The organism is Ottowia sp. VDI28 (assembly GCF_049532675.1).
In the GTDB taxonomy this organism is placed as follows: Bacteria; Pseudomonadota; Gammaproteobacteria; order Burkholderiales; family Burkholderiaceae_C; genus Ottowia.
Map to the genome: position 1 here is coordinate 1,024,826 of NZ_CP149820.1, position 57,671 is coordinate 1,082,496.

The window sequence follows — 57,671 nt, forward strand, 5'->3', positions numbered from 1 at the left end:
ACCTCATCGAGTAGCACCACGCTGTAGGGGCGGCGGCGCACCGCTTCGGTCAGGATGCCGCCTTCTCCGTAACCTACATATCCGGGCGGCGCGCCCTTGAGCGTGGAGACCGTGTGCGCCTCCTGGAACTCGCTCATGTTGATGGTGATGACGTTCTGCTCGCCGCCATATAGCGCTTCGGCCAGGGCAAGGGCGGTTTCGGTCTTGCCCACGCCGGAGGTGCCGCACAGCATGAACACGCCGATGGGTTTCTGCGGGTTGTCCAGGCGGGCACGGCTGGTCTGGATGCGCCGGGCGATCATTTCCAGGCCATGCTTCTGGCCGATGACGCGCTGGTTCAGCGTGTCGGCGAGCTTGAGTACGGCTTCGACCTCGTTCTTGACCATACGACCCACGGGAATACCGGTCCAGTCGGCAACCACCGAGGCGACGGCTTGTTCGTCGACCGAGGGCAGGATGAGGGGGATTCGCCTTGCACGGCATGGATCTGGGCTTGAAGCTCGTGGAGTTCGGCGAGGAGGGCGGCACGGTCTTGCTCCTTCCCCTCCTGGGGTAAGTCCGGCGCTCCTGCATCGCTATCGACCGGTTGGCTACCCTGGCGCAACTGCGCACGCAGGGCCAGCAAACGATCAACCAAGCCTTTTTCTTCCTGCCAGCGCGCATTGAGCTTTTCCAACTCCGCCCGCGATTCACCCAGCAAGCGCACGACCTGTTCCGCACGCTTGCTGACATCGATGCCGATGGCTTCCTCGCGCCCGATGATTTCCTGCTCCACGGTCAGTGCCTCGATACGGCGTTGGCAGTCCTCCACTTCTGGGGGGTGGCATGCTGCGACACCGCGACGCGGGCGCAGGCGGTGTCGAGCAGGCTCACGGCCTTGTCGGGCAACTGGCGCGCCGGAATGTAGCGGTGCGAGAGCTTCACGGCGGCTTCGATGGCTTCGTCGAGCAACTGCACGCGGTGGTGCTTTTCGAGCACGCTGGCGACGCCGCGCAGCATGAGGATGGCTTTGGTTTCGTCCGGCTCGGGTACTTGAACGACCTGGAAGCGGCGAGTGAGGGCCGGGTCTTTCTCGATGTATTTCTTGTACTCCGCCCAGGTCGTGGCGCCTACCGTGCGGAGATTGCCGCGCGCCAGCGCAGGCTTGAGCAAGTTGGCCGCATCGCCCGTGCCGGCCGCGCCGCCTGCGCCCACGAGCGTATGGATCTCGTCGATGAAAAGAATGATGGGCGTAGGCGAAGCCTGTACCTCATCGATCACCTGGCGCAACCGTTGCTCGAATTCACCCTTCATGCTGGCGCCGGCCTGCAGCAGGCCGATGTCGAGCGTGAGCAGCTTCACGTCTTTGAGTTGCGGCGGGACGTCGCCGCGTGCCAGCCGAATGGCAAAACCTTCGACCACCGCAGTCTTGCCTACGCCCGCTTCGCCAGTGAGCAGGGGGTTGTTCTGCCGCCGACGCATGAGGATGTCGACGATCTGGCGGATTTCCTCGTCGCGGCCGGTGATCGGGTCGATCTCGCCTTTTCGGGCTTTCTCGGTGAGATCGACCGCGAATTTTTTCAGGGCGTCGCCTTTGCCCATGGCCGCCGGGGCCATGGCGCCGCTGTCTTCGCCAGGGGCGCCGGTGCCCATGCCCGTGCCATCCTGAGCGCGCATCTTGGCTTCGGGCGAGGCATCGCAGATGCGGATGAAGTGATCGACCAAGTCTTCCAGCTTGATTTTCTCGAACTGCCGCGAGACGCCGACCAGCGGGTTGCGCAGGCTCTGTGTCTTGAGCATGCCGACGATCAGGTAGCCGGTGCGGACCTGGGCTTCTCCGAACTGCAGCGTGGCGTAGGTCCACGCGCGTTCGATGGCGTTCTCGATGTGGGGCGAGAAATCGCTGATAGCGGTGGCGCCGCGCGGCAGGCGGTCGAGTGCCGCCGTCACATCCTTGGCCAGCAGCGAGACATCCAGTCCGTAGTGCTGCACGATGCGCTGCAAGTCGGAGTCGGGCGCCTGCAGCAACTGCGCGAACCAATGCTCCAGTTCCACGTAGGGGTTGCCGCGCATTTTGCAGAAGACCGTGGCACCCTCGATGGCTTTGTAGGCCAATTGGTTGAGCTTGCCGAAGAGCGCGGTGCGACTGATTTCACTCATGATTTCTCCGCTTCATTGGTGAAGACGATTGGAGTGGGGGCGTTTCAAATGAGGCGGATGATGTGCTTTTCACGCCGGAACCCTCACATCACGTGCATCCTGGGTACGGGGCCGGTCGCCCAACCAGGAAAGCCAACCCAGGCGCGGGGCTTGCTCGCCGGGGGCGCCCAGGCGGGTGGGCGGGACTTCTTCCTTCTTCAATACCAGTTCGGCATCCCATTGCAATTCGTCGCCCAGCAGTTGCTGCATCCAGCGCTGCAGCGCGGCGCGGGCATTACCCGTAGGCAGGAAGGCACGGTACTGCGCCAGGCTCAAAGGGCCCAGGTGGATGCGGATGCGGTGCTGGCGATCCCACACGCGGGAGCCCAGTACCGCGCCGCCACCCAGCATGCGGGAGGCGGCTTGCGCGGCATGGCGCGGCGAACCGAGACGGGTCTGCTCGGCAGGTTCGATGCTCATCCAATGGCCCACCCAGCGTTCCACCCGTACGGGCACGCCAAAGTAGCGTTGCAACACGGCCTCGATGCTTTCCGCGTTATGGACCCGGCGTGCCAGCCAACCGGAGAAATGCAAGCGCGCGTCATCGAAGATTTCGTCGCGCTGCTGTCTGGTGGCGCTGCCTATGCCGATGAGCGAACCTGCCCAGCGCCGGTAGGTGTCATCACCCGGCCGGTCGAGCGTGACGGCGGGCCGGGCCTGCAGCCAGGCGCGGTAGAAATGCAGGCTGAAGCGGTGCGCGAAGGTGTCGAGAAAGGCCAGCCATGTACGGTCGCCCCAATTGAGCGCGCGTTCCCGAATGAAATCGCTCATGTGAATCGGCAGAGGGCCGTTGGGGCCGAGGTAGCCGAAGAAAAGTTGCCGCAAGCGCGCCCGCCCGCCCGCGCCCTGCAGCTCGAACCGGCTGAAGCTCGCCGGCGGAAAGGCGAGCGAGGGCTCTTGCCCAACGCGCACGGACTCGTCGCGGGGTAATGCGGCTTGGCCCCAGCGCGGAGCGGGGCTGGAGAGCGTTTCCAGCCGGCGCATGACGGCAAAGTAGTCCCACCGCCATGGCTCGGCCGCCCAGGCGTTCAACTGCTCCGCCACGGCGTTCGCGGTGCCTGCGGCCTCCATGCCGCCTACAGGATCGGCCGGCTTCCGCATAGCGGTCTCCAACGCATCAACTCGTCGCCGCGCGTGTTCCTGAGCACGGTTTCGACGAAGTGGTTGATCTCCACGTGACGCTGCAGGAAGTGCGACATCACCGCACCGAACAGCAGCGCACTCTGGCCTGCGAAGGCGGCAGGGTCGACTTGCAGGGCTACCTCCAACCCTCGCCCGAAGGCGATGGGGCCCGCCATGGGGAGCCGGCGGGATACCGCCTTGCAGGCGACGGACTGCAGGGCTTGCACCAGGACCTGGCGGGATTGCTCACCGCGGCCGGCATAGAGCGCGAGCATTTCGCGCAGCGCGGCCGCTCCCTGCCTGGCGTCCGAGTCGGACACTGAGAGATAGTTGAGCGCCAGGTGATCGAGCGCCTTCCAGCCCAGGCCTTGCGAAACCACGGGTGAATGCGGGGGAGATGGGCCGCGCACCACGCTCACGCGCTGCACCGGGAAAGCATCCACGCAGTACAGATCGTTGCCTGTTCCCAGCGGCATCATGAGCGGCAGATCGCGGTTGGTGCACAGGGCCGCCACCGCCAGTTGTCGGAGGCGCGAGGAATAGGGGGCCTGCTGCGGATCGACGATCTGCATGAAGACTTCCGAGCCGATATGGCTGCTGCGGTGGCCTTCCTGGCGCTGGCGCGTGGAGAGCACGCGTGGCTCCCGCGTGGTGGTGTAGTAGGCTGGGTGGGCGTGGCGGCTGCCGTGGAATGCGGCATAGAAGGGGAGGAACAACTGCTCGCGCGCATCGTCGCCGTCGGAGGCGACGCCGTGGCCGACCACCTCGGTGATGGAGTGCACTTCGAAATCCAGCGGACGGGTGCGGTCGACCAGCAAGTGGAACTGGTTGACACCCTCGGACATGCTGACCCTGTCCAGGCGTTTGGGGAAAAGATTGATGGCCGCCACGCAATGCAACTGGGCATGCGAAGAATCGACCAGGGGCTCCAGCGCCGCATCGCCCCGGGAGAACAGCCAGACCAGCTCGATCTCCTGGCAGTGCATGCCCGCCAGCGCGGACGCCAGACCGGTGAGGCGCACGAACTGAAAGCGTTGGGGGAACGCGAAATACTCCTGCATCAACCGGTAGCCGGAGAAACCGGTGGCGGTCTGCGGCAACAGGGCCTCGTCTTCGCGGAAGCCGGCGGTCTCGATCGCATCCTCTGGAAGATGATGGATGACATCAGATGCAGGTGAGTCAGAGATGGCGCGCACCATGACGCCGACGGGGTCCGCCTGGGCGCATTCGTACAGGCGCCAGGCCACGTCTTCACCGCCACCGAGGTGAAAGCTGAGCTCCTCAATGGGTAGTTGCGAGAACAGCAGTTCGCCGGCAGTGCGCAGGCGTATGCGCAGGCCGCCACGGATGTCCTGGCCCTGCGGGTGCTTGGTGAGCGGCAGATCGGGTGCGTAGCTGAAGTAGCGCGCGGAGACGACTTCGATCGGCCAGACTTTGAGGGCATGTGCGGTGCGGAAGTCGCAATGCGTGCCTTGGCTCGACGCATGCTGAGACCGTAGTCCGCTGCCGCGCGGCAGTGTGGCGCCGCGTGCAAGATTGGTGTCGCCCAGATCGACCTCCAGCCGGGCGACGATCATGGAGGGGGTGGGCGCGAGGAAATGAGGGTAGACGATGTCCAGCAGGTGTCCCGTGAAGCGGGGGTATTCGGCGTCGAGCTTGAGCGCCACGCGCGACGAAAGGAAGGCAGTAGCCTCGATGAGCCTCTCGACATACGGATCGGCTATTTCGGTTTCCTCGATGGCGAGGCGGCGCGCGATCTTGGGATAGGCCCGCGCGAACTCGCCCGCGCTCTCACGGAAATAGCGAAGCTCTTTTTCGTACAGATCGAGCAGGCGGGGATCCATGACGCCGGGACCTCAGTTGCTTCGGGAACGCGATATGTCCTCCATTTCGACGCGACCTTCCTCGAGGTCGATGCGCGAGCGCATCAGGAACTCGAGCGGAACCGGCTGGGCCCACAACATGCCTCGAATCTGCAGGCCGACCCGGTTGTGCGAATCGAGGATGTAGCTTTCCATGACCAGTTCAACCTCCAGCGTGTCAGGAAGAATGCGGGGCTCAAACTGGAGAATGGCCTGTTTGAGCTGTTGCTCCATGCTGACACGCTGGATCGATGACGTGAACTGGCCAGAGAGCATAGGCAATCCGTAGTTGAGGACCGAGCGCGCCGCCTGGGGATAAGGCCCATCGTCATAGGCCAGCCCCAGGCTGGTGGCGTTGAACAGCCAACTCAGATCGCGCAACACGGCCTGCCGCAGTGCCTGCTTGGTCAGGGTGCGCTTGTCGTCGCCTTCTTTCCTGTCGTCGGGGGCGTCGTCGATCAGCCGGTCCAGCAAGGACGGCTGCAGGCGTTCCTGTGCGAGCGGCGTGTCATGCATCGGGCACCTCCCCCGGCGGGTCACCGGCTGGCGCTCCGGAAACGTCGAGCGCGATTTCACGCACATCCATCAGGGCGTGTTCTCCGGCGTCGGTGCTCAGCATGCGCTGGCCGAGGCCGGTCCATTGGCCTGGTGCCGGCTCGATCCACTCGGTGCGGCGCGCCAGCTGCAGGGCGCCTTCCGCCGAGCGTTCGCTGCCTGGGTAGCGCGTGGGAATGAGCGCCAATGCTTCGCCGCCGTTGGCAAACACCAGGTTGGCGGGTGTCCAGACACAGTCGCGCAGGTCTTCGGGCGGTTCGATCGTGACTTTGGACAGGCGGGCGAACGGTATCCAGTAGTAGCGGCTGTTGACATAGGCCTCCAGCACTGGACCGAGCCGCATGTCGGCATCGGCGATCCACTCGAAGGCCTGGCCGTCCAACTGGCCGCTGGTCGCCGGAGCGCTGTCGAAAGCGCGCTGGCGCAGCGCCTGGGCCGCACCGGGATCGTTGCCCTGGCCGCTTTGAAGCAGCGACTCGATGAGCAAGGCCAGCCATTCATCCGGCTGGCCAAACACCATGGGGGTACGCCGGCCGGCGAAGACGTCGATGCGCAGGCCCTCGCAGCGGATGGCGTCGCCATACACCTGCTTCATGGGAACCGCCAGCGCATCCAGCTCGGCCGCCACGTTGAGCTGGTTGAGCGCGCGCTCCCATTGGCCCTGCACGCACAGCAATTGCGCGAGAAACACGCGCGCCTTGCTGTCGCCTGGCTTGGCCCTGACCTGTTCGGTCAGCGCGGCCAGCGAGCCTGCGGTGTCGCCAGCTTTCAGAAGTTCTTCGGCGCTCATGGTGGCTTCCTCTTAGATCGTCAACACGTTCTTAAACGGACTGGATCATGTCCGTGAAAGACCGCACCCCGCCGCGTATACCGGAGCTGGTTTGCGGCGCGGTTTCCAGCTCGAACTCCATGGCAGCCAGGGCCAACAGTTCCTGTGCGCCGCCAATGGGCCCGCCAGTGTGGGTGATGTGCTGTATTAAGCGGGCCTTCTTCAGCTTGAGTTTCCAGACGGCCTGCTTGTCGGTGTTGGATTCGAATACGCTCAGCTCGACCGTCATGCCCTCGTTCTTGCTCAAACCGCTCATGATGGAGGCGGTGGCTGCGTCGCATCTTCGCGTGATGAACAACGGCCGGTAAGTGCGGCGCGCCGCCGACTTGTCTGGAGCGGTCCAGGAAGTAGTGGTCACGCCCCATTCGAAACCGAGGATCGGCAACTGCGGCGTGCCGTCCTCGGCCTTGATGGGGCCCTGGGAGTCGCCCGTGAGCGCCAGGACCATGTGGAAGCCTGAGGAGTCCTCCTGGCTGATGGAGCGCAGGCGGTCCAGCACGGCATCGATATTCAGATAGTTGAATGAATCACTCATGGCTGCTCCTTTGTAGCGATCAGGGGTGAATGGCCTTACCAACGCGCCGAGACGGCAAGCATCTGGCGTTCGCGAGGGGGCGTGATCTGGCCGCGAACCCGCACGTCGGCAAGATCGGCGACGGGCGCCACGCCGAACAGGCGGGGCGAGCTGAAGGGGCGGGCGGGTGCGGCGATCACCACGACCCGGCCTCCCGGTTGGGTAAGGGCCGCAGGTAGTTCAAAGCGCTTTCTGGCGGGCCGCTCCCGGTTGCCGGCCTCGAAGCGGTTGGCTTCGGCACCGGATGCCGGGTAGATGTCGTATCGCCGGCCACGGGCATCGATGCCGACGATGCGCAAGTCCACCGAAGCGCCGGACTGGTTGAGTGCCTCGATGGCCACCCGCTGGCCGGCGGATGGCCTCAGCGCGAGGGGTTCGCCGCCGAGTGGCCCGGTACGAAGCACGCGATCGCCCTCCAACAGTTGAAGCTCGGCAGAAAAGCCCTCCACGCGGCTGTCGCCGGCAAGCCCGATCAGCCGGTCGAGCCAGTGGAAGGTGGCCGCGGATTGGAGGTAGGCGCTGAGTTGCTCCTTGGAAGCCAGCGAGACGTTCACATTGGACGGCGAGCTGACTTGGAAGCCTTTGCCCGCGCGCTCGATGCGAAGATCGCCAGGGGCGGCATTCGAGAGCTCGACCGACGCAGGGTATTCGAGACTCAAGGCGCCGACGGCGTCGATGGCGCCCGAGGCGCGCAGCGTGGCGCCGCGCGGCATCTCGCGGGGGCTCACGACCCAGGAGGTGGCGGCCGGCAGGGCGGCCAGTGCCGCAGGCACCTCGACTTGCGCGAGGCCGGGGTCCAGGCTGTTCACTTGCCCTTGGGCGTAGCTGATACGGCCGTCGGGTGATTGCGCTCCGACGCGCACGATGAGGCCTTGCTCCAGGCCGTCCAACTCGCCTGCGGGGATGGTCAGTTTGGCACCGCTGCGCTGCGCAGGCCACTGAGGAGAGGTGGTCAGCGTGGGGGCAGCGTTGGTCAGCAGCGGCGCATCCAACGCGCCCTCGGCGACGGGGGAGGGCAACTCCCGGGTGGGGAAGCGCTTTTCGAGCTCTTCGATGACGGGCGGGTAGAGGTTCAGGACATCGGTGAAGAGATCACGCCAGGTGGTGGGTTTGCGAGCCAGCGATTCAGCCACGGCCCAGGTGAGCAGACCCTGTGGTGCAGCCTGCCGGCTTCCGCGCGGCAGTTTCAGCTCGGGCGTGACCTGGTGGCTTTCAGAGGCGAAGAAGGCCACGTAGCGCGCGCGGGACTGGCGCGGATCGGGGGATGGCGACCGGGGGAGCCTCGGGTGCGGCTACCGCGGCCAACTGGTCCGAGCGCAGGCCGCGAAAGCGGACCTCGTCTCCAGGCACCTGGCCTTCAGTGGCTGGTGCGGCGCGTGCCGAACGTGTCATGGAAGCGGCCGAGCAGGTGTCGAATATCGCCCAGACAAATACATTGCGGACCAGGAAAGCCTGGATCCATCGGTCCATGTCGGCGTCGCGGATGTCGCCTTCCACGGCGAGCGCGCTTCCCACGCGCCCGCGCGCATCGCGCGCGAGGAAGCGTTCGGACAAGCCGTCGGGCTCATTGAAGCTGCGCTCGGGATCGCGCCAGCGCATGCCATGGCCAGAAAAGTAGAGCACGGCCACGTCGCCGCTGCGGGATTTATCCAGAAGATCGCGCAAGGCTTGTTGCACACGGGGGGCGCTGGGGAGATCGGCGCCATCCACGCCATCGGCCAGGGTCGTGATGTTGCTGGCAGCCATGCCTTGCGCGAGCAGGGCGCGGCGCATCAGCAGAACATCGTTGCGCGGCGCGGTGAGCCAGATGGTGGGAGATTGGTTGACCAGTTCGGAAACGCCGACCAGCAGGGCGCGCTGGGTAGCCTGGGAGGGGGACAGCGCTGAAAAGAGAAAGAGTGCCAGAAGCCATCGGCGCCAGCACCATGCTCCGAGGCTCCTCGCCTCCGTGGGGTGTACGCCGATGGGCTTCATCACGGCTCCTCCACCATCTGCACCAACGGAGATGCGGAAAGGCGCGCGCGTGCGGTTGCCGGGTCATTCACTTCGATGAGCCAACGGCCATCGGGCAGGATGCTGGTGTCAGGGCCTGCGGGCAGGCTTTTCAGCAAGGCCTGCGCTTCGTCCACGCGCGCAGTGGGCTGCCAGCGCACGACTACAGAGGGCGGTGCCGGAGGCAGGCTGCGAAAGCGCACATCATCCTCTTCGCTGCCTTGCCAAATCATCCACTGCTGGGCTACCACCACCACGGCCAGAAGGGCGAAAGCGGGCCGAAGAAGACCGTCTAGCCGAAGAGCCGAGCGCAGACGTGACCACCATGAAGGCGTGGATGGTGGAGGGAGCGCCGCGCGCGGGGCTGGCGACGCGGGTTGTGCTGCGGCGATCAGGCGCTGGCCCAGGTCACGGTAGAGCGCCTGATGTTCCAGGCGCGGATCGTTCGCGCCGAGAGGCGTGCCGGTCAGCACGGTATGGCCGTCCTGGGTTTCGCGCAGGGCCACGCGGCCAGGGGCGGGTTCAACGGCTGTTCCGGCGTTGGGACGCGGCGGATCCAGAGATTCGGCCCAGACGGCCCGCATGGCGGCCAGGCGAGCCTGACTCAGCCGGGCGAGCACGGCGGACGTCTGGGCCTGCTCGGGCAGGCGCACGCGGTTCCAGGCTTGCACCACGCTGGCCGAGGGGTCGGCGGGTTCATCGCTCGGCTCCAGCAGCACATCATGCCAACCGGCCCAATCGGGCTCGGCACTGGTCATCCAGCCATGCCACAGGGCACCGGGCGCATCCTGGCGGTCGAGCAGCACGCCCACGTGCGCGTGGCCCTGGCGGACCAGCACCACGCAACCGGGCTCCCAGGGCTGTTCGGCGAAGTACGCGCGGGCGGCTTGGCGCCGATGGGCCAGGTCAACAAGCAACGCTTCTGGGCGGCTCGGGGCTCGCAAGGGGGACGACGCCTCGTCGTGCCGGAGGAGCGGCGCTTCGGCCGGCGGGCCTGCCTCGCCGAGCAGCTCGGCGCGTATCTGCGAGAGCGGTGGCCATAGGGACGTCATGATGAGGCCCCTTGAAGGTCGGGTAACAAAAGGTGTTTCATGACACACAAGACGCTTCAAGTGCCAGGATTTTGAAAACCCGATGAATCGCGCTCATGTTTTCACGCTCTATCGTGATGCCCAGCGTCTTCTGGATCCAGCTGCCCATGAGTGTGTGGCCATAGTCCCGCGGCAGGGCGGCGCGCATGTGCACCAGCCCCAGTTTGCCTGCGCGGTAGTGGTAGGACGCGATGCGGTGCCGGCTAGCCACGCCCGAAAGTCCGCCGGCGAGTTCCTGGCCAAAGCCTTCGCAGAGCAGCAGGCGTTCGGGCGCCGGGAGCGCTGCGATGAAGCAGCGGGCGGCGGCCTTGACTTGGTCGTCGTTCAGACCGTGGTCGCGCAGCGCGTTTTCCTCTTCGTCGTTGGCGCCCAGTTCGGCTTCGAGCTGGGCTTCGCCGATACCGTCTTCACCAATCGGTACGCGCCTTCGCAGGCGGCTGGCGCGCGTGCAGTCAATCAGATAGCGCTTGAAATAGGCGCACAGGGCCACCGCGCTTGAGGGAGCGCTGGACGGCGTGGCAGGCGCACGCTCCGGGTCTTCTGCATCATCGGGTTCGGGCGTGCCCACCGCATGCAGGCGCAGCACCTTGGCGTAGATGAACTGGGCAATCAACTCCTGCTTGGATTCATCGAGCGAGCGCAGTTCCGAGGGCGCACAAGGGTGCAGCGCCCGCGTGACGATGGCGTACATACGGCCCATCTCTTCCGGCGAAAGTTGCTGACGCCGTTGCCAGAGATCGCCGAGGTCGGTGCTCTCGGTTTTGCTCAAAAGGTCTTGCATGCGAAACGCCCTCCGCCACCCTTGGGTGGCGGAGGGTGGAAAGTCAGTCTTCAGTTCTCCACACAACTGCCCTCGTCGGGTACGAGGCATTCAGGCAGTCCGAGCCCGGCTCCGCGTACACGAACCCCCGAGGCCGTGCTGGCCGCAACCTTCAGGCCCCGGGGCAGCAGGAGCCACATCTGGCCGGGCTGCTTCATGCGGCGCGCGCTGTTGGCGGCATCCGGTCCGCTGCCGAAGAAATAGTCGGCCCGTATGGCGCCGCGGATCGCGCCGCCAGTGTCTTGCGCCAAGGTCAGGCGTTGCATGGGTTTGGCTGAGTTGGGCTGCTGCGTGGAGACGAAGACCGGATAGCCGAGCGGTGTGCTGCGCGGGTCCACGGCGATCGAGCGGCCGGCCGTCAAGGGCACGCCCAGCGCCCCCACGCTGCTCTCGGCTTTCTTGTCGACTTCGCGGAAGAACACGTAGCTCGGATCCTGGATGCCTGAGCCCGACAGAGGCGCGGTGGCGCGTTGCCCGGGCACCGCGACGGCACCGGACTTGATGGGACGGGCCAGAGTGAAGCCGCGTGTCAGCACGCCGGCCTGGATATCGCTTTCGTCGTCGTCATCGATCTCCAGCTCGATCGACGAGCCTCTTACCCGAACGCCCTTGGGGCGGCCGGTGGAAGCTTTGGCCACGGTGGGGCGGAAGGGCTGGCCGTTCTGCTCGGCGTAGCCCACATGGATCATCTCGCCGCCCGGCAGACGGATGCGGCCCGAGCCCTGAACTTGCATTTCATACAGGGCTGAAGCGTTGTCCACGAACGCGATCACACGCGCATTGGGGGCGCCCTTGGTTTCGATCTCCGCCCGGGTGTAGTAGGGCAGCAGGCGCCGGCCGTCGGCGCGCAACCGGACGCGGCGGTCCAAGGCATCGCGGTTGAGACCGGTCAGATCCAGGGTATAGAAGCCTGCGGACCCCATCTCGCGGGTTGACAGGCCGCGCCGGATGGTGACGTTGCGCCCTTGGACCTCGCCCACGACCGTTCCTTTGGCTCCTGCGGGGATGGCACGGGCGTCCAGGAACAGCATGTCCTCTGGTTGCGCGTAGACGGGGTAGATGAAAGGCGGGGAATAGCTGCGGCTGCCTTTGATCTCCGGCTCGAAATAGCCGGTGACCACGCCGCGGGGACTGCGGTCATCGTCCCGGATCTGATAGACCGAGAACTCGCGCTCGTAGAAGCCGCGGATGGCGTTGTTGTTCTTCCCGTCCACACGGCCCGCGCGATCGCAGACCTCGCGCCAGGCGGCCGCGCGCTTGGACAGCACGCCGCAACTGGAACGGAAGGCGTCCCAGCTTTCAGCGAAATCGTCCCGGCTCCAGCCCGGGAGGGTGTCGAAATCCACTGCGGTGTAGGTAGCATGCTGGGTGGAGAAGGAGCGGGCCTGGCCGGCGACGTTACCTCCGGTGGAGGGGGCTGGCGCGGGTGTAGGCACAGCTTCGGGGGCAGGTGCCGGCACGGGGGCCGGCGCGGGCGTGGCTTGTGCCACCGGCGCCTGGGCGGGCTGCGGTGTCCATGCGCATCCAGTGGCGAGCAGGGCGCACAGGGCTGCCATGACGGGGGGCAAAGGGGGGCTGTGGCGTAGAACGGGCATGTCAGACTCCTTTGGTTCGTTGACCGATGCGCGTTTGCATGACGCGCTTCACCTCACAAACGATCAATACTGTTCAACTTCAAAAAAGGCCACCCCAAACACATCGGGACAGCTTGTGCCTTTCGGGCACACGGGTTGCCCGAGCAGAGGGGTGGCGTCACCCGCGCGCGTGGCCTCCAGAGCCGCCAGCACGGGCAGTGGAAACTGGGGGAACAAGCCGTCGGATTGCACGCCGACGGAGGTGAAATCGCGCTCCAGCGCGCTGACCACCACCGCGAAACGATTGACGCCTACCGGCCCTCCCGCATCGAGCGGCCACGAGGCACGGGGCAGACTGAGCGGGGTGCCCGCGCGGATGGCGTTGCGCTTGTCGATCGAGTTCGGGAACAGCAGGTACATCTGGCCGTCAGTCGAGAGCAGGTACACATAGACGTGGCCATCGCGGTTGCTGCTCACATCGAAATCGAGCCGGTCCTTTCCCGTTTGCAGTTTCGGCTTGGCGCTTTGGGCGTGCACCTCGAATCCTGGCGCGGCGCCGTAGCGCAAGGCGGCCAGAGATTGCACCGCATCGCGTGGCGTGGGGGGCGCGGGCTCTGGGGCAGCGGATACTGGCGGTGCCGAAGGCACGCTTGCGGCGGTTATAGGTGGCGTGGCTGTGGCAGCCGCCACGGCGGCAGCGGCCGAAGGGTACGTGGCCGCGGTGGTGGGCGGCGCGGCGGGCCGCAGCAGCCACCATGCGCCCCCACCCAACGCCAGAATGGCGGCTCCGCCTGCGCCGAGCCAGAGCGCAGAAGGGCGCTTGGCGCTGGAGGGCGTAGCGCCTGTGGACACGGAAGCTGCTCGCTTTCCTGCAAGTGCCCGGGCACCGCTGGCCGCGAACTCTGCTCCTTCCAGCCCCAGTGCACGCCTGAATTCCAGCATCGTCTGCGGGCGCTGTTCGGGCCGCACGGCGAGGCCCGCGTCGATGGCTTTCAGAAACTGTTCGCTGAATCGCGCGCGCAAGGCTTCCTGGCTGGCCAGTGGCACGTAGGTATCGCTGAGCAGGCGGCCGATCGATGGTGGGGGTACCTTGCCTGCGACCGCGAGGTGGAGCACGGCAGCCAGTGCGTAGACATCGGTCCAGGCACCTTGGGCCATGTCCGGCACGTCGCCATACTGCTCGACAGGCGCATAGCCGGGCTTGAGGATCACGGTCACGGCCTGGTTCTGGTCGGTGATCACCTTTCGGGCCGCGCCGAAATCAAGCACCACGGGCAGATCGGTGCCTTCCAGAAGCAGGATGTTATCGGGGGCGATGTCGCGGTGATAGCAGTTGGCGCCGTGCATTTCCTGCAGGGCTTGGCTGACGCCGTCGGTCATGGCCTTGAGCCACGGCTCGTTGGGGCCTTGCGGCATGCTGTTCAGCTCTTCCCGCAAGGTGCGGCCGCGGTAGAGCGGCATGACCATGTAGGCTGTGCCTTTGTCTTCCCAGAATCGGTAGACCTTGAGCAGCGAAGGATGATCGAACTGCGCGAGCAGGCGGGCTTCGTTGATGAAGCTGCGCATGCCCAGCTGGAAGGTGTCGCTCTTGCTTTCCGATTGGGGCGCGATCGAGCCGTCGGTGTGGCGGAACGCGAGCGAGGAGGGCATGTATTCCTTGAGCGCGACTACGCGTTCCAGCGCATGGTCCCAGGCTTCGTAGACCACACCGAAGCCGCCCTGGCCGATGACGCGGGTGATCTCGAACTCGCCTAGCCTCGTGCCGGGGGCCAACACGTTGGGCTCGCCTGAACTGCTTGCCGATGTGCCGGGCCCGGGGCCCGATCCGGAGCGCGGCAGGACGCGGGTGGCCGAGTCGGCGTCAGTGCCGGTGATGACGCGGGTTGCCGCCGGATCGATCACGCGGGTGGCGCCTGGATCGGGCACAGGCGCGGGCGCACGACGGCCGTCGGCAATGACGGTGAAGTCCTGGTCGGCGCGGTTGGGCGTGCCTGGTACGGGAACGTCTGGGGTGTCCATCAGGTGCCGTCCTCCAATTGCGCGGCGGCAGGTTGTGTGTCGAACAGCAGATCGAACAAGGGGCCGCGCGGCAGGCCGTCTGTTTCTATGAGGGGCGAGGCCTGAGGATGCGAGGCGTGGATCCAGATGGTTTGTCCGGGGCCTGGCTGTCGTACTGTTTCGGTTTGAGAGGTGCTCTCTGCTGAAGGGGTGAATCCGGCGGCCAGGAGCTGCTCGAAATCATCGGCGTCAGCATCGCTTTCCAGGGCCTGCAGCAGCAGGTGGTGGGCGGTGTGCCACCATCCCGCGAGATCTTCGGCGCTTTCGGGCAGGGGTGTGAATACGCTGATCGGGTAGTAACGGCCTACCCGGTCGACCGAGGGGGCGAGGGCGCCGATCCATGCGGTGTCGCCGGCGATGCCTGGGCCCAGCAGGAAACCCCAGACGGGGGAGGTGAGGTAGGCGTCTATCCAGGATGGGTGGCGTACGCGCAGGTCGGCCAGGCCATCGTGGAGCCAGTTGTCCCAGCAAGTGTGCAAGGCGGGGGGCATGCGGCGGTGGGCGAAGTCGCCGGCGCCGGGGAGTTTGCCGAACCAGCTGAGGGAGGTGTGGCTGGTGGGGGTCATGGTTGGGCTCCCCAGGCCAGGGCGTTCCTACTCTCCCTCCCCCTCAGGGGGTGGGTTTGGGGGCCGGCCATCCGGGCGGGGGCTTTCACGGCGGTTAATTTATTGGCTGCTTTTTTTAATGACCTTCTGCTGTTTGATCTAAGGGCGGAGGCCGGGATTGCCCCCGGCAGTGCAGTATCTTTCTTTTGCGTCGCCAAAAGAAAGACACCAAAGAAAAGGCGACCCCACTTGCCGTGTCCCTTCGCTACGCTACGGGCAACCTGCGGTGCTCGATCGGGGGGCGGTGCTGCAGAACTCGCTATGTTCACTACGTTCACGCCGCTCAAACAGCTGCAGCAAGTCAGAGCACGAAGCAAGGGCATCTTGCAGTGCCCTTGCCTGCCCCCGCTCTGCGCTCCTCGGCACGTCCAGAGGGGTGGGGAGCCCGCCTCGGGCCATTGCTTCGCTCGGCCTGCGCATTAACAGGCTTCGCTGCGCTTCGCGGTATTAGCTCCCTCCCCCTCTGGGGGAGGGTGGGGGTGGGGGCTTTCACGGCGGTTAACCTAATCACGGCTCTTACTGGACGAGCGCTCTCCTCTTCCTCCCAAAAGGCCGCGGAGCAGGCCATGCCGAGGCACCCGCGGAGCTGGCTCCGCCAGGCCGCTGGGTGCGTCCCCCTGGGGGGAAGGCGCGTAAGCGACTCAGGGGGGGCTTCACAATCCAGCGGGACATGAAAACTCGCGCATTTCGCGCAACCTCAAGGGATGTTGCACGCTGTTGGTGGTGACTTCGAAGCGCGCTTTACGCCCGTCAACCGAGAAGGTGACGAAGAATTTTTCAGGCGCGTCTCCTGGTTCCAGCTGAGAACGGTCCAGCACGCGGAACAGGGCCCAGGCGCCATCTGTGGTCATGCCCGACGCGCCACCGGTGGGTGAGGGCGGGCTCAGTTGTATGCGCACCTGGTTGCTGCCTTTGGGGCCTGGCCACTGAATGGTCATGGGCACGATGGGGCCATGGCCGTAGCGGACGACCTGGCCATCGACATCCAGAATGAACTGCGTGATGCTCGCATCCATTTCCACGGGCTTGAAGTCGAGGCGGATCGAGGGCGTTCGGCCGCCCGAGCGGAAGAAGATTTCGCGGATGCGGGCGGCGCGCTCGAACTGCGCCAGCGCGGCGGTGGTGATGGCGCCTTGTTCGGCCACGGGCTTGTAGCGCCACGGCCGTGAACTGGTATCGACCAGCGCGGCAAGCCGCTTCTGGAAGAAGTCATCCATCAGGCCGCCGGGGGCGAACATCTGGCCCAGGTCTTCGGGCAACACATCCCGGGTGCTGGTGGGGCTGAAGGGGTAGCGGCCAGCGATCGCCTTGGCGCAGAAATCAGCCACGGGTTTCAGGTCCTGGCTGAGGTTGCTGCGCTCGGCCACGCGGGCCTGCGCGGCGCCCGCCTGGCTCAAGTTCTCGATCATCGAGCGCACGGGCTCGGGCAGGCGCCCAGCGTCGGAGCGCAGCTTGCCAGCGACGTCACCCGGCGGTGGAGAGGAGCGGGCCTTGACAGCTGTATCGACCGCATTGAGATAGACGTAAACCTCATTGAACAGCTTGAGCGCATCGTCAAGGGGCGCCGGTTGCCCTTGTGCGGGCGCAGTGACCAGCCGGCGGAGAGGCTCGAAGTGATCGTCCACAATGCTTTCGATGCTCTTGCCGGCGGGCACCTGGCGCTGGTTTTCCGCGCCGAAGAGTTGCTCCAGCCCCTGCCGTGTGCTGCGTACCGTCTCTGCCGCCTTGCTGACCACGTTGGCTTTGGCGGGGTCATTGCTGGGCGTGAGCGTGGTTTCGCGGACCGCGGCTTTCAGGAATTTGGCCAGGGGAGAGTCGAAGCCGGAAAGGATGCGCGCGATCTCGATGTTCTTCTCGACACCGCTGGCCCGGATCAGGCGGACATCGCTCAGCAGTTGCTGCCACACCTTGACATACTCTTCCAGATACAACCGCCGTACACGGTCGGTCAGGTTGCCGATGCCCGCGGCATCCTTGGCCGCGCTCAGCGCCGAACGTTCCAGGCCCAATACCCATGGATCCTCACTGGCCAGAAGTGGAGTGACCGTGGCTACTTCCTGCTGAAAACGCTTGTGGTAGCCGTCGTAAGTGAACAGGCCGGGAACGCCTTCCGTGAGAGGCTGCCCGCTGATGCGTTCGAAGACCAGCGGCGCCGAAGGACCTGCAGCGATGGCAATGGAGAAGGCTGGGATGTCGCGCCCGAGCCGCTGGCGCTTCAGACGGCTGAAGATCCGCTGCTCCACGGGGTAACTGGCCAGCATCGCGCGCATGCTGCGCACCAGGCCCTCATCCATGGGAGTGTTGGCGCGAGGGGCGCCCTGCGCCAGCAGTGCATCGAGCTGCTGCTCCAGGGCCTGTATCTGCTGGGCCGACAAGCCTCTGTCGAGGTTGCGATTCCAGTCCAGGGTGATCCAGGCTTTGAGCGCATCGCTGTCGAAATGCTCCGGCTGGTGCAGCATCAGGTAACTCTTGAGCGCCTCGTAGGCGAACTCGAGGTTGTCCTTGTTGGCGCTGCGCAACTGATCCTCGATGCGGCGGGATACCTGGGGCAGGAACACCTCTGACAACGCGTGTTCGTGCGCTGCTGCCGCTGCCGAGTCCATCTTGTCGCCCTGGTAAAGGCCCAGTGTCATGGAAAGCGGCGGGTTGCCTTCGTTGTTTTCAGGCGTTTTCCAGATGTCGCGCAGCCCTTGCAGAACGGGGGCGACGGCGGCAATGGTCTGCGAATTGGCGGACAGGCTCAGCAGCGCCTGCTTGGTCGGCTCCACCTTCGCCTGCACGGCATCGAGGTAGCGGCTGTTGAGCCAAGTGCTGTAGCCCCAACCTGCCAGCAGCGCCAGCGTGGCCAGGCTCATGGCGCTCAGGGCGGCCAACCGCCAGGTTTTGGTGCGGCGCTCCTGGCGCGCATCGGCACCGGCCAAGCCTTGTTCGGGGAAGACGACTTCGCGCAGCAGGTTGGTAAGGAAATAACTGCGCCCCGCATTTTTCTGCGGTGGCACGATGGCGCGTTCCAGGCCGAAATTGCGCGAGAGATTTCCCATCACGCGGTCGAAGGGGCTCCCCTCCTGAGTGCCGCTGGTGAAGTACACCCCTCGGATCCAGGGTGGCTGGTTGAATTTGGAGCCGAGAAAGACCTGATCGAGCGTTTCGGCCAGCGTGCCGTGCAGGGCCGCGAACTGGGCAGGGAAGGCGAAGATCGACGCGCGGCGCCTGGGGTCCTGCTCGGCCTGCATGCGTGCGATGAGCCGGTCATCCATCTGCTCGTGCAACAGCCCGAACTCACGAGTGAAGAATTCCGAGACACCGCGCTCGGCCACATGATCGCTCTGGTCGACGGGCAGTGTGAAGCCCAGCACTTGCTCGCGCTGGGTCTTGCCCAGGTCGTCGAAGAATTCGGTGAAACCGCTCAGCAGATCGGTCTTGGTGACCATGACATACACCGGCAGCCGGGTAGCCAGGCGCTGATCCAGCTCCTGCAGCCGTGCGCGCATGGCCGCGCAGAGCTCCGCTCTGGCCTGGGCGGGCTGCATCAGATCGGCTACGCTGACCGTGAGCAGCACGCCATTCAGCGGGCGGCGCGGCCTGTTCTTCTTGAGCAGGCCGAGGAAACCAGCCCAGGCGCTTTGGTCTTCGGCCTGATTGCTGTCCTGCGTGGTGTAGCGGCCAGCGGTATCTATGAGCACGGCCTCGTCGGTGAACCACCAATCGCAGTTGCGCGTGCCACCGACACCGCGGATGGCGCCGGAGCCAAACTTCTCGGCCAGCGGGAATGTCAGGCCCGAGTTGACCAGCGCAGTGGTCTTGCCGGAACCCGGCGCGCCGATGAAGACGTACCAGGGCAGGTCATAGAGATAGTTGCCGCCGGAGATCGCGAACCAGTCCCGCAGCCCTGTCTTCTTGCCCGTGCGCTCGATGCGCATGCGCTTCAGGGTCTGGATGGCTTCAGCAAAGCGGTCGCCCAGAATTTTCTGCTCGCCTGGTGTCGAGGCGGCCGCTTTGGCTTCGGCGGGTTTGACCAAGCCTTCGGTTAACCGCTGGCTGGCTTTGCGCGCCCGCCAGCGGCGCCACGCGTAGCGGCCAAGCACCAGTAGCAAGATCAGGGCGATCAGGCTGGCGCGTACCCAGGCCGCTTCAAGCGGCGCAAGTGAGCCAATGTGCACCAACGGCCCGACCCACCAGATCAGAAACGCCAGCAGTACCAGCGCCACGGCAATGATCAGCCAGGGCGCGAACACGAACCGGAACAGCGCTTTCATCGCTCACCTCCCTTCGGTGAGGCACTGCCGGGCGTTGCGCCTGCCGGGCCGGTCATCAGTGTGATTTCCACCCTTCGGTTCTGTGCCCGGTTAGCGGGCGTGTCGTTGGGGGCCAGCGGTTCAGAATCCGCACGGCCTTCGGTACGCATGCGGCTGGCTTCGACCTGACCCAGCAATGCCGTCTTCACCCCCTCGGCGCGCGCTGCCGAGAGATGCCAATTGGAAGGGAAACGCAGCGAGCGGATAGGCTGGTTGTCCGAATGCCCGGTGATGAGCACGTCGCCCTTCACCTCGGCCAAGGCATCGCCAATGCGCTTGAGTACCGGGCGCGATTTTTCGATAGGCTCGGCGCTGCCGGAGGCGAAGAAGCTGTCGCCCCGCAAGCGGACGATGCTGCGGTCGGCCTCATCGGTCACGGTGACCAGGCCTTCGCGAATCTCGGGTTCAAGAAAGCGGGCCAGGCGCGGTACCTTGGCCGGAGGCGGGGCTGCGGCAGGTGCCTGGGGTACACGCAAACTAGCGATCGATGAATAGACCGTATCGGAGTGGCTATTGAGCGAAAGCCGGAAGGCCAGCCATGCCAGGGCAAGCAGCAGCAGAAGCACGGTCGCATAGACCCAGAGAGGCAGTACATCGCGCAGGCGCTTGATCTCACCCGCGTGGCCGCGCCAGTGCGGCGAGAGTTCGGCCTCCAGCGTGGGGCGGTCCTTGCGGATCAGATCCGCCAGGCGTTGCCGCAGGGTTTCGAGTTGAGACCGCCCGTTTTCGATGACGCGGTAGCGCCCCTCGAATCCCAAGGCGAGCACGCAATAGATCAGCTCCAGCAGCGAGCGGTTGGCCGGCACATCCTGGGCGAGTTTGGCCAGCAGTTGAAAGACCTTTTCGCCACCCCAGGTTTCGTTGTGGAACTGCACCAGAAGGCTCTGCTTGTTCCATCCCGAGCGTACACCCCAGGGCGTGTTGGCTACCGCTTCGTCGATCGCGGTACACAGCACATAGCGCGCGGCCAGCACGGTTTCATTGCTGGAGCCCGACTTGCGCGCGTCCGACTCGAACCGCTGAAGGGCTTGTACTGTCTGGGCCCGCAGCGAGGCGGGGTCGGCGACATGCGCCATGCCGCGCAGCCGTGCCGCCAGGCCGAGCAAGGGGCCGGCCGCGGACACCAGCGGGTTGAGCATGTCGATGCGCGCCATGTCGGGCAGGGCCGCATCTGGCGGCGGACCGCCCGGTGGCGCGCCGGGCGAGGCAGGCGGAGGTCCCGAGCGGGGTTTGGGTTTGATGACCGTGCGCTCGGATTCGAAGGCGGAGAAGGGGTCAGGGGTGCTCATGGGGATGACTCCCTAGCTTCGCGTCGCAGAGGTGCGGATGGCGGCTCATGACCGGATTGCCCAGAAAGCCAGATCCAGGGCTGGAAATTCGCCAGCGATGTGCATGGCCATGCCGCCGGATTGCTCGAGCTGGCGCCATAGGTCGCTGTTGCGTGTTTCCAGCTCGAAGTAGCTGGCGCCCGAATGGAATGGGATCTGGCGCGGCGCGACGGGCAGCGGCGTCAGCGTGACCCCGGGCAGATGCAGGTTTACCAGATCGCGGATGCGTTCAACGGGACCAATCTTCACCTGCGTCGGGAAGCGGGCCCGCAGGGCCTCGCCCGGCATTTGCGACATCACGGCCAGCACGAAGGTGGCGTTGCGCTGCAGCTCCACGTCGGAAATCATGGCCACCCGTACGCCGTGCTTGCGGTCATGCAGGTCAATGCGGATGGCCGATTGTTCCAGCACCATCGAGAGGCTGCGCCGCAGATCGTCCATCAACGGCCGGAACGTGGCCGCCAGGTCATCGTGCACGTAGGGAGGGAAACGCGCCACGCGCCGCTGATCGCGGAAGGCGGAAAGATCGCCCGCCAACGCCAGGGCGTGTTCATAGAAGCGCTGCGGATGCAGTGCAGCGGTGCGCACGAGATGACCGAATACAGCCTCGTACCGGTTGACTACCTGCAGCAGCATGAAATCCGCTATCTCGGCTACACCGCCCGTGCCGCCCTGGCTCATGCGGCCGGCCAGGGCTTCACCCCGCTGGCGGAGCAGGCCCAGCAGCTCGTTCAGCCAGGCATGAAGCTGAGGCTCCGGATGGCAGTCCAGCGCGGGCGGGATGAAGCTGCGGTCCAGCAGCAATTGGTTGTCCGCGCGCCGCTCCTGCACACGCACGGTGCCCAGCGTGGCCCAGGCGTCGGTGGAGTCGCCGGTGCGCATCAGGCGCGCATGCAACTGGCCCAACTGGACGAGTGCGGTGCGTTCGCCTGCCGTATTGGCATCGGGTACATCCGAGGCCAGGGCCTGGTGGCGTACCAGGGGGTCGTCGGCTTCCACGTCAGTCTCGCGCGCGCCAGGGCGCCGCACCGGCAGAGCCAACACGATGGCTTCGTCCCGCAGGCCTGGGGGAATGTCGAGCGGAGGCGGCAGAGGGTCCACGGCAGGCATGTCGAAAACCGTACCGTCCCCGAACACGCCCACGGCCTTGATCAGCGCCACCTTGCCCAGTGCCAGGGCGGCCTGGTCAAGCTCAAGCTCGGCGAAGCCCCAGGCATAAGGCGTGGTGCACTGCAGCAGCCGGTGCCGTATGTGGTCGAGATGGCGGTCATTCTGCTGCAGATGCTGTGGCTGCAGCAGCATGCCTTCACTCCACAGAACCTTGGATCGCCAAGTCAATTGCCACTCCCGCGTCTTGGATGCCTGGGAGGAGTGTCCCCGGCTTGGTTGCCGGGGCAAATCCGTCTAACGGACTAGTACCGTCTCGTGCAGCCGGATTGGCTCCATGGCCTATGCCGAAAGTGAGGCGCACACGGGCCGGCAGCCGCGCTTGGCGCGAACAGTCCCGCCTACAATCAAAACGACTTCACCTTCCTGGGAGGAGCCATGCTCGATATCAACGCCCTGCGCGGGATTCGTCCATTCGTTGCCACGCCCAGCCACAGCGGCTTGCTCACTTCCGGCTATACGCGGAGTTTGCTGGCGCTCAGCAACGCGGCCTGGACGCATGGCTTTCCCATGATGGCCCGCTTTCTCGATGGCGAGGCGCTCGTCACACGGGCGCGCAATGAACTGGTGGCCGAGTTCATGGCCGACACCCGATGTACGCATCTGTTCTGGATCGATGACGATATCGGCTTCGAGGTAGAGGCTGCGCTGCGCTTGCTGCTGGCGGGCAGGGACGTCGTGGCAGGTGCTTGCCCCAAGAAAACGGATGGCTGGCCCGCAGGTGGTCTTGCGCAGGCCCTGCCCGCTGGCGCTACGCAAGATGATTTTCAAGCGCGTTACACGGCTTTCAATGTGGTACCGCTGCCCGAGCCGCAAAGTGTGGATACTGAAGGCTTCGTACGTGTGCAGGAGGTCGGGTGCGGGTTCATGGTGATTGCGCGGCGCGTTTTTGAAGTCATGGCCGAGCGCTACGCTCAGCTGCGGTATGTCGATACTTCACCCGGTGCCAACCCGGCGTGGCCTCGGTACCGATTTTTCGATACCGGCACGGATGCCGGCACGGGCGCGTACCTCAGCGAGGATTTCGCTTTCTGTCGGCGCTGGCGGGCTACCGGCGGCGAGGTGTGGGTCGATACGCTGTCGGATCTTGCGCACAGGGGCACCAAGATTTACCGGGGGCGGTTTGCCCATGCATTGACTGAAAAGTGAGACGGTTTGAATCCAGGCTATGAGTGAATTTTCTCCAACTCCTGTGCAACTGAGCGTGATCCTTCCGTTCTACAAAAAGTTGGCCGATTTTCGACGCGTGCTGCCGCTTAACGCCGGTTACCTGACCCGGCCAGGTGTCGAGGTGGTGATCGTCATGGACGATCCCGGCGAGGAAGCCGGGCTGCTGGAATTTTTGGCTGGCTTTCCCGGCATCAGCTGGAGGGTTGTGGTCAATGACCAGGCACACGAATGGCGCCCGCCTTGTGTGGCCATCAATGTGGGTATCCGGCACGCTCGCGGCCAGACGGTGCTGATTTGTTCGCCGGAGTCAGCCTTCGTCACCGACGTGCCTGGGCATGCGCTTCTGCTCGGCCGCGTTCAACCGAACACGGTGGCCTTGGGCCAGGTGGCTTTCGTCCACTTTTCTGTGCTGGAGCGGGGATATACCCTTGAGGCGCTGCATACCCTCGGAACGAAAAACTTGCCGGGATTGGCGGTGTACTACGGATCCATTGTGGCGCCGCGTGCTGCGTTCGAGCGCGTGCAAGGCTACGATGAATCTCAAGCGGTTTGGGGTGGTGACGATGACAATGTGCGCATTCGCCTGGAAATGGCGGGCTACCCACTGCAAGCCTGTCCGGACATCCGCTTGCTGCATTTGTCGGATGTGCCGCGCCCCAGCCCCGAAGCCTACGACGATCTTCATGCCTGGGAGCGCTGCGCTCCGGAACGCGCAGAGGCCAACACGGCAGACTCTTGGGGGCGTGGGTTTTCTCGCGTCGCGCTCGATGCGCCGGCGCAACTACATGGCATGGCGCCGGCATTCGCCGAGCTGCGCGGCACGCTACATACATACCGGTCGCGCAGGCGTTGCGATATGTGCGGGCGCCACATCTATTATGAAGCTCCGAAAGTCTATTGCGCCAGGTGCAATGGAGCCGACCTGACAGCGCGGCAAGCCATGCCTTCGCCGCGGATCATCGCCTTGATGCAGGTGAGGAACGAGTCGCGCTGCCTGCAAGGTTGCCTGGATCATCTGAGGGAACACGTGGACGGTCTCATTGCCCTCGACGACGGTTCAACGGATGGAACGCCCAGCATTTTGCGTGGCGAACCCTCACTGATCGAATTGCTCTCGAATCCAGCGTCGTCCGATCACCAATGGCGAGAACGCGAGAATCAGGTGCGCCTTCTGTATGCCGCACGGCAGCATGGCGCCGAATGGGTGCTGGTATGCGATGCGGACGAGCGGTATGAGGAGATGTTCCTGAAGAACCTGCGCGGCATTGCGCATTCGCTGTCACGGTGGAAGCTACCAGGCATTGGCTTCATGTTCCGCGAACTGTGGGATACCCCGCAGCAATTCCGGATCGACGGCATCTGGGGTAAAAAGAACCAGGTTCGCTTCTTCAAGCTACCGTCTTCCACCAAGTTCGCCAGTGGGACCGATCTGCATGGTGGCTGGTGCCCTGATGAGATCAAGTATGCTGGCCAGATCATTCAGACCGGTTATCACCTCTACCACACGGGTTCCTTGCGGGTGGCCGACCGCCATGCGCGGCGCGACCGATACAAGCGCCTTGATCCAGACAAGCGTTTTCAGTCGATGGGCTATGACTACCTTGCCGAGGAGGGGCCTCAAGCGCGGTTCAAACAGGTGCGGCCGGACCGCGCCTACCGCTGGGATACGCTGCCGGCAGACCTGCAGGCGCTGCTGCAGGCCTGACTTCGAACATGCCCTAGAAGTCTCCGCATCCGTTCTTGCGTTCGCTGTCTATGCAGTTGGTCAACGCCGGACGCGAGCGTACGCGTGACCATTCCTGCGCGAGGAGGTCGACACCGGATTCGCTGCGTTCGCCATCAAGAGGCTCCGAGGCCAGGCAGATGGGCACGGGGGTGATGTTGCGGTCGAAGGTATAGGTGTTGGGCGGGTCCAGCACCTGCTCGGGCAGCGGGATTTCCAGTGATTGTCCTGCCGATGGCGGAGGGGGCGGTGGAGGAGGAGGCGGCGGTGGAGGAGGCGGTGGTGGAGGAGGCGGTGGCGGTGGAGGTTTTGTGCCGACGCTCAGCGTGCCAGGCACGACGACGACGCGATAGCCCTCTGCCGAGGTGTAGGAGCCGGTGATCGGGTAGTTGCCCGCAGGGCTGTCCGGTGTGGCCGTGGTGGTGGTGGTGCCGGTAATGCCCGCGCCCGTATCGCCCAGGATCAGGCCGGAGAGAGAGCTGGAGAACGGCGGATTGGGCGCACCTTGCTCGCGGCTGGCGTTGCCGATGGTCACGGTGGCCACGGGCCGCTGGGTGTAGATGAAGTGGTTGTCGGTGGGAGAAACGCTGACTACGCAGGCGCCATCATAGGTGCAGCCATACAGGTTCGGGTAGAGCCCTGAGCCGCCAAGGCCGCCGCGCGTTTCACCAATCCAGTTGTCGGACCAAACTCGCCATGGACCACCCGAGATCGAGCCTCCGCCGGTGTTGTTGAAGTGATTGGCCGCGACCAGATCGGTGCCGGTGAAACCTGTGACGGGGACGCTGAGGCTCAGGTCGCCGCTGAGGGTTTGAACGAACACATTGTTGGCCGAGATCGAGTTCGCGGCCAGGGTTTGCGCCTGGTTGGTGGAGGCTGCCATCCCTGTGACGCTCACGGAGCCCAGATGAACTGCATTGGCATCCACCCATGAGAACAATTCGGCGGCCGAGCCGCCCACAGTGTTGGCGGCAGCGTCATTGCCAGGATTTTGGAGCAGTACGCTGTTCGTGGCCGAACGCGCCAGCACGGTGTCCGCAACGATGGGGGCCGACTGCGTGATGCTGCCGTGGCTGGACAGGCCCACGGTGTGGAAGTTCAGCGCACCGCCCACATGGATGTCGCCGCCTGCGTCGTTCTGCAGCGTGAGCGCGGTGGTGGTTGCAGGCAGGCCGAGCGGGCCCGATACGACGATGCCTGCGGCGTGGGCGTCGCTGCCAGCCACCACGGTGGGCGCGGTGATGCGGCCCATCTCCGCTGCCGACAGAGAAAAGCCGTTCGTGCCTGCGCCGCCCAGCGTGATGGCATCGCCCGTGCGGTCCGATGCAGCACCGGAGCCATCGACCATGCCTGGTCTCAGATTCAGCACCGTTCCAGCGGACACCGTGCCGCCCAGAACCAATGCATCTGCATTGCCGTTGTTCGATGCGCGCAGCACGGCTTGGCCGCCAGTGAGGATACGAGCGGCCGGGATGGGTGGAAAACCTACGTTGGGAGGATAAACAAACATCGGGTCGATCTGCACCCCGGCATCTGCCAGCGGCGTGCTACCCGTCAGCTCGATCTGCCCGCTGGTGCTGGAGATGGTGCTTCCTGAGCGCATCCAGACCCCTTTGCCTGTCGGGGCTTGTGCCGGGTCTTCACTAGAGGTAGTGCCCGCGATGCGGACAGCACCCGACCCCGTGGTGATTGAGCTATTGCCGCCCATTACAACACCATTCGAGATCGATGGTATGCCGCTGAAACTGCCGCTGCTGCGGCCGACGCCGGAAATCAGCACGCGTCCCGACGTCGTTGTGACGGAACTTTGGTCGAGATAGACGCCATCGGAATCTGACGAACGTCCCGAAATGATCACATCGCCGGCTTGCGCATTGATCTGCACATCCGACAGATAGACATTGCCCGAGGTGCTCGTGATCGTCGCGCGGCCGCTCGCGCCGAGGTCGATGGTTCCCGTGCTGAGAGAGGTGCCAGCTCGTCCGGTGACATCCAGATTGCCGCCGTTCGTGTTGATGTCACCCTGATAGTAAATTCGGCCTTGATCAGAGGAGAGACCGCTGTTCAATTGCACGTGCATGGGGCCGCTCGTTGACCCGATGCTGGTGCGATCGGCCATGATCGAGTGGTCGGCATCTACCCTGAACGTTACCGGAGCTGAGCCTGTGGTGCGGGAGATGGTTGGGCCGACCCAGTCGTTTTGGGCCGTGTCGAAGTACTGATTGAACGAGACGTTACCGAGCGCCGTGCCGTTCGAGGCTCCCCCTGTCGTGATGGTTACGCTGGTTCCGGCATTCAGCGCGGCATTGATGTCGCCGTCTTGGAGCGTTGAGTTGGTGACAGGCGTGAAAACTGGGGAAGGCAAGGTGCCCGCAGCCGAACCATGGACGACGCTGACGTTATACGGATCGATCAGCCATGTGCCGGGTGTTGTGTTGCCCGAAGTGTCTACGCGGATACCGTTCATCTGGAAGGCCGGTGCCGATGTTTCAACTTGTCCGCCGGCGCCGTTCGCGCTGCTGGTATTGATATGCCCATGCGCGCGCAGCCAGTCTGACCCGGTCACTGTGACCGTACCGCCATCGCCATTGGCGCCCAGCGCGCTGGCGCTGATGGTCGTGCTCGGCGCAATGGCTACTCCCCCGGCATAGGTGGCCTGGGACATCCCGCTGGCATGGATGTCGATGCTTCCCGCGGACCCCGCGGTTCCGTCGGCGTTGATGGTTGAAGGGATGTCCGGTGTGGATCGGCTCAGGCCGATGGCGCCACCTGCGTCGATGCGGATGGTGCCTCCCGTGGTGCCGCTGGCATCTATTTTCGGGAGAGGGCCTTTGCCAAAAAGATCTACATCGCCTGATGCTTTCAAGGTAACTCGACCGCCGGCCCCGGCCGATCCGCCACTGGCGTCAAGCTCTCCCGTGAGAATGTTGGCGGAGCTTTCGTCGCTGTGCGTCGCCTCCAGCACGATCTCGCCCGTACGCTGGTTGAGAAAGCGCGCTCGCACAGTACCTATCTGACTAATGGAGGCCGTGTTCTCTATTCCTGATGCACGAGCGAGAAGCTGAACGCGACCACCATCCGCCGCGAGGATTCCGCGGTTTTCAACGGTGGCATAACCGTCCTCTGCTGGAGGGGTGACACGAAGCGTAGTCAGGCCATCACCTCCTGGGTCGATCACGATGGTCCTGCCGGCGGCCAGACCGATGGTGCCACCCTGCGCGGTAAGCGTGCCTCCACTCTCCACTACTTTTCCCAGCAACCCGATCAGCCCTTGGTGCGCAGTGATCTGCGCGAGGCTGTCGACCCGAATGTCGCCGTAGTCGCTGCTGGCCTGGAACGTCAGAGGGCCACCCGCCATGAAAGCGGAATTTCCAATGCCGAGGGTGGACGCGACGATGCCGCCTACATCGACCCGCGCCGACTCACTGAACGTCACGCCATTCGGGTTAACGAGATAGACATGACCATTGGCATTGAGGTTACCCGCGATCGTCGATGGATCTACACCCGTGACCCGGTTCAGCAGCACACTGGTCGTGCCAGGTTGGACGACATTGACTGTCCTGCCGTTGTCAATGGAAAAACTTGTCCAGTTGCCGATTGCGCGGGGCGTGTCCTGCCGGATCGTCATGGTGTTGCCATTGATGCTCTGGCTCACCGTGCCGCCGCCCTGTGGCACTGAAAGGCCTTGCGGCAGGCCGGGCGTATTCTGGGCCAGCGCGGGCAGCATTCCCGCACAGGCCATGGCCATGAACAGCGGCTTCAGCGAACGGGCTGGTATTGAATGGGGATGAGGTGTAGTCGTTTTCATGTCAAAACACTTTCTGTGCCTGAATGAAGAAGCGAGGGTTGCGGTCGCCGCCGTCGGTCACGGCGCGATCGGTGCCCACGCGCCAGGCCAGCGTGGCGTTCACCGAGAAATTACCCGGCCGGCCCCAGGAGAGGCCGATGCCCGCTCCGCGCAGGCTCACGCCGTTGCCTGCTTCGTTGGCACTCTTGGCGCGGCGGCCATGAGCAGCGTCGAAGAAGACGAAGGGTGTCAACTCGTCGGTGGCGGCCCAGCGGTATTCCACCGTGGAGATCCAGCCTACGTCGACCAGAGCCTCGCTGGAGGGGTAGGCCCGCACGGCGCGCGCGCCGCCCAGCGAGAGCTTTTCGGACGCGTCGAGGTTCTTGCTTGCCCATTGGCCGCCCACGGAAAGATAGAGCGAATGGCGGGGTACAAGAGCTTGCAGGCGAGAGACCTGGAACGTGAATTTGTTGAAGCCGCCCTCGGTATGCCGTCCCCCAGGGCCCGCATCGGCTGCAAGGGCTGCCGCATCACGGATCTGCAAACGGCCGCTGTAGAACGTGCCCGAACTGGCGAAATACCCCCCGCCGCCCATGGTGTCCCTCCGGTCCCAGGTCCAGCCGAGCCCCACTGCCTGCACGCGTTTCGGAATCGATACCCCCACTGCGCGGAACTCGTCTTTCAGCTCCTTGGATTCGATGGACAGGCGGGCCAGCAGGTTGTGCCCGCGCTGGCGGATCACCGGGTAGCTCAGAGAAAAATCGACCACGTTGGCACGGCCGCGTGCATCCAGCGGCTCGAACTCGCCGCCCACCTGGTATTGCACGGTCGAAAGACCGAGGCCCGCGCGCAGGCCCGAAGTGCCGATGGGGGCTTCGTAGGACAGCCGTCCGAACTGCAGGTTATTGCTGTCTGAGATCATGACCCGCGCGTCCAGGTTGTCGCCAATCCCCGCCGGGCTTGCCCAGCGCACGGATCCGCCCAGGCGGTAGCGCCCGGTTTCCCGCGTACCGTGATTGTCGGCATCCACCGAGCCAGAAAAGCGCGGCCTGGCCACTACTTCCACTGTCAGGTCCACGGTGCCCGGTTGCAAGCCTTGCTGTAACGCTGACGACACACGGATGCCCGGCTGGTCGGACAGCAGCAGCATGGCGCGTTCATATTCGTCGGCGTTCACGGCTTCGCCGACCTTCAGCGCGTTGAGGAAGCCACGCACGCGCTCGCTGCTGATGGGAGCGTCCGGCGCCACCTGCAAGTCGATCTTGCCCAGCCGGCCTTCCACGACGCTGATTTCCACCACACCTTCCTTCACGGTCTGCACCGGCACCAGCGCTTGTGCCAGGAAGTAGCCGCGTTCCCGGTATCGCGCCGTGATGCTGGCTGCCAGCTTCTCGAGGTCGGCCATGGCGACCTGGCGGCCGATAAAAGGTTGAGCCAGTTCGCGCAGTTCGGCGGGCTCAAGGGAGTGGGCACCGCTGAAGCGCACGTCATTCAGGAGAAATGTCGTGGCGGGCGCGCTGACGGCGGGCAGGGCCTGGGGGGCAGGCGCCGCACCGTCCTGTGCGTGTGCGAGGCCGGCCAGCCCTATCGACAAGGCCAGTGCGGTCTGAAGTGGAGTGTGCGTGCGCATGGTGGGCTTTCCAAGGTTCACGGGCATCAACCACCGAGCGTCAGCCGCCAGTTGCCGATCAGGTTGAACGGGGCCCAGAAAAAGGGATGGGCCATCTTGGGGTCCTTCAGCACCGCCAACTGTCCGGCCTGCAAGGCTTGCTGCACCTCGCGGCCCTGAGCCAGCGCGCCATAGAGCGTGCTCATCAGCACGGCGGTGGCGTCATCCGACACCGGCCACAGGGAAGCGATCAGGCTCGAGGAACCGGCAGAAAGGAACGAGCGCGTGAAGCCTAGTACCTCGTCACCTCTGTCGATGCGGCCCAGCCCGGATTCGCAGGCCGAGAGCGTGACCAGTGCCGTATCGGGCATGCGCATGTCCAGGATTTCATGCGCTTCCAGGAAATTGTTGCGCCCATTCTCGTTGGCCAGCAGGATGCGCGAATACAGCGGATCCACCTCGTCCACCTCGGCGTGCGCGGCCACATGTAGCATCGGGGCATTTGCCAGCGTCTGGCGGAACCGAGTCTTGTTGGCCTGCTCACCCACGAACAGCTTGTTGTTGGGAAACAGGTGCGCCAGTTGCTTGACTTCAGCTTCCGCGCCAGGCAATTCGTACTTGTCCTCAATGCGAGGGTTGCCGAAGGCGGTGAGCGCGGAAGGTGCGCGCGGGGTGCGCTGAGCCAGACGCACTGCGATGCTGGCTGACGGTGCTACCGAAACCGGGTTGCTCTCTATCAAGTAGTGTCCGTTCACCCGCAGTGCCTGGAAAGGCAGATAGTGCAATGGCCCATGAGGTATGAACACCAGGTGCTGCCCCGGCGCCAGGCCGAGCGGCTCGATCAGCGCCGCGCCCAGCTTGTCGGCATTGCCAACGGCCGTTCGGCGGCCGCGCACCACGGAATTGCGGAACCCCTCCACCAGTTCGTTCAGTTCCTCGCGCGGCACCGCGACCTGATGGCCCTTGATGCTGTTCTGGCTGATGACCCACACCTGGAGATAGCCCGGCAGGGAATGGAATTCGACTACCCGTTCGTCAGGCCGAAGGCTGGCCTGCAAGGCCGAAAGATCCAGGGTTTGCGCGGCGCTGGCATCCAGGTCGGCGCGTCCGCGCACGGTATCCAGCAGCGCGCGTGCACGGCTGCGCTCGCTGATTTCGAAGGCGCGGGCCTCATTGCCCACCTGGCCGTGCAGCACCAGCGCCCGTTCAAATACGGACTGCAGATCGGAGAACAGGCCGATTTTGATTTCTTCGCTGCGGAACCGAGTGCGTACTTGATCGATATCGGCCAACGCGCGGTCGATGGCTTGCGTGGCTTCTGCTGACCGGCCGAGCGCCTGTTCGGCGCGCGCCACACCGTCCCAGGCCCAGAGCTGGAAGTAGTTGCTGTCCACGCCATAGGTGCGGCTGGTGAGCTTGCGATAGGCCGCAAGCGCTTCTTCTGGCTTCTTCTCGGCCAGCAGGAGGCGGGCATGTGTGCGGTCCAGTTGGGCGAGAAGCGCCGGCTCGCGCGGCGTAGGAATTTGGCCCAGCAACTCCCGCGCACGGGCCTGCTCGCCGGTTTCGAGCAGCGAGTTGGCGAGCGAAGCTTGTACCAAGGGGGCATAGCGTGGCGAACTGGTCTTCAGCGCTTCCTCGTAGCTAAGCACCGCACCCGCATGATCACCCCGGCGCGCGCGCGCATCACCGATGATCTTATTGGCGGGGCCGTAGACGAGTTGCGGGTTTTTCGGGGTATGGCGCAACGCCTCGCGCGCGAACTCGATGGCTTTGTCCAATTGGCCTGAATAGCTGTAAGCGATGGCCAGATCGCGATTGGCCAGTGCCTTGAGGTTGTCGTCGCTGCCCGTGTTGGCCAGATGCAGGGCCTTGCTGGCGGCCCTGATACTCTGCCGGAATTCGCCCGCCTCGGCCAGCGCCACGGCCTGGCTGCAGTATTGGTAGCCGTTCAGCTTGACTTCATCCTGCGCATACAGAATCGCACCCTCGCTGGTCAGCGCCAGCAGGGTGTCGGTGTCCTCGAGCCGGGTCTGGGCCGCACGGTCGGCCGCGGCTTCGGCATCGGGCGCTTGCGCTAGCGCGGGACTTGCCCAGGCCAACGCGAGCGCTAGAAGCGGCCACACCTTCAGGCCGCGCCAACTTTTTGTCATCGCCCTCATCTCGCAACTCCCGATGAGCCCGACCGGAGATCCCTCTCCAACCGCTGATGTGCCGTTGCCGGACTGTGAGAGGCAGTTTAGGCGGCGCTCGGCGTGTCACCAATGCGCAATACGGCCTAGTGCGAATGGCGGAAGGACGCACGAAACAAGGGCTCGCGCATCGTCCGTCGCAACTTGTTCGCCATTGCGTCAGCGAATGAGTTACGCTTACGTCTTGGTAAAGTAAGCGGACCGGCTGGCGGATAGAGTTTCCAGGCCGTTTTCCCTTTTCCCCATTCCCCGCAATAGAGACGAAGCGAAGCAGAAAAATCATGACAATGCTCGAGACGAAACTCAACGCCCGTTCGGCCGAGTTCCAGGCCAATGCCACCGCCATGCGCGCGCTGGTGGACGATCTGACAGCACAGGTGGCTCGTGTGGCCGAGGGCGGAGGAGAGGCTGCGCGCAAGAAGCACACTGATCGCGGCAAGCTGTTGCCCCGCGTGCGGGTGCAGACACTGCTGGATCCAGGCACGCCGTTTCTGGAAATCGCGCCGCTGGCGGCTCTGGGCATGTATGGGGGCGACGCGCCTTCGGCAGGCATCGTGGCGGGCATCGGCCGCGTCAGCGGGGTCGATTGCATGATCGTGTGCAACGACGCCACGGTCAAAGGGGGTACCTATTACCCCATGACGGTGAAAAAACACCTGCGCGCCCAGGAAATTGCCGAGGCCAACTGCCTGCCCTGCATCTATCTGGTGGATTCCGGCGGCGCGAATCTGCCGAACCAGGACGAGGTGTTTCCCGACCGCGATCACTTTGGCCGCATTTTCTATAACCAGGCCAATATGAGCGCCAAGGGCATCGCCCAGATCGCCGTGGTCATGGGGAGTTGTACGGCAGGAGGCGCTTATGTGCCCGCCATGAGCGATGAAAGCATCATCGTGAAGAACCAGGGCACGATCTTCCTGGGCGGCCCGCCGCTGGTGAAAGCTGCGACGGGGGAAGAAGTGACGGCCGAGGATCTGGGAGGCGGCGATGTGCACACGCGTCTTTCAGGCGTGGCCGACCACCTGGCGCAGAATGACATACATGCGCTCGCCCTGGCGCGGCAGGTGGTTTCCAACTTGAACCGGACGAAAGTGCCGGCAGGCGATCTGCGCGCGCCGCGCGCGCCGAAATATGCGGCCGAAGAGCTCTATGGCGTGATCCCCACCGATACGCGCAAGCCTTTCGACGTGCGCGAGATCATCGCCCGCATCGTCGATGGCTCCGAGTTCCACGAATTCAAGGCGCGCTTTGGTACCACGCTGGTGTGCGGCTTCGCGCACATTGAAGGCATGCCGGTAGGCATTGTGGCCAACAACGGCATTTTGTTTTCAGAGAGCGCGCAAAAGGGCGCTCACTTCATCGAACTCTGCGGACAACGCAAGATTCCGCTTATCTTCCTGCAGAACATTACCGGCTTCATGGTGGGCCGCAAGTACGAGAACGAGGGGATTGCCCGCCATGGCGCCAAGATGGTCACGGCGGTGGCCACCGTGAACGTACCCAAGTTCACGGTCATCATTGGCGGCAGCTTTGGGGCAGGCAATTACGGGATGTGCGGGCGGGCCTACTCGCCGCGTTTCATGTGGATGTGGCCGAATGCGCGCATCAGCGTGATGGGCGGGGAGCAGGCGGCCAGCGTGCTGGCGACCGTCAAGCGCGACGGGATTGAGGCCAAGGGCGGGAAATGGAGCGCGGAAGAAGAAGAGGCGTTCAAAGCGCCTATTCGCCAGCAGTACGAGGATCAAGGGCATCCGTATTACGCCACTGCCCGCATCTGGGACGATGGGGTGATTGATCCTGCCGATACGCGGCGGGTGCTGGCGTTGGGATTGTCGGCTACGCAGAATGCGCCGGTGCCGGATGTGAAGTTTGGTGTGTTCCGGATGTAGGGCGTGCCCCTGAATGTCGGCTCTTTGGCTCCCACCCGCGTTGAACCCGTTCTAAGCAAAACCGGGTAAATCCATGCAAGAACTTCTACAGCAATTCATGCAATGGCTGCATGCCCTGGGTATCCATCCCAGCCAGGAAACCGCCAGCGCCATTGGCGATGCGGTCGGACAGGCGGGGGCCGCTGTGGGCGGCGCGGTGGCGCCGGTAGTGGCCAAGATGGACATGGCCTCGCTCATGGCCCTGGCGGCGGCACTTGGCTGGGCCAGCGGGTTCCGGCTGTATGCGGTGGTTTTCCTGACCGGCGCCATGGGCTACGCCGGCTGGATTCCCCTTCCTGCCGGCCTGCACATCCTTGAGCATCCAGCCGTGATGGCGGTCAGCGGCTTCATGTTGCTGGTGGAGTTTTTTGCCGACAAGATCCCCTGGCTGGACAGCCTGTGGGATTCCATCAACAGCGTCATCCGCATTCCCGGCGGGGCGCTGCTGGCGGCCAGCGTGTTTGGCGCCGATTCGGCCACCATGGGGGTGGTGGCCGGTCTGCTCGGGGGCACCCTTGCGGCGACGTCGTTCGCCACCAAGGCCACTACACGCGCCGCCATCAATACGTCGCCAGAACCGTTTTCCAACTGGCTGGCTTCGTTTTTCGAGGATGGCCTGGTCGTGGCCGTCCTGTGGTTGGCGACCGCGCATCCCTTCATATTCGCCATCGCGCTAGTGGTGATGGTGCTGGTTTCCGTCGTATTGCTGGTAGTGCTTTACAAGTTCTTGAAGCTGGTCTTGGGCAAGCTGCGCGATTTCTTTGGCGCCACTCCACGCCCCTCGAGTAGCGTCTGATTTCTGAGGAGACTTCCGTGTTTGACAAAATCCTGATCGCCAACCGTGGCGAAATTGCTTGCCGCGTGGCGGCTACCGCGCGCCGCCTGGGCGTGAAGACCGTGGCGGTGTATTCCGATGCCGATGCGCATGCCAAGCATGTGGCCTCCTGCGATGAGGCCGTGCACATCGGCGGAAGCGCGCCCAAGGAAAGTTACCTGCAATGGCAGCGCATCCTGGATGCCGCCAAGGCTACCGGCGCGCAAGCCATTCATCCCGGGTACGGTTTCTTGAGCGAGAATGAGGATTTCGCCCTGGCCTGTGCGGCAGCCGGCCTGGTGTTCATCGGCCCGCCTGCTTCCGCGATCAAAGCCATGGGCCTGAAAGCCGAATCGAAACGCCTCATGGAATCCGCCAGCGTGCCGCTCGTTCCTGGCTACCACGGGGCTGATCAGGATCCGGCTCTGCTGCACCGGGAAGCTGACCGCATCGGCTACCCTGTGCTGATCAAGGCCAGCGCTGGCGGCGGAGGCAAGGGCATGCGGGCCGTGGAAAAGAGCGAGGATTTCATGGCGGCGCTCGAATCATGCAAGCGCGAAGCCACGAACAGTTTCGGCGACGATGCCGTGCTGATCGAAAAATACGTGCAGCGCCCGCGTCATATCGAGATCCAGGTGTTCGGCGACCAACACCAGAACTACGTCTATCTGTTCGAACGGGATTGCTCGGTGCAGCGCCGCCACCAGAAAGTGCTGGAGGAAGCCCCGGCGCCCGGCATGCCCGAGAGCTTGCGCGCCGCGATGGGCGAGGCGGCCGTCAACGCGGCGCGCGCCGTGGATTACGTGGGCGCTGGTACGGTGGAGTTCATCGTGGAGCAGCCTGGGGGCTACGAGAGGCCTGATCAGATGAAGTTCTACTTCATGGAGATGAACACGCGCCTGCAGGTAGAGCACCCGGTGACCGAAGCCATCACGGGCCTCGATCTGGTCGAATGGCAATTGCGCGTGGCATCCGGCGAACCGCTGCCACTGGAGCAGGACGATCTGATGATCGACGGCCACGCCATTGAGGCCCGTATCTGCGCGGAAAATCCCGACAAGAATTTCCTGCCTGCCACCGGCACCCTGCAGGTCTACCGCAAGCCGCCGCATTCGAGCTTCGCGTTCGACGTGGTGCGCGTGGACGATGGTGTGCGCGAGGGCGATGCCATCAGTCCGTTTTACGATTCGATGATCGCCAAGCTCATCGTGTGGGGCGAAACCCGTCAGGAAGCGCTGGCCAAGCTCGATGCGGCGCTGGCCGCCACCCACATTGCCGGCCTGCAAACCAACGTGCAATTCCTCCGCCACGTGCTGGCGACGGAGTCATTCAGCCAGGCCAAGCTGGATACGGCGCTGATCCAGCGCGAAGAGAAAAGCCTTTTCAAGCAGGACAAGCTCGGTGTTCAGATGACCGTGGCCGCTGCGGTGGCGCAAACCGTGCTGAATGAGCGCGCGGCTGAAACCAACGACCCCTTCAGCCGGCGCGATGGCTTCCGTTCGCACGGCGTGGCTTCGCGGCGAATCGATTTTGAGTACAAGGGTGAGCCGGTGGTGGCCAAGCTGCGCTACTTGGACGACGGGCTGCAGTTGAAAGTAGGTGAGGCGGAAGCCGCGCCGTTTGTTTTCACTGCTGAGCCGCAAGGCCGTATCGACGTGCGCTTTGGCAACGATCGCCAGGTGGTGCAGGTTCATGCGCGGGGCGAAACGGCCCACGTGTTCGGTACGCGTGGTGCAGCCACCATCACTGAGCTCGACGTGCTTTCGCATGCGGGTGAGGGTGCAGGCGAAGGTGGCCGGCTGACAGCCCCCATGCCAGGCAAAGTGGTCTCCATAGCCGTCAAAGTGGGTGACAAGGTGAGCAAGGGCCAGCATCTCGCTGTGATGGAAGCCATGAAAATGGAGCACACTATTGCCGCGCCGAAAGATGGCGTGGTGGCCGAGCTGTTGTTCGCGCCGGGTGAACAGGTAACCGAGGGAGCCGAACTGCTTCGCTTGACAAGCTGAGCGCAGGCAGACACGCCCCAAGGAACACAACGAGGAGGAAGTTAGTCATGAGGACGGCAAGTACGTGTTTCCGGGGTGGCGTGGCGCTTTTGGCTCTGGGGGCCGCCCTGCTTTCGGGCTGCGCCACGATGAGCGAGGAGCAATGCCGTGGCGCGAACTGGGCGGCTCTGGGGCAATCCGATGCGCGCGACGGAGACATGCCGGAATTCGGCGCTGATCGTGTGAAAAGCTGCGCCGAAAAGGGCGTTCCCGGCAATCTGGCGGAATGGCGGCGCGGCTGGGAGATCGGCCGGCGCGAGGTTTGCACGCCGGGCAATGCGGTTTCCTGGGCTCAGCGCAGCAGCGATTACACGGCGGGTTTCTGCCCGCCTGATCTGGAGCCGGTGTTCCTGTCGGTTTACAGGCCAGCCCGCGACCGTTACCAATACGAAAAGCGCATCCGGGATCTGCAGACGCAGATCGATGACCGCTCACGCAGGCTCGAGGACGTCATCCGCGACATGGGCCGCTCAGAGAATCAGTCGCGGCAGAAGCAGGCCGATCTGGCGGCACGCCGGTCTTCCCTCGAGCAGGAGATCCGCAGCCTGCGCGATCGCATGCGCAACGAAACCATGATGAGGATCGGGCGTTGAGCCGCCCACGCTCCTAAGATTTGATCGACGCAGAAAACTTGAAACTCGCGAATGCCAACGCTGTCATGCCGATCTGCGTGATGGCACAAGACTGAACGGGGTCCTGACCGAAACCCACCAGCAGTGTTCCGATGGCCCCCATGGCCATCTGGCCAAATCCGTAGAACCCGGCTGCGGCGCCGCTGAGCGAGGGCACGACAGCCAGGGCGCTGCTCAAGGCGGCTGGGCTGGCGAGGCCGGCGCCGAAGGTCATCGTGATCGTGATGGCCAGCAAGGACGCGGGCGTCAACCACCCCATCCAGTGCACGATCAGTAGCGTGGCGGCCATGGCGAGCCCCAGGCCCGATCCCATGAAGAGCAGGCGCTCGGCCGGGCAGCGCCCGGCAATCCGGCGCGTGAGGAGTGTGCCCAGGCTCGCACCCGCGATGGTGCTTGCCGCGAACCAGCCGACGTGTCTGATGGGCAGTCCCAGGTTGTCATGAACGATGTAAGGGACGGACGCAAGATAGGGGTAGAGAGCCGTCGATCCGGCGGCGCCGCCCAGCAGAAGCCCTGTGAATTTGGCATTGGATGCCAATCGAAGGTAATCACGCGCGATGAAGCGCACCTTCAGGGGCCGTAGCCCAAAGTGGGTTTCAGGAAGCCGCCTGTACGTGAAGGCCAGCATGGCGCAGCCGAGTATGACGAGAAACACGTAGATGGCACGCCAGCCGAAATGGTCCGCCAGATACGAGCCCACCACCGGCGCCAGCCCAGGTCCCACCATGGTCAGCAGGTTGAGCATGGCGATGTCCTTGGTGGTTCGCGTGGGATCAGCCGTATCTCGCACGATTGCGCGCCCGAGGGTGATGCCGGCGGCGCCACCGAGAGCCTGCAGCAGCCGAGCCATCACGAGCCACTCCACGGTGGAGGCGAACAGGGCCATCAGGCTGGCCATCAGGTAGATGGCCAGCCCGATCAACAACGCCGGGCGTCTGCCGAGGGCGTCCGAGAGGGGGCCATAGATCAGTTGTCCCAGGGCGAGGCCGAGCACATACAGGGTGACCGTCTGCTGCATGCTGGCGGCAGAGGCGCCCAGCGCCTGGCCCGCTATAGGGAGTGCAGGTACGAAGATGTGCATCGCCATGGTCCCACTGAGTGTGACCAGCACCAGCAGCCAAAGAGGTGCTCGAGGCGATCGTTCTGTGGTGTCGGAGGCGGCGCTCATGTCAGGCTCTTCAGTGCATCAAAGCGCTGGGCGATCTTTTCCAGCGATCCGCGCATGACGTCGACCTCTTGTGCAGAGAGGCCTGCCAGGATCGCGCTTTCGATTTCCAGGCTTTTGGCGAGGATCAATCGGGCTGTGTTGCGCCCGGCGGGGGTCAGGCCGATGGATTTGGCCCGGCGATCCGTAGAGTCGACTTCCCAGTCGATCAGGCCGGCTTCGCGCAGATGCGTCAGCACCCGCACCAATGAGGACGTATCCAGCGACAAGGCATCGGCCAAGTCTTTCTGGCGCAGAGCCCCTTCATGGGCATACAGCGCCAACAAAGGCAGGCGGGTGGCGTCGGAGAGGCCCAGAGTCTTGAAACTCAGATCCATTTGACGGCGCCACTGCCGGTAGACCGTTCCGAGCAGAAGCCCAAAGCGCGACCGCGCTTGCTGGCGGTCCAGCTCAGAAATCTCTGAAGGGTAATTGGTTTGCATGCAAAGTATATTCTAAGGGTTTTCCCTTGAATACAGATCCACGCAAGCAGGAAGCCCCTATATGCTCGTCTGCGGTACCTCCATCGCCCTTAGGCGATCGAACGGGAGCGCCTGCTTCACCAGAATCACCGTACACGGCGCCCGCATGGCCACCCGTATGGGGACCGTGGCTACGAAGCGCTGCATCTGCAGTCCGTGCGTGGCCGCACCCATCACGATCGTGCTGACATGGTTGGCTTCCGCATGCCGCACGATGGCTTCCGCTACGTCGCTGGATTCCAGCACGTGGTAGGAGGTTTGATGGCCCGTGAGGTCAAGCCCGCGGGCCCAGTTCTGCAGCATCGCCAGCATGGCGCGGTGTACAGCGGTTTCACTGGTTTCCTCATCGGCGCTGTTGCTGGGCGCTACGACAGTGACACAAGCAAGGCGGGCACTCGGGCTGATCCCCAGAGAGCGGCTGACTGCCTGGCGCAACGAGTACAACGTGGCATCGGAGGCATCCTGGTGCGGCACGGCGACCAGCAGGATGGGCACTTCCGCGATCTGCCTGGCAGGCAGGGGGCTTGGCTGGTAGTGCGCGCCGGCCGCGCGGAGCCAGCGTTTGAAATGCGTGAAAAATCCCGTGCCTTTCAGGCGCCGGCCCCGTTCGGTGACCTCGATCTGTGCCGGATGTGACAGGTCGAAAGCCAAGTGTGCCGCCGAGGGGTAGCGCCGGGCTGCTGCCGGCTCCAGGCAACGCAGGATGACTTCCTGCAGCCATTCGGGCAGGTCCGGACGGAGCTTGCGTGGAGGAGCGGGGTCGGCCCATAACCGCTGGCGCAGCCCGCCGTCGGTGCCTGGTGAACCGAAGGGCAACTCGCCCGTGGCCAGTTCGTACAGCATCACGCCGATGGAAAACACATCGCTGCGAGGGTCGCCGCGCATGCCCACGACCTGCTCAGGCGCCATGTAAGCCGGTGAACCGACCGCCTTGCGCATCTCCTCTGCCAGCAGATCGGGGTAGTGGGCATGGTAGCTGAGGCCGAAATCGAGCAACACGGCCGAGAAGGCAGGAGGGGCGATTTCCTCCTGGATGATGACGTTGGCGGGTTTCAAATCCAGATGCACCGCGTTCTGCTGATGCAGGGCGTGAGCGGCTGTCGCTACGGCCGCACCCAGTGCGGCTATCGTCGGCGGGGAACTGAGCGCCTGCCCCGCTTGCGGGAGCCAATGGCTCAACATACGGCCGGGCACGTACTCCATCACGAGGTAGGGCATCACGGCGATGTCGCCTGCTGCCACCAAGCGCGGCACGTGCGGGCCGCTCAGCGCCTGCATGATCTGATGCTCCACCTCGAAGCCGATGATGTTTTCCGCACCATCCGCCGCGGTCATGCGGGGCACCTTCATCACCATGTCGAAGGGGGCGTGGCGGCCATCGGCATAGGCGACTTTGTAGATCAGGGCCATGCCGCCCTTGTGCAGCAACTCGCCGATGCGAAAGCCGTCGATATCGGCCCCTAAGAGGAGCCGTCTCATCGTCCGTATTCCAGGCGGTCGGCGAAAAAGGCCGGCAGCTCCGTGGCGCGGATAGCCGCCATGGCTCCCTGAACGTCATAAGGCACCCGGTGAAAGGTCAACTGCTCCGCGTTGTCGTCAAAGATCGCATACATGGCATCTATCCGCCCATCGCGGGGTTGCCCCACCGAGCCCACCGTGGCCAGCCAGAGACGATGGCGCGGTACGGGAATCGGCACCCCAGGGGTGGGAGCAAAGGGCATCAGCTTGCCCGCTCCACCGCGGAAAAACAGGGTCTGGCTGTGTACGTGGCCGCCAAAAACATGGCGCACCTTTTCGCTGCCTATGGGGGGTGCATCGCGGCGTCGAGGCTGGCGGCAGCCAGCTCTGGCGTTTCCACGTAGCGCCAGCTTCCCGGTGCGTCAGCGCTCGCATGTACCAGCAGGAAGCTGCTCTCGGCATGCGTCATCGGCAAGCCGGCCAGAAACTCGCGCTCATCCAGGGAAAGCTGCCGCTGCGTCCAGGCCACGCTGGCATGGCCCAGCGTCTTTTTCCCAGACACCAACAGTGAAGAGGCGTACGCATCGTGGTTGCCCTTGACAGCCATGGCGCCACTCCCGCAAAGAGCCCTGACGCGCTGGATCACCGCACCGGGCTCCGCTCCATATCCCACCAGATCGCCCAGAAAGGCATGGCGTTCCGCACCGGCCCGTTCCGCATGAGCCAGACAGGCGTCCAACGCGTGGCGGTTGGCGTGGACATCGGCAAACAAGGCGAGCTTCATCGGAGGCTTTTCAGGGGGTATCTTCACAAAACGCATGAAGGAGTCAATTGATGACACACGATGACATACGTTCTCAAGATGGCTCCATCATAGAAGTGCTGGATTCACCCTAGGTACGCGGCAAGTTTTCCGGCACGCCGCTACACTGGCAGGCTGCACTGCAACCTTAATACTGCCCGGATTAATTGCCATGTCCCTACCTTCCCGTGTGAAGCTCGTTGACGTAGGACCGCGTGACGGCCTGCAGAACGAAAAGCAGCCTGTGCCCGCTGCCATCAAGATTGGCCTCGTGCATCGCCTGCAGGAAGCAGGCCTGAAGGAAATTGAAGTCACGAGCTTCGTCAGCCCCAAATGGGTGCCGCAGATGGCTGATGCCGCCGAGGTGCTGGCCGGCATCGAACGGCGGCCTGACGTGCGCTACAGCGTGCTTACGCCGAACATGAAAGGTTTCGAGGGCGCGCTGGCCTCCGGGGTAGACGAGATCGTGGTTTTCGCGGCTGCCAGCGAGGCTTTCAGTCAGAAAAATATCAACTGCTCCATCGCCGAGAGCATCGAGCGCTTTGCTCCGGTGGTCGAGGCGGCACGCGCCAAGGGCATTTTTGTGCGCGGAGCCATGAGCTGTGTGGTGGGTTGCCCTTATGAAGGTGAGGTAGCCCCGGAGCAGGTGGGGTATCTTGCCAAGCTCATGAAGGGGGTCGGCGTGCAGCACATCGGTGTGGCCGACACGATTGGCGTGGGCACTCCTCGCAAAATACAGCGGGCCGTAGAGGAAACCCTCAAGCACTATGAGCTGGATGAGGTGTCTGGCCATTTCCACGACACCTACGGCCAGGCGCTGGCCAATACGCTGGCCACATTGGAAATGGGGGTGTGGCAGTACGATACCTCGGTGGCCGGCCTTGGCGGCTGCCCGTATGCCAAGGGCGCTACCGGCAACGTGGCGACCGAAGATGTGGCCTACATGCTGCGGGGCATGGATATCGAGACCGGTATTGATTTCGACAAGCTTGTGGATGCCGGCGCCTATATCAGCGATTTTCTGCAGCGCAAGCCCAATTCGAACGCGGCGAAGGCAGTGCTGAACAAGCGCGCCGGGTGAGGGCATGGAGCACGCACTGAAAGCGCCTCCAGAGGGCATGCAACGCGTGACCCAGGCCCTTGCGGCTGCTGGCCACACGCACGCGCCCGTCATGCTCGATGACGCCGCGCGCACGGCCGCTCAGGCGGCTGACGCCCTGGGCGTAGTGGTCGGCCAGATCGCCAAGAGCATCATCTTCCGCCGCAAGGAAGATGACGCGGCGGTGCTGGTCATCACGTCCGGAGACCGGCGTGTCGACGAGAAGAAGGTGGCGGCGCTGGTCGGCAAGATTGGCCGTGCCGATGCCGAGTTTGTCAAAGTCAAGACCGGTTTCACCATCGGCGGTGTGTCGCCGGTGGCGCATACCAGTGAACCCGTCACCCTGATCGACCGAGAACTGTCCCGCTTCAGCGAGATATGGGCCGCGGCTGGGCATCCGCACGGCGTGTTCAAGCTCGCATTCGCCGATCTTGAGCGTCTGACCGGTGCGCCTGTGGCCGACGTCGTTGAGTCGGCGTGAGTCTTGAAACCATCGCGCTGGAGGCCCGGCACGCACGAGCCCACGGGCAACCGCTGCCCTCTCCGTGCGTGAAGGTTTGCCGCATCAATCCGGGCACCAACTGGTGCGAAGGCTGCCTGCGCCGGCTGGATGAAATCGGCGGCTGGGGCTCGATGACGGAAGACACCAAGTGGGCCATATGGGAGCGCATCCAGCAGCGCCACAGTAAGGAATTGCCATGAAGCGCATCGACTTTTACCTGGACTTCATTTCGCCTTACGCCTATTTGGCATTCGAGCAGTTACCGCAGGCGCTGGAGGGCTTGAGCTATGACGTGGTGTATCGCCCCATCCTCTTTGCGGGCCTGCTCAAGCATCACGGCCAGTTGGGGCCCGCGGAGATCCCCGGCAAACGCGAATGGACTTACCGCCAGGTAGCCTGGCTGGCGAGCGCCCAGGGCACGGCCTTCCGGATGCCGGCTGCGCATCCGTTCAATCCTCTGCCGTTGCTGCGGCTGGCCATGGCTTGCGCTGATCAGGGGACGCCGAACCGCTATCAATGCGAGACGATCTTTCGCCATGTCTGGTGTTCCGGTGATGCTGCGGACGATGCGGCGCGGTTGGCCGAATTGACAGCGCAATTGGCGCCGGAGCGGGATCCGGCGGGAGACGAAGTCAAGCAGGCGTTGAAGGCCGCGACCGAGGCGGCAATCACGGCAGGTCTCTTCGGCGTGCCGAGCATGCTGGTCGACGACAAGCTGTTCTGGGGTCTTGATGCATTGCCTATGCTGAGGGCCTATCTTGAGGGCGATGCGCGCCTGGACGAAGCATGGAGCGCCCCAGAGCGTGTGGCGCAAAGCGTGCGGCGTCTCTGATGTCATAACAGTCAGTTATCGGGATTTTTCATTCCGTTATCGAGCAGCGGCGTTGGCGGAGGTCCAATGGCCTGAAAGCTTAGGTGTTCACTTATCTCATGTTTCTTTCTCTCCCATCCTTTCCGCCTGCGCGGGAATGGCGAGAGAAGAGATGTGTCGATGCCCCTGGCTTGCAAGGCGCGGTGTTCGTGGGAAATACCGTGATGAGTTATTCAAGACGGAAGGAGTCTTCGACCATGGTTTTTCCACTTCGCAGACGGCGCCTGCTGCAAGGCGCGGCCGCCTCTCTTGCCATGCCTGCGCTGAGCGCCTTTGCGCAAACTCCGGCCTGGCCGGCGCGCACCATCCGGTTCGTGACGCAGTCTGGGCCAGGGGATCCCGTCGACCTGCGGATGCGCGATTTCATGGTGGGCCTGGCGCCGCTGCTGGGAGGCGCCACGATGGTGCCGGACAACAAGCCTGGCGCTGGCGGTGTGCTGGCACACCAGTCGGTACTCAATGCACCCGCCGACGGCTACAGCGTGCTGCTGGGCAATGCCGCCATGACGATTCAGCCTAGCTTCAATCGGAAGCTGCCCTACAACCCGCAACGCGATCTCATGCCGGTGGCCATTCAGGGGCTGTCGCCCATCGGCCTCGCCATACCGGCTTCCCGCCCGGAGAAAACGCTGAAGGAGTGGCTCCAGTACGCGCGCCAGCAAAACGGGAAACTGAATTACTCTTCAGTGGGCAACGGCTCGCCCTCGCATCTTTATGGTTTTCAACTGGCCGACAGCATGGGATTCAAGGCCACGCACATCCCCTTCAAGGGAGGCAACCCCGGCCTGCTGGCCATGTTGGCCGGTGACATCCAGTACGGTATGTACGACACCTTCACCCTGCGTCCGTTGCTGAGCAAAAACAGCCTGCGCCTGCTGGCCATTACCGGCGACCAGCGCAGCAAGTACCTACCCGATGTGCCCACGTTCAAGGAACTCGGGTATACCGGCTTCGAGCGGATGGGCTGGACAGGCTACTTTCTCAAGACGGGTACTTCACAGGCCATCGTGGACAAGCTGGCGCACGCCATCAACCAGCTCAACGCCACGGCGGAATGGGAGAAAAAGCGCGATGAGCTATGGTCCGCTTGGCGGTCCATGACCCCTGCGGAACTGGCGCAGCAGGTCGCGTCGGAAACCAAGGCGTGGGGAGCCATCGTGGAGAAGGCCGGCGTCTATGCGGACTGAAGCCGAAGCCTCCTCACTGGTCCCGAACGCCTGCTGAACCGATTCCGAAAGACCTCAACCATGGATTCCATCTCTTCCCTCGCCGATGGCGTGATGCAGGGTTTTCCGCCTTCGCTGCAGACGCGCATCACACCGCAGAACTGGCATGAACCCGCCTTCCTGCGTTGGAGCCTGATGAACCGTTCGCTGCAGGTGCCTACCGTCTCCATCTGGCGCGGCGATGGTCCTGTCAGTGTGTTGCCCGAGGCCCCGCAGGCGCTCGATACCCTGCCGGTGCCAGGGCTGGACGGCACGCCCGCGCCGCTCCAGGATGTGCTGGCCACGCTGGACGTGGATGCCTTTCTCATCATGCATCGCGGGCGCATTGTCTACGAACGCTACCTGCACGGCATGCGGCCTCAAACCCTGCATGGCACCGCTTCTGTCAGCAAGTCTTTCATGGCCATGTTGGCGGGCATTCTTCAGGGGCAGGGCGTGCTGGATTTCCAGCAGGAGGCGCAGTATTACGTGCCGGAGATGCGCGGGACGGCCATGGGCGATGCCACCTTGCAGCAATTGCTGGACATGCAGGCCGGTATCCAGCGCCCGGTACTCGCGGGGCGGGCCAACGTCATGGGGCAACAGGACGGCGGCGTTTACGAAATTCTGGGCCTGCTGCCGCTCCAGGAGGGCACCCCGGCCGACTTCTATGAGTTTGTGCTGCGCAAGCCGCGCGCGGGCTCGCATGGGAAGCAGTTCTATTACGACAACGGCACTATCGAGGCGGTGGCCTGGGCGGTGCGCCGAGCGACTGGGCGCACCATCGCGGAGCTGTATTCCGAGTTGCTGTTCGCCCCCGTGGGCGTTCAGCGCGATGCCTACTTGACCGTCGACCGGCTGGGCGCGGAGTTCACCGCCGGCGGGTTGACGATGACGCTGCGCGACATGGCCCGCTTTGGGGAGATGTTGCGCCACGGTGGCCACTGGAACGGCCGGCAGATTGTTCCCGAGGCCTTCGTGGCCGACACGCGAAGAAACGGAGATCGCGCGCTGTTCGCCGCGTCGCCGCGGCACAGCGTCATGCCCACGGGCTCCTATCGGAATTGCTTTTTCAACATGCACGACGACATGGAAGGCTTTGCGGCCTCAGGGCGATACGGCCAGCGCATCTACGTCTCGCCGCAGGCAGAACTGGTGGTGGCTCAGTTCAGCTCAGCCGGCGGCGCGCCGCCTCCGCATCCCTTCGATGGGCCGACCGTGGTGTTGCAGCACGCGCTGGCAACGCACTTCGCGGGCTAGGATCACCGTACCTTGGATTCCGGACCCTGACGTTGACCGAAAAAATTTTCTACGGATTTACCCGTAGATTGGACGACGTCACGGCCTCTTTCATCTCGTTCATTGGCGCGAAATTTCATATAAAGAAATTTAACGTCAGGGTTGCCCCTGATTTTTTGGGAGCGCACGCCGAACGGCCTGTCTTCAGAGGGAAAAGCTGTCAGAAAAGGGTCAGCAACTGCTTTCACATTTGCAGTGCGACATCCTGTCGGCAATTACCACCTTCAAGAGGAGACAACGCATGGCAACAACGGCTGCAAGGCCCATGACGGCGGAGGAGAGGAAAGTCATCTTCGCTTCGTCGCTGGGCACCGTATTCGAGTGGTACGACTTCTATCTCTACGGGTCGCTTGCGGCCATCATCGCCAAGCAGTTCTTCGCTGGCCTGGATCCGACTTCCGCGTTCATTTTTGCGCTGTTCGCTTTTGCAGCGGGCTTTATCGTCCGGCCTTTCGGCGCGCTCTTCTTCGGCCGCCTGGGCGACATGATCGGGCGCAAATACACCTTCCTGGTCACCATCCTGATCATGGGCCTGTCGACCTTCATTGTCGGCCTGTTGCCCAACTATGCGTCCATCGGCGTACTGGCACCAGTCATCCTGATCGTGCTGCGCATGCTGCAGGGCCTGGCACTGGGCGGTGAGTACGGCGGCGCCGCCACCTATGTGGCCGAGCACGCGCCGCACGGCAAGCGCGGTGCCTATACATCGTGGATCCAGACCACGGCTACGCTCGGCCTGTTCCTCTCGCTGATCGTTATTTTGATCGTGCGGAACGTGACCGGCGAGGAGGCTTTTGCTGCCTGGGCATGGCGGATTCCGTTCCTGGTGTCGATCGCGTTGCTGGCAGTGTCGGTGTGGATCCGGCTGTCGATGAATGAGTCGCCGGCGTTCCAGAAGATGAAGTCGGAAGGCAAGACCTCCAAGGCGCCGCTGTCCGAATCGTTTGGCCAATGGAAGAACCTGAAGGTGGTGCTGCTGGCGCTGTTCGGTCTGGTTGCCGGGCAGGCCGTGGTCTGGTACACGGGCCAGTTCCAGGCGCTCTTCTTCCTGCAGAGCGTGCTGAAGGTGGATGCCTCCACCGCCAACATCATGATCGCCATTGCGCTGCTGATCGGCACACCGTTCTTCGTCATCTTCGGCACGCTGTCCGACAAGATCGGCCGCAAGCCCGTCATCATGGCAGGCTTGCTGCTGGCGGCATTGACCTATTTCCCGCTCTTCAAGGCGCTGACCCAGGCTGCCAACCCTGATCTGGCCGCCGCACAGGCCGCCAACCAGGTGGTCGTGACGGCCAATCCCGCAGAGTGCTCGTTCGGTGGCAACCCTGTGGCGCGTGAGATCGATTTCCGCACTTCGTGCGATATCGCCAAGCGCTTCCTGGCAGCCAACTCGGTGAGCTACGAAAACGTGGCTGGCAGCGGCCCTGCCGTGGTGAAAATTGGCCAGAAAGAGATCCCCGTCCCCGCCGGTAATGTGGTGAACAGCAAATTCGACGAAGCCAGTGCTGCCGCCATCGCCGCTTTCAAGAAGGATGTGAGCGACACGCTGAAGGCTGATGGCTATCCGGCCAAGGCGGATCCGGCGAAGATGAACAAGCCGCTGGTGATTGCCATCCTGACGCTGCTGGTGATCTACGTAACCATGGTCTATGGGCCTATCGCGGCCGCGCTGGTGGAGATGTTCCCCACCCGCATCCGGTACACCTCCATGAGCTTGCCTTACCACATCGGTAACGGCTGGTTCGGCGGCATGCTGCCCACCATCTCGTTCGCCATGGTGGCCTCGAACGGCAACATGTACTACGGCCTCTGGTACCCGATCGTGATCGCGGTCATCACCTTTGTCATCGGCATGCTGTTCGTGCGCGAGACGAAGGATGTGGATATCTACGCATCCGATTGATCTGATTCTCTGAATTGACCGGCCGGTGGCGTGTCCACCGCAGAAAAACCGCCTCGGGGCGGTTTTTCTTTTTCTGAGACGAAGAACCCTCGCCGGCAAGGGAAACGTTCGAGGCATAGAATTTCTGGCCTCCACCTGCCGGACCCTGCCTCATGCCCTCTCCGCTGATCCGCATACGCGGCGCACGCCAGCACAATCTGAAAAACCTCGATCTCGATATCCGCACCGGCGAGCTGACGGTGGTCACGGGCCCCAGCGGCTCGGGTAAATCGAGTTTGGTGTTCGACACCCTGTATGCCGAGGGGCAGCGGCGTTATGTCGAGACTTTCAGCGCCTATGCGCGGCAGTTTCTCGACCGCATGGACAAACCTGCGGTCGACAAGGTGGAAGGCGTGCCTCCAGCAATCGCCATCGACCAGACCAACCCGGTGCGCAGCTCGCGCTCCACGGTCGGCACCATGACGGAGCTGAACGACCACCTGAAGCTGCTCATCGCACGTGCGGGCCAGTTGTTCGACAGCCAGACGGCGCAGGCGGTGCGTCACGACACACCGGAGACGATCGCTGCCGCCCTGGCTGAACGTGCGGCGGAACTGGGTGATCCCAGGCTGGTGCTGACTTTTCCGGTCGAGCTGCCGGGAAGCACCACCGCGGAAGAAGTCGCGCAATGGCTTTCGGTGAGCGGCTTCACCAAGGTACAGGCCGAGCGCGAAGTGGCGGCACCCGGAGGCGGGACCAACAAGGTGCTCGATGTGGTGGCTGACCGTTTCCGTATGGGCAACGCCGAGAAGGTGAGGGTGATCGAGGCGATCGAAGTGGCGCTGCACCGGAGTTCCGGGCGACTGAATGTCTATGCCCTCCGGGAAGAGGGCGCGCGACCCGCCGCCGGGCCGTCCCAAGGCGGGTCAGCCCCCTCGGGGGGCAGCGAACCACACGAAGTGGGGAGCGTGGGGGCACTACAGCCTGACTTGTGGCGCTTTTCTACCGGATTGCATTGCCCCGAGAGCGATCTGCGCTACCGCGAGCCGATCCCCTCGATGTTCTCCTTCAATTCTGCCGTTGGCGCCTGCGATGCTTGCCGGGGCTTCGGGCGCGTGATCGGGGTCGATTGGGGCCTGGTGATCCCCGATCAGCGGCTGACCTTGCGTGCTGGCGCGATCAAGCCGATCCAGACGCCCGCCTGGAGCGAATGCCAGGACGATCTCATGCGCCATGCCGAGACTGCCGGCATTCCGCGCGACACGCCTTGGAACAAGCTGACGCCCGAGCAGCAGCACTGGGTGATCGAAGGCACGCCGAACTTCAAGGAAGGCAACTGGAACAAGCAGTGGTATGGCATCCGCCGCTTCTTCAGGTACCTGGAGAGCAAGGCCTACAAGATGCACATCCGTGTGCTGCTCTCCAAATACCGCAGCTATACGACCTGCCCCGATTGCGGCGGCGCGCGGCTGAAGCTGGAAAGCATGCTTTGGCGAGTGGGCAGCAAGGCCGACGCCGACGCGGTGCTGCCGCCAAGCCAGCGCTTTATGCCCGTAGGAGTGGCCTGGACGCGCGAGCAATTGGAGGCCTTGCCAGGTCTATGCCTGCACGATCTGATGCTGTTGCCGATCGAGCGCTTGGGGAAGTTCTTCTCTGCGGGATGGACCGCGACGCGTCAGGCGGACGAAGGATCCGCCGCACCCGGTCTGCAACCCGCCAATGCCAACGCCCAGGCGCTCAAACTGATCCTGGAAGAAATCCAGGCCCGCCTGAAGTATCTCTGCGATGTGGGTATCGGTTACTTGACGCTGGATCGCCAAAGCCGGACGCTCAGCGGCGGCGAGGTGCAGCGCATCAACCTGACCACAGCGCTCGGCACTTCGCTCGTCAATACGCTTTTTGTGCTGGATGAACCCAGCATCGGCCTGCATCCGCGGGATATGGACCGCATCACCCAGGCCATGCAGCGCCTAAAGCGCGCGGGCAATACCCTGGTGGTGGTCGAGCATGACCCGGCCGTGATGCTGGCGGCGGACCGCGTGCTGGATTTCGGGCCTGGCCCGGGCGCGCAGGGGGGCGTATTGTGTTCGACGGCACGCCTGATGAGCTGCGCGAGTCTGAAACGCTCACGGGCGCCTATTTGGGTGGCCGGAAATCCATCGGTGCGAGCTTTTCCCGTCTCGTGGCCGCCAATACTCCCAGGCTGATCCTGGAGGGGGCGACCGAGCACAACCTGAAGAACCTCTCCATCGAGTTTCCCTTGCAGCGCCTGGTCACGGTGACGGGCGTTTCCGGTTCCGGCAAATCCACGCTGATCCAGGACATCCTGGCGCCCGCGCTGCTGCGGCATTTTGGCAAGGCGACCGAGTCGCCCGGCGCGCATGAGCGCCTGCTGGGCGCCGATCATCTGAGCGAAGTGGTGTTCGTCGATCAGTCGCCCATCGGGAAGACGGCGCGCTCCAACCCGGCGAGCTATGTCGGTGCTTGGGATGCCATTCGGGCGCTCTTCGCGAATGCATCGCTCGCCAAGCAGCGCGGCTACACCGCGGCCAAGTTCAGCTTCAACTCGGGTGACGGGCGCTGTCCCACCTGTGGCGGTTCGGGCTTCGAGCACGTGGAAATGCAGTTCCTCTCCGATGTATATCTGCGCTGCCCGGATTGCGACGGCAAGCGCTACCGGCCGGAGATTCTTGAAGTCACGATTGAGCGCGGAAACAGGCTTTTGAACGTAGCTGGCGTGCTGGATCTCACCGTAGCCGAAGCCGCGGCGTTGTTCGCGCAGGACCGGGAGGTGGTGCGCGTGCTGCAGCCCATTGCCGATGTGGGGCTCGATTATGTGAAGCTCGGCCAACCCGTGCCCACGCTGAGCGGGGGGAAGCGCAGCGGCTCAAGCTGGCGGGGTTCCTGGCCGAGGCGGCCAAGGGAGCCACGGCCAGCAAGCAGCCCAAGGCCACCAAGGGCACATTGTTCCTGTTCGATGAGCCCACTACCGGCCTGCATTTTGACGATATCGCCAAGCTCATGCGGGCCTTCCGCAAGCTGCTCGATGCGGGGCATTCGCTGATCGTGATCGAGCATAACCTTGATGTGATGCGCGCCAGCGACTGGCTGATCGATCTCGGTCCGGAGGGGGGCGACGCCGGCGGTGAACTGGTGGCGCAGGGCACACCCGAGGAGGTGGCGGCCAATCCTCGTTCCCATACGGGGGCCGCCTTGCGTGAATATGAAAAGCTGAGCGCTCAGGGCTCGGCGTTCAGCGTGCAAGAACCGCGTGCCGGCTATGCAGGCTCCACACTCGAAGCTGAACCTGCCACGCAGGCGACCGGGCAGATCGAGATCGTCCACGCCCGTGAACATAACCTGAAGAACATCAGCGTGGAGATTCCGCGGGGCAAGTTCAACGTCATTACCGGCGTTTCCGGCTCGGGCAAATCCACGCTGGCTTTCGACATTCTGTTCAACGAGGGGCAGCGGCGCTATCTTGAATCGCTCAATGCCTATGCGCGCAGCATCGTGCAGCCCGCGGGCCGGCCCGAGGTGGATGCTGTCTACGGCATTCCGCCTACTGTAGCCATCGAGCAGCGTCTGTCCCGCGGCGGCCGCAAGAGTACCGTGGGCACGGTCACCGAGGTGTGGCATTTCCTGCGCCTGCTCTACGTGAAGCTGGGCGTGCAGCATTGCATTCACGATGGCGCGGCGGTGCAGCCGCAGACCGCCGACCGCATTGCCGCGCAGATCCTGTCGCGCTATCGCGACCAGACCATTGGCTTGCTGGCGCCGCTGGTCGTCGGGCGCAAAGGCGTCTATACCGAACTCGCTGATTGGGCTCGCCCGCGCGGCTACACTCATTTGCGTGTGGACGGCGAATTTCTGCCCACCACAGGCTTTCCGCGTATCGACCGCTTCAAGGAACACACCATCGAGCTGCCCATGATGAGCCTGCTCGTCACGCCCGGCAACGAGGGTCAACTGCGCGAATCGCTGTCCCGGGCGCTGGAGCATGGCAAGGGTGTGGTGCACGTGCTGAGCGAGCTCGGAGGGCTGCGCGCGGCCATGGAATCCGGCCGCCCTACGGCCGGCATCGGCCGCGTCGAGGTGTTCTCGACCATCCGTGCCTGCCCGGTGTGCGCCACGAGCTACACCGAACTGGATCCGCGCTTGTTCAGCTACAACAGCAAGCACGGCTGGTGTCCCGATTGCGTGGGCACGGGCGTCAAGTTGACCAAGGAGCAGCGCAAGGTGCTCGATGATTCCGTGATGGCCGACGACCAGAAGGGGCGGGAGCAAACTTTCGCCGAGCCGGATGTCGAGGATGTCAGCGATGCGGTCTGCCCAACCTGCCAGGGTACCCGGCTGAACCCCATTGCGCGCGCGGTGCTGCTGGAGGGGGCTTCCATTGCCGCGGACGGTGGCGTTCCCATTACCAACCTGGCTCATTTCAGCGTGCGTGATCTGCGTACCTGGTTCGATGGCCTTCATCTCTCGGGCAGGGATGCCGACATCGCCCGCGACTTGATTCCCGAGATCAAGAGCCGCCTGGATTTCCTGGAGCAGGTCGGCCTGGGCTATCTCACGCTGGATCGCGGCGCTCCTACGCTCAGCGGCGGAGAGGCGCAGCGCATCCGGCTGGCTGCGCAACTAGGCAGCAACCTGCAAGGAGTCTGTTATGTGCTGGATGAGCCGACCATCGGCCTGCACGCGCGCGACAACCGCATCCTGCTGGATGCATTGCAAACCTTGAGCGACAAGGGCAATACGCTGGTGGTGGTCGAGCACGACGAAGACACCATTCGCCAGGCCGAGCACCTGATTGATATCGGCCCCGGGGCCGGCGTCCGGGGCGGCAGGCTGGTGGCGCAGGGAACGGCCACCGACCTGGAGGCCGCGGAGGATTCCGCCACCGGCCGGTATCTGCGCGATGCCATGCGCCATCCCATGCAGGCGCGCCGCCCGGTGGCGATGGCGGCCAAGCCGGACGGCGAGGGCACATTGGAGGTCCTCGGCGCCAAGCTGCATAACCTGAAAGGGATTGGTGTGGCCGTGCCGCTCAAGCGCCTGGTGGCTGTTACCGGCGTTAGCGGCTCGGGTAAATCCACGCTGGCGCGCGATGTGCTGCTGGCCAACGTGGCAGCCTGGGTTGGGCAGCGCGCCACCAAGGCAGGGCGCGACGCCATGGATGCCGGAAAGGCGCCGCCGCTGGTGGGCTGTACCGGCCTGCGCGGCTTCGAGAAGATCGACCGGGTGCTGGAAGTGGATCAGACACCCATCGGCAAGACGCCGCGCTCGTGCCCTGCCACCTACATCGGCTTCTGGGACACGGTGCGCAAGCTGTTCGCCGAAACGCTGGAGGCGCGCGCCCGCGGCTACGGCCCTGGCCGCTTCAGTTTCAACACCGGCGAAGGGCGCTGCCCGGCTTGCGAGGGCCAGGGCATGCGCACCATTGCCATGAGCTTTCTGCCGGATGTCAAGGTTCCGTGTGAGGTCTGCCATGGCGCCCGCTTCAACCCGGAGACCCTGGCTGTGACCTGGCGCGGCAAGAGCATCGGCGACGTGCTGCAGATGGAAGTCGACGAAGCTGTGGGTTTTTTCAGCACCATGCCGAACATCGCGCACCCGCTGCAGTTGCTCAAGGACGTGGGCCTGGGCTATCTCACCCTCGGCCAGCCTTCTCCCACGCTTTCGGGCGGGGAGGCCCAGCGCATCAAACTGGTGACGGAGCTATCCAAGGTGCGGGATGACGTGGGCAGGAGAGGGCAAAAGGCACCTCACACACTGTATGTGCTGGACGAGCCCACGGTCGGCCTTCACATGCAGGACGTGGAAAAGCTCATTCACGTGCTGCACCGTCTGGTGGACGGCGGCCACAGCGTGCTGGTGATCGAGCACGACCTCGACCTGATCGCCGAGGCGGACTGGATCATTGACCTGGGACCGGATGGCGGTGACGCCGGCGGGCAACTGGTGGCCGCCGGGACGCCAGAGGACGTGGTGCGTGCCGGCACCCATACTGGGGTTGCCCTGGCGCGGGTGCTTGCGCGTTCGGCACTCACCTGAAAGCCTGAGAAACAGAAATCCCTTCTCCTTGGCAGGCACCCATGTAACCATGTAAAGGAGGGAACAAAGGTTTGTTTCCGGCGGTCAGCTTTAAGAGCGTGTTCAAAGTCTCGGCGCGGGTTCGTTGCGCCGAGACTTTGAACACGCTCTAAGCGTTTCGGGTACCCGCCGAAGGTGCCTTTTGGGAGGTCTTTGTTGCATATGCGTACAAAACCACTCGAATTGGTAAGCTGCTTTACTAAAAATCAACATTCCGCCCCAAGAATAGAGGGGTTTTGCCATCCCGCCTTGACATCCTGAATGCGAATAATGCTTTTTACGTCACCCAGTAGAAACTTCAAGCTGCGTCCAAAGGCCGGCGTATGGGCGGCGCTGGCGCTGGCGTCGGCCATGCTTGCCGGTTGCGGAAAGAGTGCTCCCGCTCCCCAGGCGCAGGCTCGGGTTCCCGAAGTGGGCGTCGTGGTACTGAAAAAACAGAGCCAGCAGCTGGATACCCAGCTCCCCGGTCGCACGGCGGCCTTCCTGAGCGCCGAGGTTCGCCCTCAGGTATCGGGCATTGTGCAGAAGCGCCTGTTTACAGAGGGGGCGCTGGTCAAACAAGGGCAGCCTCTCTATCAGCTCGACGCGGCCAGCTTGCGGGCGGCTGAAGCATCGGCTGTTGCGGTCCTGGCGAAGGTAGAGGCTAGCCAACGCACGCTGGAGGCCACGGCCCGCCGAAACGCGGAACTCGTCAAGATCACGGCCATCAGCCAGCAAGCCTATGAAGAAAGCCAGGCGGCTGCCAAGCAAGCAACCGCCGATGTGGCCGTGGCCAAGGCTAACCTGGAGACCAGCCGGATCAACCTGCGCTACAGCCGCATCGAGGCGCCTATTTCCGGGCGCATCAGCATGTCGAACGTGACGCCGGGCGCCCTGGTGACTGCCAACCAGACCACGCCGCTGACGCAGATCGTGCAGATGGATCCGATGTATGTCGATTTCACGCAGTCGACGGCAGAATTGCTCCGGCTTCGAAGTGATCTCGCGGCTGGCCGCTACCAGAAGCTCGATGGCGAGCAATTGGCGGTGCGCATCAGCCTGGAAGATGGCAGCGAATACCCGCACGAGGGCAAACTGCATTTCTCCGGCCTGATCGTCAACCCCACCATGGGAACCGTGACCCTGCGTGCAGTGGTTCCCAACCCTGAAGGCGTGCTTATGCCTGGCATGTATGTTCAGGCCAAGCTTCCCACTGGGTTGGCGCCCGAGGCGATCCTGCTGCCGCAACGAGCGGTCACGCTCGATCTGACGGGCCGAGCCAGCGTGATGGTGGTGAAGGACGACGACACCGTGGACAAGCGCCCGGTGGAATTGGGCAGCGCCATCGGAAGCGATTGGCTGGTGCAGGCGGGTCTTCAAGGAGGCGAGCGTGTGATCGTGGATGGCTTCCAGCGCATCAAGCCTGGTGACAAGGTCAAGGCAGTGGAATTGGCCGCAAGCGCTCAGAAACAGGACCGGCAGATAGATCCGCAAGCCGCGGCGGCGGCGCTGCGTGCTGCCGCTGCGACGAAGTAAGCGAGAGATCCCCAACACATGGCCCAGTTTTTCATCAACCGGCCCATCTTTGCGTGGGTTATCGCCATCGTCATCATGCTTGCGGGGGCGTTGTCGATCTTCAAGCTGCCGCTGGAGCAATACCCGGATATTGCGCCGCCACGGGTCACCATCGGAGCCCAGTACACAGGCGCTTCCGCTGAAACCGTGCAGAACTCGGTCACCCAGATCATCGAGCAACAGCTCAAGGGGATCGACAACATGCTCTACATGACTTCGACCGCCGATGCGTCGGGCCGTGCGCGAACCACATTGACTTTCGCGCCCGGTACGAACATCGACGTGGCCCAGGTGCAGGTGCAGAACAAGCTGCAGGCGGCTACGAACCGCCTGCCCGAAGCCGTCAAGAGCCGGGGTGTCTTCGTGAACAAAGGCGGCCAGGATTTCCTGGTGACCTACAGCTTCTACTCCACCGACCCATCCATGAACCAGGTGGATATCGGCGACTACCTGAACTCCAACCTGGTGGACGTGATCGGCCGCATTGACGGTGTGGGTGATGTCAACGTGTTCGGTACACCTTATGCGATGCGGATCTGGATGGACCCCGCAGCCATGCAGAAGTATGCGCTGATGCCCTCCGACCTGATCAGCGCGCTCAATGCGCAGAACGCCCAGGTTTCCGCGGGACAGCTCGGCGCGCTGCCCGCGACGGACAACCAGCAGTTGAATGCGACCATCACCGCGCGCACCAAGCTGCAGACGGTGGAACAGTTTGAAGATGTCGTGCTCAAAACTTCGACGGACGGCTCGATAGTGACGATCAAGGATGTGGCTCGGGTGGAATTGGGCGCCGACAACCTGACCGTGAAATCGAAGCTCAATGGCATGGTGGGAGCGGGCATGGGTATCGTGCTGGCAGATGGCGCCAACGCCATGCAGGTGTCTGACGCCGTGGCTGCCAAGCTGGCCGAGCTCAAGCCCTTTTTCCCCAACGAGATTGATTATTTCGTCAGCTCGGATTCCACGCCCTTTGTTCGCGCATCCATTCATGAGGTTGTGATGGCGCTGGGGGAGGCGATGATTCTGGTGATCATCGTGATGTTCATTTTTCTACAGAACTTCCGGGCCACGCTGATTCCCGCGATCGCCGTACCCGTGGTTTTATTGGGTACCTTTGGCGTTCTGGCGGCCACGGGGTATTCGATCAATACCTTGACGATGTTTGCCATGGTGCTGGCCATCGGCCTGCTGGTGGACGATGCTATTGTCGTGGTGGAGAACGTCGAGCGTGTCATGCACGAGACCGGCATGTCGGCGAAAGAAGCCA

At 63.9% G+C, this 57,671-nt stretch carries 38 protein-coding genes and 2 pseudogenes (2 of these 40 running past the window's edge); 16 read left to right on the forward strand and 24 right to left on the reverse strand.

Features of this window, described 5'->3' with window-relative positions; translation table 11 throughout:
* The 16 genes and pseudogenes from tssH to tssK all read right to left on the reverse strand — a co-directional run.
* Positions 1–2,139, reverse strand: a pseudogene (tssH, locus tag WJU18_RS04820) (type VI secretion system ATPase TssH); it reaches 559 nt to the left of the window's first position.
* Between the two features lie 69 nt (positions 2,140–2,208).
* Positions 2,209–3,279 carry a type VI secretion system baseplate subunit TssG gene (gene tssG, locus WJU18_RS04825; protein WP_423459002.1) on the reverse strand — a complete coding sequence of 357 codons (1,071 nt, stop codon included), beginning with the start codon at positions 3,277–3,279 and terminating at the stop codon, positions 2,209–2,211.
* The gene (gene tssF / locus WJU18_RS04830) at positions 3,255–5,144 is read right to left on the reverse strand and encodes a type VI secretion system baseplate subunit TssF (RefSeq protein ID WP_423459003.1); all 1,890 of its coding nucleotides are present in this window, start codon (positions 5,142–5,144) and stop codon (positions 3,255–3,257) included. The genes tssG and tssF overlap by 25 nt, the downstream gene beginning before the upstream one ends.
* A 12-nt stretch (positions 5,145–5,156) precedes the next feature.
* The gene (gene tssE / locus WJU18_RS04835; protein WP_423459004.1) at positions 5,157–5,678 is read right to left on the reverse strand and encodes a type VI secretion system baseplate subunit TssE; all 522 of its coding nucleotides are present in this window, start codon (positions 5,676–5,678) and stop codon (positions 5,157–5,159) included.
* Positions 5,671–6,507, reverse strand: coding sequence for a type VI secretion system accessory protein TagJ (locus WJU18_RS04840; RefSeq protein WP_423459005.1), 837 nt, complete (start codon positions 6,505–6,507; stop codon positions 5,671–5,673). Before WJU18_RS04840 ends, tssE begins: the two co-directional genes overlap by 8 nt.
* A 31-nt stretch (positions 6,508–6,538) precedes the next feature.
* Complete coding sequence (locus tag WJU18_RS04845) at positions 6,539–7,081, reverse strand: type VI secretion system tube protein Hcp (protein ID WP_423459006.1); 543 nt, start codon at positions 7,079–7,081, stop codon at positions 6,539–6,541.
* 35 nt (positions 7,082–7,116) lie between these two features.
* Entirely contained in the window at positions 7,117–8,352 is a 1,236-nt protein-coding gene (locus tag WJU18_RS04850) for a hypothetical protein (RefSeq protein ID WP_423459007.1), read from the reverse strand.
* Positions 8,333–9,094, reverse strand: coding sequence for a caspase family protein (locus WJU18_RS04855; protein ID WP_423459008.1), 762 nt, complete (start codon positions 9,092–9,094; stop codon positions 8,333–8,335). Before WJU18_RS04855 ends, WJU18_RS04850 begins: the two co-directional genes overlap by 20 nt.
* Positions 9,094–10,164, reverse strand: a complete 1,071-nt coding sequence (locus tag WJU18_RS04860; protein WP_423459009.1) for a hypothetical protein — start codon at positions 10,162–10,164, stop codon at positions 9,094–9,096. The genes WJU18_RS04855 and WJU18_RS04860 overlap by 1 nt, the downstream gene beginning before the upstream one ends.
* 37 nt (positions 10,165–10,201) lie before the next feature.
* Positions 10,202–10,984 (reverse strand): hypothetical protein, encoded by a 783-nt coding sequence (locus WJU18_RS04865; protein ID WP_423459010.1) that lies wholly within the window; start codon positions 10,982–10,984, stop codon positions 10,202–10,204.
* A gap of 50 nt (positions 10,985–11,034) precedes the next feature.
* Positions 11,035–12,618 (reverse strand): murein transglycosylase A, encoded by a 1,584-nt coding sequence (locus WJU18_RS04870; RefSeq protein WP_423459011.1) that lies wholly within the window; start codon positions 12,616–12,618, stop codon positions 11,035–11,037.
* A gap of 63 nt (positions 12,619–12,681) precedes the next feature.
* Positions 12,682–14,616, reverse strand: a complete 1,935-nt coding sequence (locus WJU18_RS04875) for a serine/threonine protein kinase (RefSeq protein WP_423459012.1) — start codon at positions 14,614–14,616, stop codon at positions 12,682–12,684.
* A complete protein-coding gene (gene tagF, locus WJU18_RS04880) occupies positions 14,616–15,221 on the reverse strand; it encodes a type VI secretion system-associated protein TagF (RefSeq protein ID WP_423459013.1) in 606 nt (201 codons plus the stop codon). The genes WJU18_RS04875 and tagF overlap by 1 nt, the downstream gene beginning before the upstream one ends.
* A gap of 692 nt (positions 15,222–15,913) precedes the next feature.
* Entirely contained in the window at positions 15,914–19,516 is a 3,603-nt protein-coding gene (tssM, locus tag WJU18_RS04885; protein WP_423459014.1) for a type VI secretion system membrane subunit TssM, read from the reverse strand.
* On the reverse strand, positions 19,513–20,844 hold the full coding sequence (locus WJU18_RS04890) for a DotU family type VI secretion system protein (protein WP_423459015.1): 1,332 nt from the start codon (positions 20,842–20,844) through the stop codon (positions 19,513–19,515). Before WJU18_RS04890 ends, tssM begins: the two co-directional genes overlap by 4 nt.
* Before the next feature lie 45 nt (positions 20,845–20,889).
* Positions 20,890–22,221, reverse strand: a complete 1,332-nt coding sequence (tssK, locus tag WJU18_RS04895; protein WP_423459016.1) for a type VI secretion system baseplate subunit TssK — start codon at positions 22,219–22,221, stop codon at positions 20,890–20,892.
* A gap of 207 nt (positions 22,222–22,428) precedes the next feature.
* Between tssK and WJU18_RS04900 the strand changes: the two genes are divergently transcribed.
* Together WJU18_RS04900 and WJU18_RS04905 are read left to right on the forward strand one after the other, a co-directional pair.
* Positions 22,429–23,199 (forward strand): hypothetical protein, encoded by a 771-nt coding sequence (locus WJU18_RS04900; RefSeq protein ID WP_423459017.1) that lies wholly within the window; start codon positions 22,429–22,431, stop codon positions 23,197–23,199.
* Positions 23,200–23,218: 19 nt separating this feature from the next.
* Positions 23,219–24,925 (forward strand): glycosyltransferase family 2 protein, encoded by a 1,707-nt coding sequence (locus tag WJU18_RS04905; RefSeq protein ID WP_423459018.1) that lies wholly within the window; start codon positions 23,219–23,221, stop codon positions 24,923–24,925.
* Between the two features lie 13 nt (positions 24,926–24,938).
* On the opposite strand, the gene WJU18_RS04910 is transcribed toward WJU18_RS04905, so the two are convergent.
* From WJU18_RS04910 to WJU18_RS04920, 3 genes are read right to left on the reverse strand one after another with little or no spacing between them, the layout of a single operon-like run.
* On the reverse strand, positions 24,939–28,754 hold the full coding sequence (locus WJU18_RS04910) for a filamentous hemagglutinin N-terminal domain-containing protein (protein WP_423459019.1): 3,816 nt from the start codon (positions 28,752–28,754) through the stop codon (positions 24,939–24,941).
* A gap of 1 nt (position 28,755) precedes the next feature.
* Positions 28,756–30,363 carry a ShlB/FhaC/HecB family hemolysin secretion/activation protein gene (locus WJU18_RS04915; RefSeq protein ID WP_423459020.1) on the reverse strand — a complete coding sequence of 536 codons (1,608 nt, stop codon included), beginning with the start codon at positions 30,361–30,363 and terminating at the stop codon, positions 28,756–28,758.
* Positions 30,364–30,389: 26 nt separating this feature from the next.
* Positions 30,390–32,492, reverse strand: a complete 2,103-nt coding sequence (locus WJU18_RS04920; protein ID WP_423459021.1) for a CHAT domain-containing protein — start codon at positions 32,490–32,492, stop codon at positions 30,390–30,392.
* Between the two features lie 320 nt (positions 32,493–32,812).
* Here WJU18_RS04920 and WJU18_RS04925 point away from each other — a divergent pair, with 320 nt between their 5' ends.
* The 4 genes from WJU18_RS04925 (at position 32,813) to WJU18_RS04940 (ending at position 37,911) form a co-directional block, all read left to right on the forward strand.
* Complete coding sequence (locus WJU18_RS04925; protein WP_423459022.1) at positions 32,813–34,420, forward strand: carboxyl transferase domain-containing protein; 1,608 nt, start codon at positions 32,813–32,815, stop codon at positions 34,418–34,420.
* Between the two features lie 73 nt (positions 34,421–34,493).
* The gene (locus WJU18_RS04930) at positions 34,494–35,255 is read left to right on the forward strand and encodes a DUF4126 domain-containing protein (protein WP_423459023.1); all 762 of its coding nucleotides are present in this window, start codon (positions 34,494–34,496) and stop codon (positions 35,253–35,255) included.
* Positions 35,256–35,272: 17 nt separating this feature from the next.
* Positions 35,273–37,279: an acetyl/propionyl/methylcrotonyl-CoA carboxylase subunit alpha gene (locus tag WJU18_RS04935; protein ID WP_423459024.1), complete on the forward strand. Its 2,007-nt coding sequence runs from the start codon at positions 35,273–35,275 to the stop codon at positions 37,277–37,279.
* Between the two features lie 47 nt (positions 37,280–37,326).
* A complete protein-coding gene (locus tag WJU18_RS04940; protein ID WP_423459025.1) occupies positions 37,327–37,911 on the forward strand; it encodes a DUF2799 domain-containing protein in 585 nt (194 codons plus the stop codon).
* A 13-nt stretch (positions 37,912–37,924) separates the two neighbouring features.
* On the opposite strand, the gene WJU18_RS04945 is transcribed toward WJU18_RS04940, so the two are convergent.
* The 5 genes from WJU18_RS04945 to WJU18_RS04965 are packed head-to-tail and all read right to left on the reverse strand — an operon-like array spanning position 37,925 to position 41,878.
* Entirely contained in the window at positions 37,925–39,118 is a 1,194-nt protein-coding gene (locus WJU18_RS04945) for a multidrug effflux MFS transporter (RefSeq protein WP_423459026.1), read from the reverse strand.
* Positions 39,115–39,597, reverse strand: a complete 483-nt coding sequence (locus tag WJU18_RS04950; protein WP_423459027.1) for a MarR family winged helix-turn-helix transcriptional regulator — start codon at positions 39,595–39,597, stop codon at positions 39,115–39,117. Before WJU18_RS04950 ends, WJU18_RS04945 begins: the two co-directional genes overlap by 4 nt.
* A 57-nt stretch (positions 39,598–39,654) precedes the next feature.
* Positions 39,655–41,115, reverse strand: coding sequence for a serine/threonine protein kinase (locus tag WJU18_RS04955; RefSeq protein WP_423459028.1), 1,461 nt, complete (start codon positions 41,113–41,115; stop codon positions 39,655–39,657).
* Positions 41,112–41,426, reverse strand: a complete 315-nt coding sequence (locus tag WJU18_RS04960) for a hypothetical protein (RefSeq protein WP_423459029.1) — start codon at positions 41,424–41,426, stop codon at positions 41,112–41,114. The genes WJU18_RS04955 and WJU18_RS04960 overlap by 4 nt, the downstream gene beginning before the upstream one ends.
* Positions 41,427–41,437: 11 nt before the next feature.
* On the reverse strand, positions 41,438–41,878 hold the full coding sequence (locus WJU18_RS04965; protein WP_423459030.1) for a metallophosphoesterase family protein: 441 nt from the start codon (positions 41,876–41,878) through the stop codon (positions 41,438–41,440).
* Between the two features lie 190 nt (positions 41,879–42,068).
* On the opposite strand from WJU18_RS04965, the gene WJU18_RS04970 reads away from it, so the two are divergent.
* The 10 genes and pseudogenes from WJU18_RS04970 to WJU18_RS05015 all read left to right on the forward strand — a co-directional run.
* Positions 42,069–42,977 carry a hydroxymethylglutaryl-CoA lyase gene (locus WJU18_RS04970; RefSeq protein WP_423459031.1) on the forward strand — a complete coding sequence of 303 codons (909 nt, stop codon included), beginning with the start codon at positions 42,069–42,071 and terminating at the stop codon, positions 42,975–42,977.
* A 4-nt stretch (positions 42,978–42,981) separates the two neighbouring features.
* Positions 42,982–43,476 carry a YbaK/EbsC family protein gene (locus tag WJU18_RS04975; protein ID WP_423459032.1) on the forward strand — a complete coding sequence of 165 codons (495 nt, stop codon included), beginning with the start codon at positions 42,982–42,984 and terminating at the stop codon, positions 43,474–43,476.
* On the forward strand, positions 43,473–43,697 hold the full coding sequence (locus WJU18_RS04980) for a DUF1289 domain-containing protein (RefSeq protein ID WP_423459033.1): 225 nt from the start codon (positions 43,473–43,475) through the stop codon (positions 43,695–43,697). The genes WJU18_RS04975 and WJU18_RS04980 overlap by 4 nt, the downstream gene beginning before the upstream one ends.
* Entirely contained in the window at positions 43,694–44,329 is a 636-nt protein-coding gene (locus WJU18_RS04985; protein ID WP_423459034.1) for a 2-hydroxychromene-2-carboxylate isomerase, read from the forward strand. The genes WJU18_RS04980 and WJU18_RS04985 overlap by 4 nt, the downstream gene beginning before the upstream one ends.
* A gap of 236 nt (positions 44,330–44,565) precedes the next feature.
* Positions 44,566–45,555, forward strand: coding sequence for a Bug family tripartite tricarboxylate transporter substrate binding protein (locus tag WJU18_RS04990; RefSeq protein WP_423459035.1), 990 nt, complete (start codon positions 44,566–44,568; stop codon positions 45,553–45,555).
* Between the two features lie 60 nt (positions 45,556–45,615).
* Entirely contained in the window at positions 45,616–46,833 is a 1,218-nt protein-coding gene (locus WJU18_RS04995; RefSeq protein WP_423459036.1) for a serine hydrolase domain-containing protein, read from the forward strand.
* A 280-nt stretch (positions 46,834–47,113) separates the two neighbouring features.
* Entirely contained in the window at positions 47,114–48,775 is a 1,662-nt protein-coding gene (locus tag WJU18_RS05000) for an MFS transporter (protein ID WP_423459037.1), read from the forward strand.
* A gap of 152 nt (positions 48,776–48,927) precedes the next feature.
* Positions 48,928–54,808: pseudogene (gene uvrA / locus WJU18_RS05005) on the forward strand (excinuclease ABC subunit UvrA).
* Between the two features lie 309 nt (positions 54,809–55,117).
* Complete coding sequence (locus tag WJU18_RS05010; RefSeq protein ID WP_423459038.1) at positions 55,118–56,362, forward strand: efflux RND transporter periplasmic adaptor subunit; 1,245 nt, start codon at positions 55,118–55,120, stop codon at positions 56,360–56,362.
* Between the two features lie 18 nt (positions 56,363–56,380).
* Positions 56,381–57,671, forward strand: partial view of an efflux RND transporter permease subunit gene (locus WJU18_RS05015; RefSeq protein ID WP_423459039.1) — the beginning only. 1,877 nt of this gene lie beyond the right edge of the window; 1,291 of the gene's 3,168 nt are visible here — the first part of the coding sequence; the start codon lies at positions 56,381–56,383; the stop codon falls past the right edge of the window.

What these genes read in the sequence shown, in the direction of transcription:
- WJU18_RS04965 (WP_423459030.1), bottom strand. Translation starts at nt 41,878, where the DNA reads ATGAAGCTCGCCTTGTTTGCCGATGTCCACGCCAACCGCCACGCGTTG.
- WJU18_RS04860 (WP_423459009.1), bottom strand. Translation starts at nt 10,164, where the DNA reads ATGACGTCCCTATGGCCACCGCTCTCGCAGATACGCGCCGAGCTGCTC.
- WJU18_RS04920 (WP_423459021.1), bottom strand. Translation starts at nt 32,492, where the DNA reads ATGACAAAAAGTTGGCGCGGCCTGAAGGTGTGGCCGCTTCTAGCGCTC.
- WJU18_RS04865 (WP_423459010.1), bottom strand. Translation starts at nt 10,984, where the DNA reads ATGCAAGACCTTTTGAGCAAAACCGAGAGCACCGACCTCGGCGATCTC.
- WJU18_RS04845 (WP_423459006.1), bottom strand. Translation starts at nt 7,081, where the DNA reads ATGAGTGATTCATTCAACTATCTGAATATCGATGCCGTGCTGGACCGC.
- tssG (WP_423459002.1), bottom strand. Translation starts at nt 3,279, where the DNA reads ATGCGGAAGCCGGCCGATCCTGTAGGCGGCATGGAGGCCGCAGGCACC.
- tssE (WP_423459004.1), bottom strand. Translation starts at nt 5,678, where the DNA reads ATGCATGACACGCCGCTCGCACAGGAACGCCTGCAGCCGTCCTTGCTG.
- WJU18_RS04925 (WP_423459022.1), top strand. Translation starts at nt 32,813, where the DNA reads ATGACAATGCTCGAGACGAAACTCAACGCCCGTTCGGCCGAGTTCCAG.
- WJU18_RS04950 (WP_423459027.1), bottom strand. Translation starts at nt 39,597, where the DNA reads ATGCAAACCAATTACCCTTCAGAGATTTCTGAGCTGGACCGCCAGCAA.
- WJU18_RS04940 (WP_423459025.1), top strand. Translation starts at nt 37,327, where the DNA reads ATGAGGACGGCAAGTACGTGTTTCCGGGGTGGCGTGGCGCTTTTGGCT.
- WJU18_RS04875 (WP_423459012.1), bottom strand. Translation starts at nt 14,616, where the DNA reads ATGGACACCCCAGACGTTCCCGTACCAGGCACGCCCAACCGCGCCGAC.
- tssF (WP_423459003.1), bottom strand. Translation starts at nt 5,144, where the DNA reads ATGGATCCCCGCCTGCTCGATCTGTACGAAAAAGAGCTTCGCTATTTC.
- WJU18_RS04910 (WP_423459019.1), bottom strand. Translation starts at nt 28,754, where the DNA reads ATGAAAACGACTACACCTCATCCCCATTCAATACCAGCCCGTTCGCTG.
- WJU18_RS04915 (WP_423459020.1), bottom strand. Translation starts at nt 30,363, where the DNA reads ATGCGCACGCACACTCCACTTCAGACCGCACTGGCCTTGTCGATAGGG.
- WJU18_RS04930 (WP_423459023.1), top strand. Translation starts at nt 34,494, where the DNA reads ATGCAAGAACTTCTACAGCAATTCATGCAATGGCTGCATGCCCTGGGT.
- WJU18_RS04995 (WP_423459036.1), top strand. Translation starts at nt 45,616, where the DNA reads ATGGATTCCATCTCTTCCCTCGCCGATGGCGTGATGCAGGGTTTTCCG.
- WJU18_RS04905 (WP_423459018.1), top strand. Translation starts at nt 23,219, where the DNA reads ATGAGTGAATTTTCTCCAACTCCTGTGCAACTGAGCGTGATCCTTCCG.
- WJU18_RS04985 (WP_423459034.1), top strand. Translation starts at nt 43,694, where the DNA reads ATGAAGCGCATCGACTTTTACCTGGACTTCATTTCGCCTTACGCCTAT.
- WJU18_RS04955 (WP_423459028.1), bottom strand. Translation starts at nt 41,115, where the DNA reads ATGAGACGGCTCCTCTTAGGGGCCGATATCGACGGCTTTCGCATCGGC.
- WJU18_RS04990 (WP_423459035.1), top strand. Translation starts at nt 44,566, where the DNA reads ATGGTTTTTCCACTTCGCAGACGGCGCCTGCTGCAAGGCGCGGCCGCC.
- tssM (WP_423459014.1), bottom strand. Translation starts at nt 19,516, where the DNA reads ATGAAAGCGCTGTTCCGGTTCGTGTTCGCGCCCTGGCTGATCATTGCC.
- WJU18_RS04970 (WP_423459031.1), top strand. Translation starts at nt 42,069, where the DNA reads ATGTCCCTACCTTCCCGTGTGAAGCTCGTTGACGTAGGACCGCGTGAC.
- WJU18_RS04855 (WP_423459008.1), bottom strand. Translation starts at nt 9,094, where the DNA reads ATGAAGCCCATCGGCGTACACCCCACGGAGGCGAGGAGCCTCGGAGCA.
- WJU18_RS04840 (WP_423459005.1), bottom strand. Translation starts at nt 6,507, where the DNA reads ATGAGCGCCGAAGAACTTCTGAAAGCTGGCGACACCGCAGGCTCGCTG.
- tagF (WP_423459013.1), bottom strand. Translation starts at nt 15,221, where the DNA reads ATGACCCCCACCAGCCACACCTCCCTCAGCTGGTTCGGCAAACTCCCC.
- WJU18_RS04870 (WP_423459011.1), bottom strand. Translation starts at nt 12,618, where the DNA reads ATGCCCGTTCTACGCCACAGCCCCCCTTTGCCCCCCGTCATGGCAGCC.
- WJU18_RS05010 (WP_423459038.1), top strand. Translation starts at nt 55,118, where the DNA reads ATGCTTTTTACGTCACCCAGTAGAAACTTCAAGCTGCGTCCAAAGGCC.
- WJU18_RS05000 (WP_423459037.1), top strand. Translation starts at nt 47,114, where the DNA reads ATGGCAACAACGGCTGCAAGGCCCATGACGGCGGAGGAGAGGAAAGTC.
- WJU18_RS04890 (WP_423459015.1), bottom strand. Translation starts at nt 20,844, where the DNA reads ATGAGCACCCCTGACCCCTTCTCCGCCTTCGAATCCGAGCGCACGGTC.
- WJU18_RS04900 (WP_423459017.1), top strand. Translation starts at nt 22,429, where the DNA reads ATGCTCGATATCAACGCCCTGCGCGGGATTCGTCCATTCGTTGCCACG.
- WJU18_RS04945 (WP_423459026.1), bottom strand. Translation starts at nt 39,118, where the DNA reads ATGAGCGCCGCCTCCGACACCACAGAACGATCGCCTCGAGCACCTCTT.
- WJU18_RS04975 (WP_423459032.1), top strand. Translation starts at nt 42,982, where the DNA reads ATGGAGCACGCACTGAAAGCGCCTCCAGAGGGCATGCAACGCGTGACC.